We start from the raw sequence: 57,671 nt of genomic DNA on the forward strand, positions 1-57,671 counted from the left end.
CTGAGAGTATGAGATAATTATCATATTCCAGGTTAGATTAAGCAAAATCCCCTCTTTTATAAAATACGTTAGAATCCCTTAAATATGTTTTTTGGTATTATCAGTTATTTTCATTTAATCTTCTTCTCTTGGCTCCGTGATTAATAATGCTTCCAGTTCCGGAGTTCCATCAACCAGACCAACAGCATAGATAGTGTAATATGTCTTGGCATCCAATGAAACATCCGGCACAGTTAATACCGTAGTATCCGTTCCGGCTGGATTGACATTAAAGGTATAGGTTCCTTCGTCAACACAGACATAGTCACTTTCCTCCTTATATCCAATATCCGTAAAGACATTTGTTCCATCCTCTAATCGTATATCTACATTGGGAGCATCAGGAGAAATATGAACAAATCGAACACAGGCTTCATCTGTTTCAGGGGGCATATTTGGTTCTTGAATCGTCATGAGACTTAAATCAGGGAGAGTGCCTACAGCAACGGCGTTAAATGCAGCGTTTTCAGGTATTTCTACTGTAGTATCAATTACAGCATCGGTAGTTTGACCAGTCGGATATACCGTTACATTGTAGCTGCCGGAGGGGACCCTTACATACATAGATTGTTCCTTAAAGGCCAAATCACTAACGAGCAGAGTTCCATCCGCATATACATCCACTGCAGGTGCACCCGGTGATGCATGAAGTACTCTTATATAAGAGGTTGCTTGTCGGCTATTACGGGATTTGTTATTTGTTTGTCCTTTACCGTTATTACGCATGTAAAAACCATTGTTATAAAGGTTATTATCAAAGTTATTAAAGTTGTTGTATAAATTATTGTTATAATTGTTGTAGTAATTATCGTAGTTGCTATTATAGTTGTTATCATAGGTATTATTATAGTTCCTATTGTAGTAGTTACTATCATTATTATAGTGATTATTATAATAGTTATCGTTGTTATTATCGTAGTTATAGTTCCTATTGTAGTTGTAATTATTATTATAATTGTTATCGTAATTATAATAATAATTTCGATTCATATGATTAGGATCGAAGTTATTATAACGATTATTATTTCTGTAATTGCTATTATAATTATTGTAATCCATAAAAACTCTCCTTATATTTTTAACAGTACATTATATGATTTTAAGAAGGATATTGTTAAAAGGTATTCAAAAAGAAAGGTAATAATAGGCAAAAAGATATCTAGTGCAGGAAGAATAATTATGGTATATTAAATATATAAAAAATTAAGGAGGTGGGCTTAAATGAAAAGCTTATTTTGTATGAAAACAGTTAACAGGAAATATGGGGAGGTTATGATTATTGAATTACAAAAATGGCACAGATATATTGCCGGCCCATCTGCTGAAAAAAGTACAGGATTATGTTGATGGTGGTTTAATCTATATACCGAAAAAGAGCAGTAAAGCAGGCTGGGGTCAGATTAGCGGTGCACGTCAATCGATTGATAGAAGAAATAGAGAAATAAGGTTTTTGTTTAAACAAGATGTAACGATCCGTGAATTAGCCGAAAGATTTCATCTTGGAGAAGATAGCATAAGAAAAATCGTATATAAGAAAAAACAAATATAATAATTTTCTTCCTATTCATATGACGAAACCTATGGGATAATATAGGTGACCGGTCAATCCAGTATGGAAGGGGATGGTTCGATTGATTAACAAAGCAGAGGTGTTTGACGTATAGTAAGTGATTTAGGATAATTTCTATTTTGCTTACTATCAACACTCGAAAAGAGGCAATGGGTATATACCCTTTGCCTCTTCTTTTTACAGTATGTGTTATTGAAAGAACTAGCTTATTCCTCAAAACCCAAATTCTGTAACCACTGATCAATAATTTCCATCGTTTGTTCTTCATCTGACAGGACATAGCCTGAGAAATCTTGGCTTTGTAACAGATTGGCATCAGGACATGCAGCTTCAAAATCTTCAAAGAAGGTTCCCATATGTGTTTTATATGTACAAAAAGGTACAATATTTTTATCAGTTAAGTCATATTGGGAAAAAAAACTCTTAATGGGAGGTGGAGTCGTAAACCACCAGACAGGAGAACCAACAAAAATCATATCATAAGAATCTAAGTCGGGAACAGTATTAAGAAGTTTTGGAAGATATCCTTCTCTTAACTGCTCTTGTACGACATCCTCCACGTCATTTATGAAATAATTGAAATCAGGCTCAATTTCCAAAGTATCTGCACCCGTCTTTTCCTGAATAGTTTGTGTGATCTTTCGGGTTGTTCCTGTAAAAGAGTAATATATTATTAAAACATTTTCATTTTTAGCTTCAGATAAATCAGACGTATCTGTAACGTTAGGATTGTCTGTATCGAATGATTTACTGTTTTCTGATATTGTTTCTATCTCCTCCTTTTCTTTTGAAATACTACGATCCGATTCTGCCTTTTCTAATTCATTATCCGTTCTGGCATTGCTTCCACAACTAGCCAAAGTACATAGTACAAATAATAAAAGTATTAAAAAGTTAAGTCTTTTTCTCATTAATTTTTTCCTTTCTGATTTTACCTTTACAAACTAATAACATGATAGTATAATATATGAAAAACATATATATGAAATTCATATAAGTTAATCTATCACAACATGGATATTAATGTCAATAAAATTATTTGAGTTGATTTAATCATAGATGATTAAGGAGGTCAAAAGAATGTCAAGAAGAAATAACAGTTATTACGCAATCTTAGGATTACTTGGTTTCGAGCCAATGTCCGGGTATGGTATAAAAACTAGTGTAGACAAGGGTGTAGGTTATTGGTGGGAAATTGACTACAAGCAAATATATCCAGCTTTAAAGAAAATGGAAGAAGAGGAGTTGGTTACATCCAAAGAAGAAAAGCATGGGAAAAGGCCTATGAGTAAAGTATACGATATTACGAAAGCAGGTCTTGAGGAATTGAAAAAGTGGTTGATACAACCGATTGAACCCGGTAAGGAGTGGGATAAGGAACTAAAATTAAAGCTCTTTTTTGGTCATCATGTATCCGTTGATCATATTATTCAGCATGTAGAAAAATATAAAGAGTTTAATGTTGAATTTTTAAGGGATATTGATGAGATTAGAAAAAGTATCGAGAGTGAGGAGGACACAGAATCAAAATATTATAGAATGACAACGGTAATGAATGGAGAAATCATGTGTAAAGCTAATGTGGAATGGTGTAACCAAACATTAAAATACCTAAAAGATAATATGAAAACCTAATAATATTATTCGGTTACTACTTGTACCGGCGACTGTATATGCACTAAGCAAAAAACTGCTAAATATGAGTAACCGGTAGGTGATATAGTTAACGGAGGAAAAGCTATGAAATATAAGATCAGTATAGTTCTACTATTAATCGTCATGGTGGCTCTTGTGGCTTGTTCTAAAGACAGTCAGACAATAGGCAATCCCAACAAAGCAGAAGAAAGTGTAGATGAAAAGACAGAGAGTAAGGAACTACCGGGGAATGAGTCTGATGACGCAGAACCATTGAAGACAGCCCTAGAAGATACAAAAACGTTATTAGGTGATTTAATAGAAGCGAGCCCAGAAGATATGGGTATGGATAGTGGGTATCTGGAGGAAATGCTAAACCATATAGAGAATAACGCACCGTACATAAACAGCATTCTGGTATTAAAAGATGGTCATATTGTATTAGAGGAATACTATAATGGGACAGACGAGGATACGTTGCAGCCGGTATACTCAATCACCAAAAGCTTTATGTCTGCAATAATTGGAATTGCCCTAGATAAGGGATATTTACAAAGCATTGACCAAAAAGTTATTGACTTCTTTCCTCAATATGATTTGTCTGAAGCAGATCCAAGAATAAAGGATATTACAATTGAACATCTTCTTACGATGACCTCCGGTATCAAGTATCAGTTAAATAACTTTAGCGAGTATAACAAGTGGTGGAATTCGGAGGACCCCACAGAATTTGCTTTGAATTTACCCATAATAGAAAATCCGGGTGAAACATATCGGTATAATGATCCAGGAGTGCATTTGTTGTCTGCAATACTAAAAGAAGAAACCGGTAGGAGTACCTATGAGTTTGCCAAGGATTATCTTTTTACCCCTTTGGGAATAGAGGATATTCAGTGGCCTGTGGATAACCAGGGAAATCAAAATGGCTGTACCGGTTTACAGATTAGAATAAGAGATGTAGCAAAACTGGGATATTTATATTTACAGAAGGGGAAGATTGAGGAAACATCAGTTGTACCCTCTGATTGGATAAAAATTTCTACCCAAGCTCAAAACACAGGGGGTTATCCCTCCAATGAAGACTATGGGTATTTATGGTGGGTTTTGAGGGAGGAGGATTATAATACTTATTTTGCTATGGGATATGGCGGTCAGTTCTTATATATTGTACCAAAACTGAATTTGGTTACGGTAGTCACAACCCAAATTGATAACCATAGAGAAAGTAATAGAGATTTAGTTGAAACCTATATAATTCCTTCCATTGTTAATATAAACCCCCAAGGAACTAAGTAGAATGGAGATATATAAAATGAATGAAATATTTTCAATCATATCGAAAGAGACGATAAAGGCTATATTACAGCTAGGAATTGGAACAATTCTATCAGCACTTATTTATAAAAAGATAACACTTATCTACTCCGATACAAAGAATAACATGGTTATAAGGATAGGTATGATTTTGGCCGGTTCTGTTCTTGGCATGATACTTCCTTTGAATATATATGGAGTATTTCCTATCGTAATCGCTATACTGGCAGCTGGATTGCCTCTCTGTGTGGGACTTCCGATACTGATTTCAAACTCATTATTCAATCTTTCTATACCATATCTTGATCAAACATTTGTGTGGAGAACCGGAGGGTATCGGATCGGATTGGCATTTCTGGCCGGTATTATCGGAGGACTTATTCTAAACCGGTGGAAGATATCAACAAGGTCAATAGTGAAAGAACATATACTTTTAACTTATGAGCAGCAAAAAGACGCAAGCAAAATAACGACATTGATTAGTAAAAATATTTCTTCTACAGGGTTATATCTGATTGTTGGTGTGATTATAAATGTACTTTTTCAGCAGTATCTTCTATGGTCTATTATTGAGTATATTATCAATAACCCGGGAATGTCCTCAGTTGCAATGTACTTTGCCGGGCTAAATGTAGTAAACCCTATATTTATACTGGCAATGAACATAGTAAATATGTTCATGAATCTGATTTTTCTATCCGGTATATTTGCATTTTTTAAGTTAAAAGGTATTATCCTGTTTGTGGCTTATTATGCCTTGTTGGTAGGGATATTAGGTATTTCAGCATATTTTTAATTAAATAACATCTAAATGAAAGTGAGGTATCATTATGAAAAAATTAAACATAAAAAGTATCGTGATATATACGATAATATTAGTATTTATTTTTGTTGCGGTTAGGGAGATTATTATTTCGAAATCTGATGAGTCATCAAGTTCTTCTCCTCTTGAAAATACGTTAAACGCAGAGAATACAATGGAAGAAGTGTTGGATGAGCAAAACTTGGATGAGGATAATGAGGAGAAAGAAACAAATGTTACAATAGCAGAGACGGTATCCACAGTATATGATGGACTTCCACAACATGTGATAGATGTAATGAAGAAATCAATTGAATTACCGGATCCTAATCCTATCGTAGGAGTAGGCAGAGGAACGGAATTTGGAGAAGTTACTGAGACAGCAATTCAAAATGCCGGTGGATTAGGGGATGTGATAGAAGAAGGGGATGTAGTTCTGATTAAGCCTAATTTATGTATGAATGCAAGACCGGATACACCAACAACAACAGATTATCGTGTTGTCCAAAAAGTAGTCGAAATGGTAAAAGAGGAAGGAGCTTCTAAGGTTATAATTGCAGAAGGTGGCTTTATGGGTAAAAACTTTAGTGAAGCTGCTCTGCAAAGGAATCTATATAATACAATAGAAGATGTAGAGTTTGTTAATATCAATGATTTTGGTCAGGAGGATTGCTACGCTTTAGTTACAGAAAATAGTATTTTGGGCAAAGAATTATTGGTTCCGAAAGTATATATGGAGGCGGACAAAGTTATAACAGTTGCAAAGCTAAAGACACATTTTCAACCGGAAGCTGTCGTAACTCTAAGTATAAAGAACTGTTATGGAGCTATTTCTTCTAAATTATATGGAACCAGTAATAAGATAGGTCTACATAATATGGGATTTGTAGAAACGATGATAGAGATTAATAAGATTAGACGGCCTGACTTTGCAGTAATAGATGGAATTATTGGAGGAGAGGGATATGGTCCTGTTGATAATACACCTGTTGAATCTAATATAATCTTTGCCGGTAAAGATATAGCAGCTGTCGATACAATAGCACTTAACTTCATGGGATTTGAGCTTGATCAGGTACCTCATGTGAAAGCCGCCGGTGAGAATAATCTTGGTATAACCGATTATGATCAGATTCAAGTGGAAGGTGCTAACATAGAAGAGATAAAAATGTCCTTTGACAGATAGTAAACCACTGGTTTAGGAGCTTACGTAGAAAGGAAGTTTTATGTATATCGTAGAAGAGCTTTATCAGCTGTTTTATATCATATATACACAATTCAAATTGATATTTCCCTTTTGGATTACCGGTCTTGCTATAGGTTCCTTTATTTCTGTATTTTTTGCAGAAAAAATAGCAAAAATTGTGGAACAAATTAATCCAAAAAAATTCTATTTGCTTGGGGTATTGTCCGCAGCCATATTGGGAGCGGCATCTCCCCTATGTATGTATGGTACAGTGCCCTTGATAGCCGTTATGGGAAGAAAAGGAACGCCTCAATATTTTTTAGTTTCATTTATGGTAAGCTCTATTCTTATCAATCCTAATCTGTTCATTTATAGTTTTGTTTTAGGAGTTCCGATTGCTTTGTTAAGGTTGTTTTTTAGCATTTTAGCAGGAGTATGTGCCGGCATATTGGTACATTATTGCTATAAGGGCAAAGTTTTTTTCGATTTTGAAAGTTTTGACGGCAGAAAGTCGTTAGCAAAATCACACTCTTTGAAGGGCCTATTACAGGATATACACAAGGCTATACAAATTACAGCTCCTTACTTTTTTATTGGAATTTTGCTAGCTTCCTTATTTGAAGTATTTATACCGAAAATGTGGATTATTAATTTGTTCGGTACCAACCGGGAGCTGGGTGTTTTGCTGGCTGTCAGCTTAGGAGTACCTATCTATGTATGTGGAGGGGGAACAATTCCTTTGATGAGGGGCTGGCTCAACACAGGAATGAGTCCCGGAGCAGTAATTGCATTTGCGCTTTCAGGAGCATCTACGAAACTTACGAATCTAAGTGCAGTTAAGATAATCTTAGGTATTAAACATTTTATTGCATATATCGTATTTCATATGTTATTTGCTATCTTAACCGGATGGCTAATTGATTGGATATATAGGATTTTTTAATAGCTTCTTAGTAGATAGTGTGAAAAATCAAGTGAGTCACACAGTAAATTTGTGCTAAAGCCCTAGTTCAGGGTGGTTTGGCAGAATGGAGTATATATGGGAATTGTATCAATTGCAAAATGTGAAAATTATGATATAAACAGGGTTAGGGAATCGGTTAGAAAAGCCTTGGAGCCTTTAGGGGGAATTGAATGCTTTGTAAAGCCGGGGGACAGGGTTTTATTGAAGGTAAATCTGCTGATGCGTCGGAAGCCTGAGAAGGTTACCACTACCCATCCGTCATTAGCGCAGGTACTGGCTGAACTCGTTAAGGAAGCCGGGGGAGTTCCGATTATTGGTGATAGTCCCGGCGGATACCATTTTTATAATGCTAAGACCTTAAAAAATGTTTATGATACTTGCGGGATGACTCAAGCTGCCCAGGCAAGTGGCGCTGAATTAAATTATAATACGGATATGATTGACGTTGCGTACCATGACGGAAAGATGATGAAAACCATCAAAACAATAAAACCGGTGATAGAAGCAGATAAAATTATTAATATACCTAAGATAAAGACACATATGATGACGGTATACAGCGGAGCAGTTAAGAACTTATTTGGAATTATTCCCGGAAGCTACAAGTCAGAATATCATCTGAGATTTGAAGATAAAAAAGATTTTGCGGATTTACTAATTGACATATGTAGCTTTGCGAAACCGGTACTTACTGTTATGGATGCGGTAATTGGTATGGAAGGATATGGACCTACAAACGGTCATCCCAAAAAAGTAGGCTTGGTGATTGCCGGCACCAGTCCTTATGAGATAGATTTTTATGCATCACAGATCATTGGATTAAAACCGAAAGATGTCCAGACAATAATAAAATCCAAAGAAAGAGGGTTTCTAAACGAGGCCATTGAACTGAAGGGAGCATCACTTCCTGAAATTATGGTAAAGGATTTTAAGAAGCCTACAAGACAGCTTGAGTTTAACTACTATAATAATCTCTTACCAAAGTTTATAAGAAAAAGACTGGATAAATATATTAAACCAAGACCGGTTTTTAATTATGATAAATGCGTAAGCTGTAATGCGTGTAAAAAAAGCTGCCCACCGGATGCAATTACTATGGTAGATGGAAAACCGGTGTTAAAACTTGATAAATGCATCCGTTGCTTTTGTTGCCATGAACTATGCAATTACGATGCTATAAAGGTAAAAAAGCCTTGGTTTTTAAAATTATTGCTTCGCTAACGTGCATTCTATATAAACCAGTTAGGAAAATATTAATCTAATTGAAAGCAATGTTAATCTACAGATCATATTAAACGAATTAGTAATAAAATAAATATAGTATTATTCGGAGGTAAAATGATAAACGTAAGGATGAAAAACAAAAAAATGATCTATAGTATCATAATGATGATATTTATAGTGGTATTAACTGCCTGTAGCAATAAGGATACAATTCAAATAGAGAGTGTAGATGAAGATATAAAGAAGGAAAGTAATAATAACGATCAAGCTGAGATGGAGGCTTCTGACACCACTGATAGGGGAGTTACTAATATAGAAACAGATACTAAGGTATCTGAGGATGCAACAGAAGTCATAGAAGAAACGAATCAAAATGTATCGGATGCTTTGCAGGAAGTGTCACTATTCGCCCCGGATTTAATAAAAGAGGGAGATGAGTTCGCTTTAACTTTTGCACCGGATGGAAAAACCGTATACTATTCAAGAGCATCAAGAGACTATATGAAATCGGACATATATTATAGTGAATTAGATAACGGTAAGTGGAGCGAACCTCAAATAGCATCATTTTCTAGTGAGTATGTTGATTTTGATCCATTTATGATAAAAGATGGTACTAAGTTATTTTTTGTTTCAAACAGACCAATTGATGGAAAAAGAAGCGGATATAATATATGGATGGTTGAGAAAGATGGTGAGGATTGGGGAGATCCTAACAGTCTGGGAGATATTTTGAACACCCCATATAACGATGCATTTTGCTCTATAGCAGAGAATGGAAACATTTATTTCTGTTCCGATAGGGCAGGGGGCGTTGGATCTTACGATATATATATGAGCAGATTGGTTGATGGAGAATATCAGAAGCCTGAAAATCTGGGAGAAGGAATTAATACCAGAATGAACGATACAGATCCGTTGATTTCTTTTGATGAAAGCTTTCTTATATTTACAAGAGGAGATCTGTATGTAAGTTATAATATGGATGGTGAATGGTCTGAACCCGAGCCTTTAGATAAAGTCAACACAGAAGCAAGAGAATACTCGCCCGGTAGAAGTCATAATGGAGAAAAATTATTTTTTGCCAGGGAACAGCAAGGAAAAAGAGAAATCTATCATATCGATTTTAGTGCTCTGGGACTAAGATAAAAATTAATAAAAATTATTTTAATACCCCAATAATTTACAAATGATTTGCGAATAAGTTATTAAGCTTAAGAAAGGGGTATGAAAATGAAAAAAATAATATGCTTAATCATCACAGCCTCTCTTTTGTTTTCCTCTTCGGTAACTGTTTTTGCTAAACCGGACAAAGAAGGAAAACAGGACAGGAAACACATTACTCATCAATATAACCAAAGAAATAAAGAAAAAAAACAGATATTTAAATGGAGAACTTCACCTGTCATAAGGTATGGTAGATTTAAACTTCCGATAAAACCGATTACAGAAGGCATGGGAGCAGAAGTTACCTTTGATAAAGATAAGGATATATTAACCATAACCAAAGATGATCTTACCATAGTTATTGATTTTAACAAGGAAATTGTCACTGTGAATGGAGAAGAGATTAGTAATTCCGATGTCTTCCAACCATGGAATCGGAAAAAAACCATTGTTCTAATAAAGTATATTTTAATGTTATTAGGATATACAGCGGAAATTGATGATGAGGAGATAATAATAAAAGATCCGAATTTAGAGCCGCCTACGAATATTACAGTTACGCCTATTGGAGAAAAAGTGAAACCGCATACATTGAACAGTAATACCCAATATATAATCGTATCTGCTAAAATAACTGCCGGTCAGGCAGCAGGAGGTAGGGCGGAATTATATGTAGGAGATAAAGTAATAGCAACAGATGAAACAATTACGGAATATGATACCATTGTAACTTTTACAACTTCCGATGGAACTCCAACCAATGCAGAGTTAAAAACAGCAATACCAACTGGAGGATATGTAACTGTTCGACTTTATAATGCGGATCATCAGTATGTTACAAGCAAAAAAGGAAACCCGAAACTTACGGTGGATTATCAGGCACCAACATTAACTTCTATATTGTCAGCCGTATATAATCCATCTGATAGAAAGCTTTATATTGTTGTTGAGGGGGCTGGTAAGAACGGTGATAAAGTTGATGTCACGAAACTAAACCTATTGGATACACAATTAAGTAAAAGCTATCAGCTTACAAATAAAGATGATGTTGGATCACAAGGTACTGTGGTCAGTGATAAATTGCTGACGGTTACTATTGGATCTGCAGATAAGATTGGATTGAACGGTTTCGGAAGTTCAACACTATATTTAACTATAGCAGCAGGATCATTGCTGTACGATGAAGCAGGGAATACATCACCCTACTACATTGAGAATCTTACAATACCAGTGGCCGTCATTCATTCGAAATAATATGAATAGAAGGGGCTAATAGATGGATTTAGATTAATTGTGAAAAAACGATTAATCAAAAGAAGTCAAAAGAAGAGGAATCAGTGTGTATGTGCTTAGATACAACTGATTCCTTTTTCTGTGTATCGTACCTTCCATAGAAAACCCGAAGGTGGGAATTGCTTTTGCCGAAGTTAATGAGCAGGTAACAGCAAAGTAAGTAACAAATCTGCGTCTTGTTCCAAGTACAGCAAGTGATGATACCATAGTGACAAACTTGCTTAATGGCATAATTGCTTACGGATCGGAATAGAAGATAGCGGCTGGCCAATAATTTTACCAACTCATCCCAGCGAACCTTCTTTCATACTATTACAGTTTATGATAGATTTTGACAAAAATACAAAGAAATGGTAATATTTTCATGTGGTGTATGAGAAAAGGAGGATTAGAAATGAGACAAAAATATGCTTTCTTATGGGCTGTTATTTTAATGGCCGGGGGTTTCTTCGGAAGTAACACAGTAGCAAAAGCATATGAAGACCTTACGAATAAGAATTTAACCTTAACTAGAGTAGCAGACATAGATGTATACAATGATTATATAATTAATGAATTAATGATTGATACTGTACAACAAGATCAAAGAGATGGTTTGCAGGTATATAAAATTAACTTAGAGCAGGATGGATATATTTCCTTGCTATTAACAGCCCGTAACGTAACAAAAACGGTTGAGACGTACGGATCCCGAGGTTTTTCTTCGGATACAAGTGATGCTACTTTAACGGCTACCGTATATCGGGATTCTAAGCTTTTATATCCTGTAGTACCTCAGATTATTGCTAAATCCGGTAACAAAGCGGAGTCTGCTCAAAAAATAGCGTTGGATCAGGGTACGTATTATATTGCAATACAGACGGATAAATATTCTAACTGGTATGGTGGGACCTCTAACACGGGTGTTTGGGTTAAGGGAGTAGCAGAGTTTATCATTTATTACCAACCGGTGAACAGTAAAGAGGTTTATCGTCCGTCTACAGTAGGTAAAGAGAATCCTGTAACGATAGAGAAAGAGTTTGTAGGACTGTTAACAGCAACAAATCCTAAGGATTATTATAAGTTTGAATTAGAAGATAAGGCTTTAGTGAAAATAAATTATATGTATGGATCAACGAAAAATGCTAAATTTATTCTTTACAGTCAGGAGAGAGAAGAGCTAATTGCGAAGACAGTAGCCGGTAATAGTGTATGGTATAATGTTGAGAAGTTTTTAGAACCCGGAACATATTATTGTTCACTGGAAACTGTAACACCCAATGACGGAGGACTGACCAATTTACTAATTACACAGACGGTATATCCTTTACGGTTAACAAAAAAGAATAAGGATGTTAATACATATGTAACGGTATCAACGATTGATGCACCCAAAGAAATAAGATATGTCATCGGAAAGCTGACAAACTCGGAATTAACTAGTAGCAAATGGAAGAACGGGAAAATAATTACGGAAGATTTCCGATTTGGAGTAAACAAGATTGGTTATTATACCGTTCGGGTTACAGATGAGTATGGGAATATGTTTATGCAATCCATAAAGGTAACCTCCTGTGACAAAAAAGCACCGAGCAGACCAGTGATCAAAAGTTCTAAAGCAGGTAATTATGTAATAACCGGAACCGCTGAGAAAAATTCGCTTGTGACTGTTACGGTAAACAGACGATCCTATACCTGTATGGCTTCTTCGAAGGGTAATTTTAAATGTGAAATTTCCGGAAAATTAATTAAGGGACAAACAATCGAAGTCACGGCCCAGGATATTTCCGGGAATATCAGTATAAAAGCGGAAGCGACCGTAGAATAAAAAAAATTTAATGTAGGATAAAAGGTAATGAAAAGGAACGTTAAGGTTCGTAAGATGGACCTTATAAAAAAAGAACCTTCAAATGATGAAAGCGTTAACCATTTGAAGGTTCTTTATATTCTTTTGTTTCATTATTTAGGTTATTATTAAATATACAATTGTGAAAAATAATATAACTCAGTAAGATGCTTTTGTAGGATAGAAGAAAGGTGTGAATTATCCCCCAACGTGGGTATCGGTAATTATGCCGATTCTTAGGGTGCATTCTGTCTTATCCTCGTTTTTTTGTTCTGCTTTTTTCATGGGCTGATTCGTGCACACCGATAATCTGACCGTTCAAAATACCTGCATTCGCATTATCCCTAGGTTCCATCTTCCTTAATTCAGGATTACTTTTTTCTCTGTCTCTCATTCGGTTTTTATTGTTGTTCATGTTCATTCTCCTTTTTTATTAGTATACTGCTGATATTATTATTAGGCAGATGGTCATAAATTATATCTATTATGTTTATTTGTTTAATAAAGTGTATTAATATAACATTAGTCCAGTATTAGAAAAGATGCTTTCGTTTGAAAATGTCTATTTTTTGGGGTATGTATACACTAAGGTTTCATGCCTGTGTAATTTCTAATAAAAATACTTTATATTTATTATATTTTGGTGTATAATTATTACTATAAGTTTTGAAAATAGGAGGGAGATTTATTATGGAACAGGTTATTCATGCGGTGGTATTGGGTCTTTATTTGTCTGTAATGCTAGCAATTGGTATCTATTTTTACAGACGAAATAAAAGCCAGACCGATTATTTTCTTGGGGGAAGAAATCTTAATTTTTGGGTAACATCAATGAGTGCTCAGGCATCGGATATGAGCGGCTGGCTATTAATGGGACTTCCCGGTACGGCTTTTATCCTTACTTATAACAATGGTATGGCAGAAGCTTTATGGACGGCAATTGGACTTTCCATTGGTACATATCTCAACTGGCTATTCCTAGCTAAGAGACTTAGAAACTATTCTGAAAAAGCAGGAAATTCAATTACAATCCCGACATTTCTTGAAAACAGATTTAGGGATAAGACACATCTTATCCGAACCATAGCTGCGTTTTTCATTATAATATTTTTCTTGATTTATACCGCGGCACAGTTTTCAGCGGGTGCTAAGCTTTTCAATGCTGTATTCGGTATTGACTATCAGTTGGCTTTAATAATCGGCGCTTTAGTAATAGTATCTTATACCTTCCTAGGTGGGTTTTCTGCGGTATGTTGGACGGATCTGATTCAGGGTATCCTAATGTTTTTTGCGATTGTTTTACTTCCTTTATTTGCGGTATTTAAGCTTGGTGGAGCTGTGGAAACATTTGACTTGGCAGCAGCTCTTGATAACGCAACCGAAAGCTTTGGTTTTCGTGAGTGGACAGGCATAGGAAACGGGTTAGGAGTATTAAGTATTATTTCCATTGCTGCCTGGGGTCTGGGTTATTTTGGACAACCTCATATCCTTTCAAGGTTTATGGGTATTCGCCAAGCAAAGCATATTAAGCCTGCCAGAAGGATAGCTATGGTATGGGTTATTGTAACACTTTTTGCAGCGGTTATACTTGGTGTAATCGGTAAAGCATACATCTCAACTGTTGTATCAGCCGAAGAGTTAGCTACCATGGATGGAGAGAGAATTTTTATCTATATGACACAAAACTTGTTGAAAGGACCTTTTGCAGCGATTCTTGCAGGTTTACTCTTGACAGCCATCCTTGCTGCAATTATGAGTACGGCGGATTCGCAGCTTTTAGTTACCTCCTCCGCAATTTCAGAGGACATTGGAAAGAAATTATTCGGTAATAAGGTTAATGATAAAAATGCAATCTGGATCAGCCGTGCCAGTGTATTAATTATTGCAGTGATTGCTGTGTTGATTGCCAGTGATCCTAATAGCTCTGTTTTTGATTTGGTTTCTTACGCCTGGGCAGGTTTTGGTGCCGCTTTCGGTCCAGCCATATTAATCTCTCTTTATTGGAAGAGAATGAACTGGCAAGGTGCTTTGGCAGGTATTTTATCCGGAGGTTTGACCGTGCTTATCTGGAGAAATTTTATCAAGGAATTTATTAATTTATATGAGCTTCTTCCTGCTTTCGTTGTATCTGCCATTTGTATCGTTGTGGTAAGTATACTAACGAGTGAACCGGGTGAAGAGATAGAGAAAGAATTTGATGAATTTATTAAAGCAGAAACAGAATAAGACATTTATTAAAAGATAAACTATCATTCTACAATGAAGTGAACCCTTTTCATTAGATTAAGTCTAATAGAAGGAGTTCGCTTCATTTTATTATAGATACTAGAAAAACTAGTATAACTGTAGTGCGTTGGGTATATTTCTTTAGTTGTACTAAAATTGTTTAGGAAGAAATCTTGTAAATCATAATTATGAGTATCGGATGATTATAAAAGTGGATATTAATTTATTAGAATGCTATAATGTGATTAATAATGGAGGGATTTAAATAAAAAATACTTAGATGTCAAATTCGGAATTTGGTAGTATAACATGCAGGTAATATTTAGGAGGACATAATGATATTTCAAAATACTGAGATTTATAATGTTGAAGAGTTGATCGAAGATAGGGAAAAGGGAGGTTATCGGCTTGCAAGGCTTCCAAAGAATATCATTGACTGGTTAAATCCGAATGCAAAAAAATCAGTTTTTTATACCTGCGGTTGTGAATTAAGGTTTAACTTACATTCGGATGAGGCAATTATATATTTACAAAGGGATCTAAGCGGACAGGATATCATGCCTTACGGCATTACAGAAGTATGGCAGGGAGATTATCAGGGACGTTATCTTATATTGACGGCAGCACTTGTATGACAAGGCTGAGCGGATTGTCCTCGGATGGAATTCATCCTTCCAATACAGGTATGGCAGAAATAGCAGAACAAATTTATAGGAAAATATCGGATTTCACATGACTATAAAGTTTGGTTTTAGACTATCATTGACTGTTATTATTATCTGAGAAAATAATGTTAACCCAACAAATAATGATAAAGCTAGGGGGAAAACCATTGGCAAAAAAACAGAAAAAGAATAAACTATGGAAAGTGGCCTTATTTCTATTTACAGGAACTTTATTCATGATTGTAGCGCTAATATCAATTAATCTTTATGTGAAAACCACCGTCAGAAAAAAGATAATCCTTCCGGAAGAAGCGAGTGGCTTAGAAGCTGACTGCATAGTGGTACTGGGAGCAGGGGTCTGGAGTGATGGAAGACCCAGTCATATGCTGGAAGACCGCCTCTTACAGGGGATCGACTTATATCATGCAGGGGCATCGAACCGACTTTTAATGAGCGGTGATCATGGCAGAGCGAATTATGATGAAGTGAATACTATGAAAAGTTTTGCGATGAATAGAAGTGTCCCGTCTAAGCATATCTTTATGGATCATGCAGGGTTTTCAACCTATGAAAGCATGTATCGTACGAAAGAAGTTTTTCAGGCAAATAAAATAATTATCATTACACAGGAGTATCACTTATATCGTGCTTTATATATTGCTGAAAAACTTGGACTTGATGCTTACGGCGTGGCTTCTGATCCAAGATCCTATGTCGGTCAGGAGTATAGGGAATCCCGCGAATTCTTGGCTAGAATTAAGGACTTCTTTTATACAATTGTAAAACCTGCTCCTACTTATCTGGGAGAAGCAATACCTGTTAGCGGTAATGGGGATATTACAAATGACAAGTAAGGAATAAGATGAAGTACAATATTCCATAACTTGTTTGCGATTGAAATTTATATGTCCTTCAACCTATGTGTAAGAAATGTGCACCTACAAATGCTTTTGTATCAAACATTTGGGTGCACGTTAGTCTTTCTCTAAAGATTTCTTCGTATTTGCTATTTACATAATATGAGTTATCATTACTTAATTATTGTGTTACCACCCATATAAGGCTGTAATGCCGCGGGGATATTAACGGAACCGTCGGAATTTAAATTGTTTTCTAAAAAGGCTATCAGCATTCTCGGAGGAGCTACTACCGTGTTGTTTAAGGTATGAGCAAAATACTTACCGCTTTCACCGGTTACACGGATTTTCAGTCTGCGAGCCTGTGCATCACCTAAATTGGAGCAGCTGCCTACTTCAAAGTATTTCTTTTGTCTTGGAGACCAAGCTTCTACATCGATGGATTTTACTTTCAAATCGGCCAAATCACCGGAACAGCATTCTAAGGTTCTCACCGGAATATCCAGGGAACGGAATAAATCAACGGTGTTTTGCCAGAGTTTATCAAACCACATCATACTATCCTCCGGCTTACATACTACAATCATTTCCTGCTTTTCAAATTGGTGAATACGGTATACACCTCTTTCCTCCAGACCATGAGCACCCTTCTCTTTTCTAAAGCAGGGGGAGTAACTGGTTAGTGCTTGTGGGAGAGAATCTTCTGTTAATATAGTATCAATATACTTACCAATCATGGAATGCTCACTGGTACCGATTAGGTATAAGTCCTCGCCCTCAATTTTGTACATCATGGCATCCATTTCTGCAAAGCTCATAACGCCGGTTACTACTTCGCTTCGGATCATAAACGGAGGGATACAATAGGTGAAGCCGCGACTGATCATGAAATCTCTGGCGTAAGAAATTACTGCGGAATGAAGTCTTGCGATATCACCCATCAGATAATAAAAGCCATTACCGGCTACCTTTCTGGCACTTTCTAAATCAATGCCGTTAAATTTATCCATAATATCTGTATGATAGGGGATTTCATAATCTGGAACCGCCGGTTCACCATAACGCATTACTTCAACATTTTCGCTGTCATCCTTGCCAATCGGAACACTGGGATCGATGATGTTAGGGATTGTCATCATAATATGTTTGATTTTTTCTTCTAATTCACTTTCTTTTGCTTCCAACTTAGCTAAACGTTCTGAATCTGCAGTTACCTGTATTTTTAGTTTTTCAGCTTCCTCTCTCTTTCCTTGTGCATAAAGACCACCTATTTCTTTGGAGATTTTGTTTCTCTCAAATCGTAAGTTATCAGCCTCTTGCTTTGTATTTCTGTTTTCTAAATCCAAGGCAATCACTTCATCAACCAGCGGAAGCTTACTCTCCTGAAATTTATTTTTGATGTTTTGCTTTACGATTTCAGGATTCTCCCTTACAAATTTAATGTCTAGCATGATTTTCCTCCTTAAAATAATGTATATTTTTATTTAAATGAGACATTAATTATTATTTTATAACAAAAGTAGATGTAATATAAATTAACTTTTATATTCTTCCCAAATACATTATAAAATAATATTATTTAGCAAACGAACTAAAAACGGAGATAATAAAAAAATCCTCTCTTACCCATACATATACAATGGGACGAAAGGAATCCGTGTTGCCACCCAAATTGCCGATATGAAACCGGCCACTCGTTCGTAGGATAAAGGGTACGAACCTTCCGGCTTATCGCCGGCAGCTCCAAAAGTGGAAAGATTTAACCTTTCGCCGATTCGCACCAACCATCGGCTCTCTGAAGAAATGCATAAATCGTAGCTTTTATCATCGCTTGTTTAACAGTTTTATTTTTTCTTATTATATAGCCTATTATGTGATTATGCAAGAAAATTCTAGAAAAACTTATTATATATATCATTACAGACATCATTACAGTAAAGAATCAGTTGCATAAGAGAAGGTTTTTTTGATAGGATATAGTTATTACAATAACCAGATAAATACCCGGAAAGGAATTTTCAGATGAATACTTACACAACCATATTGTTGGACGCAGATAATACCATTTTTGATTTTAACGCCTGTGAGGATGAGGCATTAAAGCAAACCTTCTTTAAATACGGTTATGCTTATAATGATAAAATAAAGAACCTTTATGAAAAAATTAATATTGATCTATGGAAACAATATGAGTTGGGGATTATGGATAGAGAAACGGTGATTTATACCAGGTTTAAAGTTTTGTTTGAGCAGATAGGAATTAAAGACGATGGAATCGCTTTTGAAGATGATTATCAGGAACTTCTAGGAATGCAGCATTTTTTTATTGAGGATGCCCCAGAGGTTATCCAGTATCTGCATAATAAATATGATCTGTATATCGTAACGAATGGTGTAACCGTTACGCAGTACAGAAGACTTAGAGAATCCGGTATTGACCAGTATATGAAAAAGATTTTTGTATCAGAGGAGACAGGCTATCAAAAACCGATGAAAGAATATTTTGACTATTGCTTTGAAAGAATAGAGAGTTTTGATAAAGATAAAACTATAATCATAGGGGATTCACTATCCTCAGATATCAAGGGTGGCAACAATGCCGGTATAGCAACCTGTTGGTTTAATTTAAAGTCTCAGAATAATGACATTGGTGTAAAAGTTGATTATGAAATAAATCGACTGGTGGATTTATATCAAATATTATAAAATATCTTTCTATAATATTTGTGCTCTACATGAGAAATTAGGTATATGAGTATGAAATTCTGTTTTATTATTAAAAAGCCGGACTATTTTAGATGGTTAATTTGAATACAGGATTAATAATGCAACATATACACAAAAGAAATGATAAGAAGTAATTAATAGAAGTAACAAAATAAGAAAAAACAATTATAAGAATAAAGAATAGAAAGTACGTATAATGATATTATAGATTGACTTTCTATTCTTTATTCTTTTCCAAGATTAACGGATATGTCCTCCTGGTTCGGAGATGTTTTTAAGAGCTTGTTCCGCACTGTTTTGCTCGGAAGGCTCCAAGGAAATATCTCCCAGAGCTACAATTCCGACAAGGCTGTTATTCTCGATGATAGGAAGGCGCCGTATCTGGCGATCACTCATTAATCTGGCTGCATCTCTTACATCCATCTCAGGACTTCCAACAACCAAATTGGTTGTCATAACATCACCAACACGCTGATGATTATCCTGTCCCGAAGCAACAGATCGAACTGCTATATCTCTATCTGTTACAATACCGATCACTTTATCATTCGTACATACAGGAATGGAGCCGCAATCATATTGTTTCATAAGCTGAGCAGCTCTTTCAATTGTATCATCGGATCTTAGACTGGCAATATCCTTTGACATAATATCTCTTACTTTCATAGCATTCACCTCCATTGTTAGATTACCCATGGGAGGTGAATTTTATAAATTAAATTATTATCTTTTAAGTGGAAACAATAATTCTAAATCATCGAAATAGTATTTAATCATCATCCTCAATTTCTGTACAATTTGATTTATAATCATTATATACGGGATTATTTTTGCAATCGTATTTTTCAATCGGTTCCGGTCCTCTCACAACATTTCGTTCAATACGCATTGTTCCGTTCAAGTCTGCTGTAATTCTCCAATCAACCATAAGGATTTGATTGTCAATAATTTCTATACCGGGAATTCCTCTTGTATTAATACAACAGCCAGTGTTAAAGTAGGGAAGTTCTTGGTTTTTTGGAAATTTAGGTCTATGGGTGTGACCGCATATTAGCATCATTTTATTCTTTTTGATCCATTTTAGATAATTTTTCTCTACCTTATGTCGTTTATAATAGTTTCTTGCAGGACTGGAAGGGTTTTCGAAACCGACGATGTGCATAAAACGCCAGAAATACCTGAGAAGTAACATGGATAATTTCCAAAACTGATCATTCATGAAATCACCCTGATGCCCGTGTACGGTTAATATCTCCTGGCCGGTTGTTTTGTTTTTTAACAAAAGAGCCTCCAGAGGACAGATACCTTTAAAGAGTTCTACCCGTTTCTGATTATATTCATCATAAAAGCTGTAATAGTTTTCACGGACAAAATCCTTTGATTTTAAGTAAATATTATGATTGCCATATAACATAATCAACCGATTATCATCAAAGAATTTTTTAAGGGCTATAAAGATATCCTTGTGGGCTAAACGGATATGCTTAAAATGCGGATGCTCCCAAAGCTCATCGCCATCCCCTGCTTCCACATAAGTATAACCGTTTTCATAGTAGTAATTTAAGGCATGCAAAAAAATGTGCTGATTTCTGGTAAACTCATCCGAGACACTGTCATCGCCACGGTGTACATCGCTAAAGAAGATATACTTTGAATTCATGTCAAAGTTCACGACTTTTGCGCTTTTATAAGCTTGTGTTAACCGTTTATCTGTTTTCAAAGCCGAATTCCTCGCTTTTTTTGTATTTATTCCAAGTATTCATACCTAATATTATACAGATACTTAACTAGGTTATGCAGGATTATGCTATTTTATATAGTTCTAATAAAGAATATAGAATACTACAAATAGAAGCAGGTCATTCATCATTGACAGTCTTTTATGCTTATGTAAAAATTATTAATGTAGCCTATAACTGACTGATAAGGAGATTGCAATTGGATAATCGTATCGAGATTTTAGTTATGACAAATAGTATCTTTCCTATGAAAGAAGAATATAAAAGAATGATTGAAAATACAACATCGATGATTTCTTTAAACGTAAGAAAGCACGATGAAGTAACCATGGAGATGGTACAGAAAGCGGAGATTATTTTTGGATGGCCGAGTAAAGAACAGCTAAGGGAAGCCAAGAATTTAAAGTGGCTTCATCTACCCAGCGCCGGTGCAGATCGGTTTGTTGATAAAGAGTCTTATTGTAATAAGGAGATTGTATTAACCAATAGCAGTGGTGTATTTGGCTTACCCATTGCAGAACATGTCTTTGCTATGATACTTTCCTATAATCGTAAGCTTCAGGAGTATGCTTACCAAAAGGCAGAAAGAAAGTGGCAGGGGGTTAGTGGTGAAAGAGATTTTTACGGTTCCACGATAGGAATAATAGGAATGGGTGATATCGGCACTGAAGTGGCAAAGAGGGCGAAAGTCTGGGGGGCCAATGTTCTTGGAATCAAAAGAACAATAACCGAAACACCGGAATATGTTGATCGGATTTATAGCACGGAGGAGATAGATAAAGTATTAGCAGAATCTGATTATATTGTACTGGCCCTACCAAGTACGCCAAAAACCCAAGAAATTATATCGGAAGAGAAATTAAAGATTATGAAATCGGATGCTTTCATAATTAATGTAGGCAGAGGATCACTAATAAATCAGGAGGCTTTGATTAAAGCCCTTAAGGAAGGCTGGATCGGGGGAGCGGGAATCGATGTTACCACGCCGGAGCCCTTACCAGAGGATAATCCGCTATGGGAACTGCCCAATGTAATTATAACCCCACACTCTTCAGGTGGGTCGCCGTCCAACGATAAAAGAAGAATGAATATCTTTTTAGATAATTTAAATCGATATTTGAAACATCAACCACTCAGAAACACGGTTGATTTTAGGGAAGGCTATTAATATATAGGACTTGATGTTTAATTGTAAAGCAGAATGATAAGGGGATGTTTCAAAAAGTTAAGATGGGAATATGATTTTACCGTAATGCACTGTTTGAGAGGTAAAATATATTCCCGTTATTATTTTGAAACAGCCCTCTTTGACTGCTTTAATACTCCTGCATAGCCTTACTTTTATACATAAACAGGGCGGATAGGATAAAATAAAAGCCGGTGATAAAGAACAGGAAGTAAGCAGGAATAATCTCCATTGTAACTCCGGCTAGGATAATACCAAGGGGCATTAGACTGGAAGAAATCATGGCTAATATACCCATAACCCGGCCCAGCATGTGCTCTGGAATAGACCTTTGCGTTACAACCTGTAACGGAAGATCTACTAATAACAAAAAGAAAGCAAAAGTGACGGCCATAATAAGATACAGACTAAAAACAACATGAGTGTTAAGCCCGCTTAGGAAACTTAGTCCGGGAAGACCCATGATAATTAATGAGGCTCCCATTCCTATAATACCTCGGGTTAGGTCTTTTCTTTTTTTCTCCTTTTCCGGAAGCTTTCCAATCACTATTGCAGCGAATAACATACCAACGGAAAACGCACCTTCAATCAAACCATATTGGATAGAGGACATTTTAAGGGTATTGATAACTAGAAAGGGAAATATAACGGTAAGGCTTGCAGTAATTAAAAAGTTAAAGGTCATGGAGAAGGGTATCAGTCTACATAAGACTTTATTGGTTTTTATATAAGCAAATACTTCTTTGATATCCTCGCCTATGGATTTCATACTCATATTACCGGTAGGCTTTTGTTGGTTTGTGGAGCTGTTAAGATTAAAGTTAATAAATAACTCTGAAATTGCAGATAACAGAAAGGATACTCCGTTAATAAACAAAAATAAATTGATAGAAACAAAACCGAATACCAGACCTGCAAGTATTGGTCCCAATACCTGACTACCTGAATCAATAGCACGATTATAAGAGTTTATCTTAACAAGATTATGATCGTAAACCAATCGAGGAATAGCAGCTGAAAAACAGGTATTGAAAAAGGTACTGATGATAGCCAGGAGCAAAGTGGCTATATAGATGAAAGGAATTCTCAATCCATAAAGAAAACTTAAGGTAAGAAGAGCTAATACGACAGTCCCGCTTAAGAAATCCAAAATCACGATTAATTTTTTCTTATCTACCCGATCAGATAATGAGCCGGCTACCGGACTTAATATTACTCTTGGCAGCGTGCCGATTAAAATGCTGAGAGCAAAGGACATTCCTGACCCGGTCACTCTTAAAATATAAAGAGATATAGCGAAGGAATAGATATAAGTACCAAGTAAAGATACAGTCTTACCCAATGAAAATAAAATTAAATTAAACTTTTCTTTAGAACTATTAATTTCATAAGGAAGTGACAATCCATTAATCTTTGTGTTTTCATATTTTGTATCCAAAATTCACACACTCCTTTTCAAAATGTTAAATTAAATTAAACTTTATAGTTGTATTATATGGAAATATATAATGTTTGTCAACAATAAAATTAAATTTAATTAAACATTATTCTGTAGAATGCAATATAAGTATATTTTAATATTGATTGTTTAAGATATTTTTACTATAATTAAGATATTATGAATGGAGGATGGCGATATGGCTATTAGTTTAGGTGAAAAAATTAAATTATTAAGAAAAGAAATGAAAATGACACAGACGGACTTAGCCGGCAACGAGATGACAAAAAGTATGTTAAGTCAGATTGAGAACAATAATGCTATGCCTTCTATGAAAAATCTACAATACCTAGCTGCGAGGCTGGGGAAACCGGCATCTTATTTTTTAGAGGACGGTTCCTATCAGGATAATCTTTTGGTGGATGAGATTCATGGGAAGTTAAAAAAAGTATCATCCATGATTGAGAATCATAAGTATTCAGGTGCAATCACTTATCTTGAGGAAATCAAAGATCAATATAGCCTGGATAAGAGCAGTAAGCTCTATGCAGATTTCTTATCAAAATACGGGGAATGCTTAATTGAACTGGAACACTATGAGGAAGGTAAGAATTATATATCACAAGCAGTAGCTATCTTCAAAAATAAGTATCTTTATATCGATGCTGCAAAAACATATCAATTATTAGTCGGAATACCCTGGAAGAGTTTTGACTATACAAAATGTCTGATGATTATTGAGGAAGCCGATGTCATATATGAAAATTCTATCAATAAGGATTATGCCTTTGAGATAGAAACCTTATATATTCGGTCTATTCTATATGCAGGCTTGGATCGATTAGAGGAGAGTATAGCAGTAACATTGAAAGCTTTGGACATATCGAAGCAAACAAAAATTTATTATAAATCTGATGAATTATATAAGAATATGGCCATATTAAATCTGTTTATGGATAGGACAGATCATTTTGATGAGCATTTAACCAAAGCAAAGCAATTTGCTGAGTTTAGCGAAAATCTATGGGGAGTGGCCAACATACAGGGGATTTACGGAATGCGTGAAAATCTAATGGGAAATCCAAAGAAGGCGTTGGAATATTTTATACAAGCCATAAATTCTATTGGTAAAGGCGCACCAATTATCCGATCTGAAATGGCCATGTCATATTATACTTTAGGAGAGTATAAGAAAGCATTGGAGATTATCAATGAAATAAAAGATCCAGAATACACACCATTTAAATTCGATTATCTGATTTTTTGGAGATATAAAACCTTCGAAGGCCTTTGTCTTACTAAACTGGGAAAACACAAGGAGGCCAAGCAGGCAGTATTAATAGGAATCGAAAAGATGAAGATCGTAGGGGAAACTAAGACTCTCGCAGAAGCATATCGGGCTCTAAGTGAAATATATTCAGAAACAGGGGACTATGAGAATGCCTTCTCAGCCCTAAAAACTGCGAATAAAATTGATGAAACCGCACAGAGGAATAAGCTTTACTATTAGATGATTTATTTGTATAATAAGAGTGATTGCTAAACCCTTTTAGCAAGTGAAAGCTATGGACTTCATAGCAAATAATACTACATAAATTATAATTTTAAGAAAGGATATCAAAAAAATGAAGACGCTTTATCGATTTAAGCAAAAGCTGGTGTTTCTTTGCTTTCTAAGCTTAGTCTTACCGGTAATTTTAACGGCTTGTAGCAAGGATAATACTGGAGGTAGTACCGATAACGAAGGTAATAATACCGTGAAACAAGAAACAGAGAACCTAGATACGAATAATGCAGAAGACGATATCCAAACCAATCCGGGGAAAGAGGATAAAGAGGAAGAGGATAAGAAGGAAGAAAATGAAGCAGTAGATTATAAATGGCCTGAGGATTTTTCTTTATATGAAGCTTATGAAGATGATTTCCTTTTGGGAACCATATACACAGATGCCAATACAAAAGGTCTCGATATGGAACTAACCTTAAAGCATTTTAACGCTATAACCCCGGAAAATCTTATGAAACCGGAGTATATGCAGCCAACGGAAGGAAATTTTCATTATACTCAATCGGATAAGATGGTGCAGTTTGGCCAAGAACATGGTCTGGTTTTAATTGGACATACACTGGCATGGCACAGCCAGAGCGGAAAATGGCTAGGAAGAAATGTTAGCAGAGAAGAGTCAATAGAACAGTTACGTAGCCATATAACAAATATTGTAGAAAAATACAAAGGGCAGTTTGCGGCATGGGATGTCGTGAATGAAGCAATTAATGACGGAGTCAGACTTCCGGCTGACGGCGATTGGACAAAATGTCTTCGCCAGACACAATGGCTGACTTCCATTGGACCGGATTATCTTGAGATGGCATTTACCTTCGCCAGAGAAGCAGACCCGGATCTTAAATTATATTACAATGATTATAACTTAAACAGCAAGGATAAAGCGGATATAGTATATGCCATGGTAAAAGACTTTAAGGAAAGAGGCATTCCGATTGACGGTATCGGTATGCAGGGACATTATAATACGCAAACGTCAATCGGGACCGTGGAATATAGTTTAAAGAAATTCTCTGAGCTGGGTGTTGAGGTAAGTATAACAGAGCTGGATATTACGGTGAATGATGCCGCTCCTAACGGTCTTAGTGAGGAACAGGAAAAAGAACAGGCAATTGTATATGCCCAGTTATTTAAGTTGTTTAGGGAATATAAGGATATGATTGAAAGAGTAACCTTCTGGGGATATGTAGACCACAGGAGTTGGAGAAGCGATCGATTTCCCTGTCTGTTTAATGAGGATTTTACTCCGAAGGAAGCAGTATATGCGGTTCTAGACCCGGAGAAATATCTTGAGCTCAACCAGAAACCAGAGGAAGAGGTCGTGGTAAAAGCAGCACAAGCGACTTATGGAACCCCTCAAATCGATGGTACAATCGATGATATCTGGACAAATGCGCCTAAGGCAGCTGTAAACAACCAGCTTACGGCCTGGGAAGGGGCTACTGGTAACGTACAACTTTTATGGGATGAGGGCTTTGTTTATGTATTATTTGACGTACAGGATAGTCTATTGAATAGCCAATCCTTCAATGCATATGAACAGGATTCTGTGGAGATATTCTTAGATCAGAAGAACGATAAGACGGCTTATTATGATGTAGATGATGGACAGTACCGTGTAAATTATGAAGGATTATCCTCCTTCGGCTCTAAACCCGACAAAGCAGGCTTTAAAGCAGCAGCTAAGAAAACTGATCACGGTTATCTTGTAGAAATGGCTATTCCACTTGTGGAAACAGCCAAAGAAGGAATGGTAATGGGCTTTGATGCACAGATTAATGACAGCAATGCAATGGGTATGAGGCAAAGTATTGCTAAATTCAATGATTTAACCGATAATTCTTGGGCAACTACAGAAAAATGGGGTGTTCTGGAACTGGTAAAATAATGTCGTAACGATATAAAAATATCTCCTATGGACCTTGGAATATTATACTAAGGGGCTATAGGAGATTTTTTTGAGTAAATAAGCTCATCCTATAAGTGTTAAACGTCATTTCAAGAGTATGAAATTCGCCTGGGATTACACTCATGGGATAGGTGCGAGAAGTTTATAAAGAAATAAACTTGCTTTAGAAAAACTCTTTATTAATACCGGCTATAAAATAGAGTGTTACCATTAGATAAATATCATTTAATTGATAAGGAACGTTTTTCTGATATCATTCGTCTATATATTATAAAACAAAATCTAATACCGGAATAAGTGAATATAATAACAGCTTTATGTTCCATACTTTTAATGAATTATGAAATACTCTATTTTAGAAATAAGGTATGTCATCCGGGCAATGAAACTGATGTTAGAAGAATTAAAATGGAGGATGGTTATGAAAAAGTTAATCTACTTGTTGTTAGGGTTATTTATTATAGTAGGTATCAGTACAGGTTGTTCCAAAAAGGAATTATCAGAAGGGAAAGATTCAAAAATTTCCTTTGAGGCAACGATTATTGAAGCAGGAGAAAAAAGTCTGCTTGTAACTCCTGATTCTGAAAGTAATGAATACAAGTCATCGGATAAAATATCAATCAGCCTTTCCGATATGGAGATCACAGATAAGAAGGGGAATAACATTGAGACGGCAAAATTGAAAGTACTAGATAGGATAAAGATTTACTATGGAGGAGAGATTATGGAATCCTATCCTGCGCAGATTAGGGCAACGAGCATAGAGAGGATCGGAGTGAATGTATTGCTTGATGGATACTTAGCCTTAATTGATGATATCTATAACATAGATACCGGATTAAATCATGATATTACCACGATAGCCTTCGATACTACACAATGGAGTAATATTTCGCAAACAGAGAAGGAATTGATGTTTACACTGGTCCAAGAAGAATACGGTATGGAAGTGATAGAGGGAACCTTTGAGGAACTGGCGGAAGAGGGTATCATTGATAAAGAGAACCTGAACTTTGAAAAAGGTATCCTGATTAAGATTAGTAATATAGAGTATAATGAGAAAAAGAAGACGATTACCTGTGCAATAGAAAAATGGAGAAGCGGTCTCGGTGCAATTGGGGCAGAAGACGTAAAAGCCAAATATGATGACGGTGATTGGGATATTACTAAGCAGGGTAATTGGATTAGCTAATTATCCTTTTGAGGATATAATTATAATTCGTGTAACGTCTTCAGTATATATTGCTTCTTAAAAATTAAAAGTATCCAATAAGCAAAAAAACTAATACTTCTAAAATCATAAGTGATTCAAAATCTCTCTCTATTGTGTAGCAAAAAGAACAATTAATAAACGTTAGCGCGAACCATTATTAAAAATAAAACAAGAGGTAATCCACATACAAATCGGATTACCTCTTGTTTTCTATATTCTCGATCTCCTATGGCTTCTAAATCCTCATCAGTAATTTTATATAGCCTATGTTCTAACAGTAGTTATATATAACATCATCTATGCTCGGTTAGCTGATATATTATACTAATCTATCAACACCTGATTATTGGATAATATAAGGAATTATTCAATCTCTTGTTTTTTATATTAAACAGTAGTAGGATATGTTAATAAAAGCATTTAAATTAATTAAGGAACGAAAGGATACGATTAAAAATGGAAGACGACAGAATAAAACTAAGAATTATGGAATTAAGAGAAATGATGAAGGCGGTATCCAACGAAGGTGTAATTAGTGACCAGATGGAAGGCAAGCCTCAGCCGCCTATGGATAAAATATGCCAAGGAACGAAGATTATTCCCCTTAGCAGAAACTTTGAAGGAGTAATAAAGAAGAATGATTTTCTTCATTTATTAAACACAAGGACCAGTAAGAGAAGATATAGTGAGGAAGGGCTTACTCTAGAGGAACTTTCCTTTCTCCTATGGGCAACCCAAGGTGTGAAAGCGGTTGTGGGTAAGCAAAGAAAAGCTACTATGCGTACAGTTCCTTCCGCAGGTGCCAGACATCCCTTTGAAACATATCTCTTTATCAACCGGGTGGAAGGGTTGGAGCCCGGTATCTATCATTATCTGGCAATGGAACATAAACTGGAATATCTAAAAAAATTAGATAATCAAGCTGACAGAGTATCGGAAGCCTATTGCGGTCAGACCTTCTTTGGTAATGCACCGGCTAGTTTTGTTTGGACGGTATTACCATATCGAAGTGAATGGCGATATACAACGGATGCTCATAAGTACGCCTTACTGGATGCAGGGCATGTGTGTCAGAATCTCTATCTCGCCAGTGAAGCAATTGATTGCGGAACCTGTGCTATCGGTGCATATGATCAGGCACTGGCAGATGCCTTATTGGATCTAGATACAAATCCTTCTTATGAAGCAGAGAATGAATTTGTTGTTTATGCAGCTTCTGTTGGTAAAGTTTTTAGTGATTAAGTGGTAAGCTAAATTATTAGCTATAGATAAAGTCAGTAATAGAATTATCGATACAACCAATAGTTAATTAATTGATGAATCTATGATTTAGGGGTCTCGGTTCGGATAAATTGTTGTGTTTTACCCATCTGATAAGCTAACTTGATGATCTGTTTTTCTTCCTCTGTCATGTTACGGGCATACATTTTCTCAAATTGTCCGATCAGTTTATCAAAATCAATGACTCGTTTTGGTTGTCTGTGCTTTATACCAACATAAGAAGGGTCGTAAAGCATGGCCTGTATGGAGATAGGATTTAACTTTTTCAGTATTTGTGCAGTATAATAAGCATCATAAAGAGCATTGTGAAACGGAAAGGTAATTCCGATTCCCAATGCTTCAACGCTGTTTTGAAGGCGTAGAAGATTATTTTTTGAGAACCCAAGATAAGTTGATACATATGGCTGGACATTGATATACATCTTAGGTAATAAATTCTGATCCAGATCATAATATTTTGCGTTACGATAAAGTTCTTTCATGTCCGTTCTTCCCCATACACAAAAAACGGCTTCCGAAGGTTCTCCGATAAAATCAAGAAATGCATAGAAAACTTCAGGAAACAGTCCCTCTTTTACCAGCTGTTCTGTGGTTATACCGGTCAGATCCGTAATAAAGGGGCTGACTTTTTTATAAACAGCAGGTTTGATAAAGCGGTTAAAGGTTGCCGTGGCGCGAAAATCCGATGCTAGTTTTATGGCACCAATCTGAATGATCTCAAAGGGGCACTGACTTTTGGCTTTTTTGTCAGAAGGCACAATCTCCGAAGAGGATGCCTGATTAAACTCTAAATCAAATACAATGTATTGCATGGGAACTCCTTATCTATCTGATTCCTTTATTTTATACAAGGAACCGTCTCTTTATTCCCTTTATGGCATAGACCAACATTACAGAAAATGTAAAAATATAGAATTATTTTCGTAATGTGATTGATTCTCGGCAGATACAATGTTATAATCTAGAAATATTCCCTTGATATTAATCTGGATTGATATATTCCATGCAACCTCTTTAATTTAACAAGATACAGATATCTCAAATCTTGCCCTGGGAGTAAAACTTAGGATTTTATAATTCCATCTAATTAAGGAGGTAAAGCTATGGCTGATAAGGTAATAACATGTAAGGACTGTAAGGCAGAATTTGTTTTTACGGAAAGCGAACAGGCATTCTACAAGGAAAAGGGATTTGATAACGAACCACAGAGATGTCCTGATTGCAGAAGAGCGAAAAAACAACAACAGAGGAATAGTAGCGGTGGTGGAAATCACAGAGGCGGACAAAGAAACAATTTTAGTAAGAGAAGATAACCAAATATAAATATCATAGAAGGGGTTGTTTGCAAAATAAATCAGCGGGGGATTTGACTTACCCTACTTATTCATTTTGCAACAACTCTTTTTTCTTTGGAAAAAAATATCTCTTGCGGCATTTAAAGAATAAACATGTGTTTGATGTAATCTGTATTTTCTAAAAAGATGAGGCAAAGGAATTGATACATATGTTCGTGTATGCTATGATAATAATAGCAAATAATGTTAGATATAACGATATCAAAAAATCATAGGATGAGTGAAACAATGTATAACTATAAATTATTAATACAATACGATGGTGGAAGATACAAAGGATGGCAAAGGCTTGGGAACGGTGAAAATACCATTCAGGGTAAAATAGAATATGTGTTATCGGAGCTAATCGGTGAACCAACAGAGATTATCGGTTGCAGTAGAACTGATGCTGGGGTACATGCCTTAACACAGGTCGCAAACTTTAAGACCTCAAAAGAATTCTCGGGTAATGATATCATGAAATATCTAAATCATTATCTTCCTCAGGATATCTCTGTAATTGAGGTAGCTACCGTATCGGAAGACTTTCATGCTAGGTATCATGCGAAAGAGAAAACCTATCTGTATAGAATATGGAACAGGGAATATACTAATCCTTTTATGAGAAAATATAGTATGCATATCGAAGATAAGCTGGATATAACATTGATGGAAGAGGCGGCTTCGTATTTTATCGGGGCCCATGATTTCACTGCTTATACCAATGCAAAAACGAAGAAAAAATCCATGGTTCGAGAGATTTATTCGATTAAGATCCATGAGGAAGAAGGATTTATCAACATCAGAATACGGGGAAACGCATTTCTCTATAATATGGTAAGACGAATGGTTGGAACCTTGATAGAAGTTGGATTAGGTAAATGTGAGCCGAATGAGATACCTAAAATTATCGAGGCAAAACAGCGGAACCAAACAGGCGATATGGCCCAGGCCTGTGGATTATATCTTGAAAATATACAGTATTAGTGGATTTGATTTATATAAAATATGGAGAAAGCTTATGGATTATATAACATTATCGAACAAACAAGCTAGACAGTTTATACTGCTAAAACAGGGTCTCCTTGGTGACTATAAATTTATTGGGAAAGAGGGAGTGCTGGAATTTGTGCGCCAGGCCGGATGCATTCAGTATGATCCCATCGATGTCTGTGGAAAGAATGCAGATTTAGTATTACAATCAAGGGTAAAGGGCTTTAAAAAGGATATGTTATATGAACTACTATACCGGGACAGGCTTCTCATTGATTATTTTGATAAGAACTTAAGCATAATGGAAACAAAGGATTGGCCGTATTTTGAGCGTATCCGAGAAGCTTACAGACGGTCTAGCCGGGGTCAGGAAGAAGTTGGTAAAGTAGCGGATAATATTAAGGCTATCATAAAAGAAAAGGGACCTGTTTGCTCGAAAGATATTGATCTTGATGCAAAAGTAGATTGGTACTGGAGCGAAACAAAGCTTTCCAGAGCTGCTCTGGAAACCCTATATTTTCGAGGTGATTTAATAATACACCATAAAAAAGGAACCATGAAGTATTATGCTTTAGCAGAGGATTTCATACCGAAGGTTTACCTGGAGGCAGAGGAACCCTTCCCTGAGGATATGGAATTTTTTAAGTGGCGGGTACTTCGTAGAATATCTGCAGTGGGCTTACTGTGGAATAAGCCTTCGGATGCATGGCTTGCTATTTGGGATCTAAAAGCAGATTTACGAAAGAAGGTATTTGAAGAGCTTTTAATAGAGGAAAAAATAATGAGTGTTCATGTGGAAGGTTCTAAGGATACATTTTACTGCTTAACTGAGGATAAGAACATTCTTGAACAAGTCCTTTCTCAACCCAAATTAAAAAAGAGAACGGAATTAATAGCACCACTTGATTCCTTCTTATGGGATCGAAAATTGATCAAAGAAATCTTTGGCTTTGAGTACAAGTGGGAGATTTACACCCCTGTCCATCAGAGGAATTACGGCTATTATGTTTTACCAATACTATCAGGCGATCGATTTATTGGAAGAATTGAGGCAGTAGCAGACCGAAAAGAAAATGTTCTTAATGTAAAAAAGATGTGGCTTGAGCAGGATATATCACTGACCAAGGGCATGAAGCAAAATATAGATAGGTGCTTAAGGCGTTTTATGAAGTTTCATGAGTTAGAGGATATAAAATTAGAGGAATTATAAATCAGGATATAAATTCTGATAGAAGGTATAACAATAGATTTTGTATATAATGAAACGATTCAATATGATAGATCCTATATAATTAATAGCTTAAAGTGAGGTATCGAGATTATGAAAGTAACAGTGATCGGCTGTGGCAGATGGGGATCCTTCATCGCCTGGTATTTAGATAAAATCGGACATCAGGTAGTGCTATACGGTAGAGAAAATTCGAAACATATGATTAGGTTACAAGAGAAGCGCTCCAATGGGTTGATAGAAATACCAAAAACTCTTCGGCTTGAAACGGATCTAAAACAGGCAGTTCTTTCAGATGTTATTGGAATCTCGATTAATTCCCAGGGGTTAAGAAATCTAGTACAGGAATTAAGGTCCTATCATCCCAAACACAAGTACTTTGTATTATGTATGAAAGGAATTGAGATATCCTCAGGGAAACGTTTAACCGAAATTATTGAGGAGGGAATCGACAGCTCTAACAAAGTAGCAGTATGGCTGGGACCGGGCCATGTTCAGGAATTTTATAAGGGGATTCCAAACTGTATGGTAATTGATAGCAAGCATGATAAGGCTAAAGAATTATTAGTATTATCTTTTAGCAGTGATTTAATCCGTTTTTATTATGGAGATGATTTAATTGGTAATGAAATAGGAGCTGCTGCGAAAAATGTAATCGGAATTGCCGCCGGAATGCTGGATGGTTTAAACCTGACCTCTCTAAAGGGTGCTTTAATGTCCAGAGGGACAAGAGAAATTGCCAGATTAATAAAAGCTATGGGAGGTAGTGAATTATCCGCCTATGGGCTGTGTCATCTGGGAGATTATGAAGCGACCGTTTTTTCTCAGTTTAGCCACAATAGAAGATATGGTGAAATGTATGTAAAAGGAGAAGAATACAAAGACTTGGCTGAAGGTTACTATACCGTAGAAGCTTTAATTAAATTAGGGAAAGAATATAAGGTTGAGCTTCCCATATGTAATGCTGTGCATCAGGTTTTATACAATGGACAGCAGGCAGACCTTGAATTGGAAAAACTGTTTTTGCGGAGTCTGAAAAAAAGTTTTAAATAATGTTTATGAAAGCCGTAGTATTTCGTCATTCTGAGGGATACATCGGCTTTTTATTCTATATAAATCAATAGATTAGGGAATCATCTTAATAATTTTTTATTCGTGTTGATTATGGGACACAATGAGTGGTAAAATATGGGTAGTAGATCAAACAAAAAATTAGTACTAATACGATGTGGATGCTTTTTGCTAAAGAGTACTCATTGAAAAGGAGTAGTAACGATTAATGATTAATTTATATAACCGGCTTCGGGTTTTGTACAAAAAAGTAATTTTAATAGTACTTATTCTACTCCTAGCTTGTGTATTCATCCGTATAATCATCAATAGCAATTCCCGACCAAGATTTTTTTTATTAGATGAACTAAAGCAGCTCTTAAAGGATAGTGAAAACATAATTGATTATTCTATGGAAGACAAAGTGATATATGGCCTGTTGAGTAAAGACGGTCGATCGGATTATGGAGATAGCTTTGTTGTATTTGAACAAAAAGATAACAAAGTGTGGGAACGGAGCTACGAAAATGATTTTAAGGATCTAAAGCCTTGGAAGATAGAAACAGCAGATATCGATGGTAATAACGATATAGAAATTATGATTGCAGTTAGGAAAACCACGGTACTTGATAAAACCAAAAAAAATAGGATGTTCATCTTTCAATATAGGAACCAAAAACTTATAAAAAAATGGACCGGATCGCAGATTGCAGCCAACTGGCGGGATTTTTATGTGGAGGATCTGGTTTCGGCTCCGGGTAAGGAGCTGATATTTATTGAACGTGTAGCAGAGGGAAGTGAGAGAATACGAATTTATCAATGGTTTGATTTTGGATTTTTCCAATTGGCCGAAAGTGAAATTTATAACGGTATAAAGGAACTCGAGATTATTCGGGATAATGTGCTTAAGATAACGCATATGGTGGGGGAGAAGGAAGAGACAATCCTTTTATCTGCCAAGAAAGGCCAGTTACTTGAATTAAATACACAGTAATACGTTAGTAAGTTTATAGTAGCCGATAAGTTCAAAGGATGTTCATAAAAGGTTATAGAGTAAAGGACTGTAATCATAGTTTATATGGCAGTGTTACTATGTATCATGCATGCTACCGGCCAAGGTTTTAACGGATACGATTGAAGAACGTAAGTGATGAAAAGAGCGTTGATTTATAAATAATATTTGGAGGTGTTTACATGAAGAAGATTTTAGTTGTGATTTTTTGCATTAGTATTTTATTGGTAGGATGTAACAAAGATAGGGACGTGGATACAGAAAACCAAAAACCCACGATAGCAGAAGATGAAACGGATCATAATGAGCAACCGGCGAATGATGAGAAAAAGGATATAAGTGATACTACAAAAGATAGACAGGATCATAATGACGGTACAGATGAGATGAATAACGAGCAGGAAGAAAGTGAACAGATTAAGGAAGAGCCCTATGTAATGCAATTAAATAAGGAATGGGCCGGTAAGGAGCCGATCCTGAGGAAGATGACGGAGCTTATTATACCACCCTATGAAGCTAAGGTTAAGCCATATACAATAGCTAAGGATTTATCTAATATAGAGAACATTGATCAGTTTTCAGGATTTACAAACGAACAGATCAACATGCTGGTAAAGAACGGCTTTGTCGTACTTCCCAGCAGATCAACCCGTATGCATTATGTATATGATACAAATGAGTATAAAGGAGTACCGAATTTTATTACAGCTGATTCTGTACTTCATACCTATCATCAATTTTACAGTAAATCTCTGATTAATATTGAATCTGCTTTTCTATATGAGGATTTAGATCTTTTAACGAAACAGATGCTTGAAAAGTCCGTAATGTTATTAAATGAGTTGGAGGACGAGGATCTGCAAGAGCTACAGAAGAAGAATATCGTATATTTTCTGGTAGCAAGAATGCTCATCATGAACACTTCTGAAATCTCTGCCGAGGTAGAAGCAGAATTATTAAATACAGCGAAAGACGAGTATGCACTGATAGAGAAGGCAGAGGGTTTTGTAAAGTCGCCGCTATATCAGTTCGATTTTGACTACTCACAATTTAAGGTTAGAGGACATTATACCAGAAGTGAAGAATTGGGTAGGTACTTTAAGACTATGATGTGGTTTGGAACAGCACCCCTGCCTCTTATGGATGCTGAGGGTAATATGAATAATGATAATACGTTGCAGGCTCTGCTGGTATCCTTTACAACATTTCTAGATTCAAAGAAAACTTGTGATGCTGAGCTTTGGGCTAATATATACCTGCCAACTGCCCAGTATGTGGGGTTATCCGATGATATTAATGTATTCGTTATGAATGAGCTTCGCAAGGAGGTTTATGGCGGTAGTGAAGACCCTAATATATTCAATGATGCAGAATACGTAGATAAACTTTACGAGGCAGTGAAAGCATTACCGGACCCAAAGATTGCCGCGGATCTAAAATCCTTGGATACTCCGACCGAGAAGCAGTTTCGGTATATGGGCCAACGCTATATCCTTGACAGTTATGTAATGCAAACCTTAATTGATTCGATTTTGAGACCGATACCCTCTGCCCTGGACACTATGGGGGTAATGGGAAGTGATGTGGCAAAAGATCTAATATTCAATCATTATAAGCCGCAGGATAACTGGCCGGAATACGAGGAAAGATTTAATGAACTGAAAAATGAAATCTCAGGATATACCTTGGAAACCTGGGGAAATAACTTATATAACGGATGGTTATGGTCAATTGACGAGACATTAACTGAGTATGGTAAAACCTCCGGTATGCCGTATTTTATGACTACGGATGCCTGGAAGTATAAGTCATTGAATGCTGCCCTGGGAAGCTATACAGAACTTAAACATGATACTGTTCTTTACGGGAAACAATCTGTTGCTGAGATGGGTGGATCAATTGAATATGCAGATTATCACTATGTAGAACCGAATGTTCCGCTTTATAGTAAGCTATTATACCTGACCGATTATACGATTAAGGTACTGGAAGATCGGGGTATGATGTCTGACGCAATGAAAAACGGTGCTATGGAGTATAAGGAACTGCTGGAACTTTTAATAACCTGTTCCATTAAGGAGTTAAGGAATGAGACCTTAACCGAAGAGGAATATAGGAGTTTATTATGGTATGGTGGCATTATAGAAGGGATATCACTTAATTTTCTTAATGGTATTACGAGCGACTATGGGGCTTTGGATCTGACGGATATGCTGGTTACGGATATATCCACTTTCCCGGGAGCATATTTATCTTTAGGAACCGGGTACTTTGATGAGATATACGTTGTAATACCGGTGGAGGATAAGTTATATCTATCCAGAGGAGCGGTTTATTCCCACTATGAATTTGTTAGTTCAACGCGCCTGACAGATGAGGAGTGGTGGGAACTGCAAGGGATTAGAATTAACCGGGAGGAATACGGAGATTATCCTGAGTTTATTGAGCCTTCCGAGGCGCTTCCAAAGCAACCGTTTTGGGTAGAGAATTTTAAAGCAGATACAAATGAGGTTGAAATAACAGAGCTGGAAGTTAACTGGGATAATTTAAGTGAGGAGTGATGTTTTTATAACGAGACTTCTTAAGGCTTATTAATAAAATTTTTAACGAAGGAGTAAGATTACTTGAAGGATTGGAATGAACGGAATGACGCTAATATAAAATATATCTTTTTTGACTGCATGGAAACCCTGGTAGATATGGTGGAGTTACCGACTTCCAGGGATTATGCGTATTGGACCTATGAGGGTTCGGGTGTGGAACAATACTGGCTTGATAAGGAAGAATATTGGCTGCAATATAAAAAAGCTCAAGAGGAGTTACTAGCCTGTTATGATGTAAATGAAGATTATGAAATATGTCATAGGATACGGCTGACCGTTGAAAATAATACTCGGATTGACAGAGAGAGGAAGGATATTGTTGCGCAGAAGCTTTACCGAAACTACTGGAACAACTACCGGGCGAAGTGCTATGTCAATCCGGATAAAAAGCAGGCTCTCAAGGAGTTATCACAAGAATATCAATTAGCTGTTGTATCAAACTTTAAAGTAAAAGAAGGGATACAAGAGCTTTTAGAGTCACATGACATTAGGGAGTTCTTTGATTTTGTTATAGTGTCTGTTGATTGCGGCTGGAGAAAACCGGATAAACGAATCTATGAGGAGGCAATGAAGCTGGCAGGATGTAATGAAGAGGAGATTCTTTTTGTGGGCGATGATTATGAAAATGATTACGTGATACCTCGAAAGCTTGGTATGAAGGCCGTTTATTATGATGTGGGAGAAAAATATCGGGATTGTGATACCTTCAGTAATTTTCTGTCTCTAAAAGAAAGAATAAAGACCTTAGGGATTGGCAACTAAATAAAATCTTGCTATAGTAATTGGTAGGAGAAGGTTGCTTTTTAAATCTTTCGGGATTAGGACAATAGTGCACCTTGTTTGGGGTGCACTATTGATAGTTTTATCATAAAGGGATGAAGTTGTAAGTTTATCATAAGAAAGGATAAAGCCCATGAAAAGACAATTAAAATACACAATGTTTTTATTGCTAATATTTTGTATCTTAGTACAAGGTATTTACATATCGAAAACGTTAGCAGCAGGAACGGACCAAACCATAACCATATTATTTACCCACGATTTGCATAGTAATTTTCTGCCGATCAAATATGAACAGAACGGAGAGATCATAAAGGTCGGAGGATTTGCAAGACTTCAAACTGCAATTAAGAAACAAAAGGAACTAGATCCGGAAGCACTTCTTTTAGACGGCGGAGATTATTCCATGGGAACACCGTTTCAGACCATATTCCAACATACATCTCCCGAACTTCGACTGATGGGCAGAATGGGTTATGATGTTGTAACCATAGGAAACCATGAATTTGATTACCGGGCAGAGGGGCTGGCAGACAGCCTTAACACAGCAAAAGACAGTGGAGAACCATTACCGCAGATGGTTTTATCCAATGCAGTATTTCCTCTTAATAAGGAAGGTGATATGACCTCGTCTTTAGCCTATCTAAAGAATGCGATGGATCACTATGGGATAAAGGATTACACCCTATTAGAGCGTAAAGGTATAAAAATCGGAATTTTTGGATTAATGGGTGAGGAAGCGGCCTCCATGGCACCTATGTCCGAGGTCGAGTTTGGTGATGCTGTAGAAAATGCAAAAAGGGTGGTCAAGATACTAAAAGAGCAGGAAAAAGCAGATTTAATTATCTGTCTTTCTCATTCCGGTACAAATCAGGATAAATCGAAATCTGAAGATGAGATATTAGCTAAGAAAGTTCCGGAAATCGATGTAATCCTTAGTGGACACACCCATCACAAATACAGCGAGCCTCTCATAATTGGGAATACAATCATAGGTTCAGCAGAAGAATACGGAAAGAATTTAGGTGTTATCAAACTTTCATCTAATCAAAAGGATAATTGGGATCTTAAAAGTTATGAACTCATTCCAATTCATGAGGGCCTTGCAGAGGATGAAGAAGTTACGGCCTTAGTGGATGAATATAAAAGAAACGCAGAAGATAATTATTTTAATGTGTTTAATCTGAACTTTGATGATGTGATTGCAAGAGCTCCATTTAGCTTTCCAACGCAAAAATATATTGAAGATCATCATCAGGAAGCTACTTTGGGTAATCTAATCAGTGATTCTTATGTCTATGCCGTGAAGAGAGCGGAGGGCGAGAATTATATTCCGATTGATGCGGCAATTGTGCCGGTGGGGACAATACGCTCCTCTTTTATTCAAGGTGATATTACAACGGTAGATGCCTTTAATATCAGTTCTCTTGGTATCGGTGCAGATAAGATGTCCGGTTATCCATTAATTTCAGTCTATCTGACCGGCAAGGAACTAAAAGCGGTATGTGAGGTAGACGCATCAGTTACTCCTTTGATGGATGAGGCACAGTTATTTATCTCAGGTATGCAATATACCTTTAACCCCAATCGTTTGATTTTTAATAAAGTGACGAACAGCACCCTTATAAGATCAGAGGGAGATCCTTGGGAGAAGGGACAGCAGTGGATCGAAGAGATTGAAGATGATAAGCTTTACCGTATTGTGGCCGGCTTATATTCAGCACAGATGCTCTCTGTTGTTGGTGAGAAATCCTTTGGTCTACTAAAAATTGAACCAAAAACAAAGGATGGGGAACCTGTTAATGATTATGAAGCTCAAATTATCTATGATACATCCGGCGACGTAAAAAGCGAAGTTAAGGAATGGTATGCCATTGTATCCTATCTGCAATCCTTTCCTAAGGAAGGCGGAATACCTGTAATACCTGAATATTATTATGAACTACAGGGAAGAAAGAAGGTAGAGGGCAGTAGAAATATAATTGCGCTGCTGTCGAAACCGAATTGGATTGCATGGATGGTATATGGGATTATTCTTATTTTGGCAGCAATTATAATAACAATTGTGGTTTGGCTGGTTCGTAGAAGTAAAAGACGAAGAAGAAAATGACATTAATTAAGAAATGACATGAAAAAAAGAACTTAGCAGAAACAAAACACAAATGTATAGATTTTGAGTCGAGGAAATCATAGATGATCCGGAGAATTCTATGCATGAAGGAAGGATAATTACAAATGGAGATATCAATTAGGGAATACAAAGAAGAAGACATCTCTCAAATGATGGATATTTGGAATACGGTAGTAACGGAGGCAAATGCATTTCCTCAAGTGGATAAACTTACAAGGGAAGAAGCAAAAATATTCTTTCAGGAACAAACCTATACCGGAGTGGCAGCCATGGGGAATGAAATACTGGGGTTATATATACTTCATCCGAATAATATAGGTCGTTGCGGTCATATTGCCAATGCCTCATATGCGGTGAAAACCGAAAAGAGGGGGTTAAAAGTCGGGGAGAAGCTGGTAAGAGACAGCCTATATAAGGGTAAGGAGTTAGGGTTTTTACTTATGCAGTTTAATGCGGTAGTAAGCACCAACAAGTCAGCAATCCATTTGTATGAGAAAATAGGATTTGTCAGGCTGGGTATTATTCCTGAGGGATTCCTGCTGGGAGATGGAACTTATACGGATATTATTCTTTATTATATAAAATTATAATAATGTGTTAAAAGTATCGATTTGGCTTATAAGTATGGATTCTAAAATAAATTTAAATTAAAAAAACAGACTATCTTTGAAAGAATAAATTCTGTATCAATGAAATATATTACATTCCATAAGGAAAAATGGGAATAGAGGTACGTATGGTTATAGGTGCTGTAAAAATAAAGATTCATACACCATGGGTTCATTCTTTAAAGGAAAAACGCATGGTCGTGAAAAGTATCTGTTCCAAGGTACAAAATAAGTTTAACGTATCAATTGCTGAAATAGAGGAGCAGGATATTCATCAAATAATTGTTCTGGGCTTTGCCTGTGTCAGTGGGGCGGTAACCCATGCAGATAGTACGGTTGATCATATACTGAATTTTATTGAAGGGAATACAGAAGGGGAAATAATTAACATTGAAAGAGAACTTATTCAAGACTGACCTATGAGTAATATTAAGTGCATAACCAACTGATCATGTAATCATAAAATATTCTAAGGTATTTGAGATAGTATGAAAAAAGGAAGAACTTTTTGTTTATAATAGGTTGGGATTTTATATATCTTTTTATTTATTATATTTCGTCTGAGCGATTACCTTCAATTTGCTTTGGGTTTTTTTAAGTTTTTGCTCATTGTGGTACCGATGTTGTTGGGGGAGTTTGTTAAAGATAAAATACGTGGAAAAATGATATAGAGCTACAGATTTTTGATAAAAAACAAATATAGGAAGACTGTAAACATCATACATATTTTTAAGGAGGATGGATAATGACATTTCTTGACTTGGCAAAAAAACGATATTCTGTTCGGAAATATATGGACAAGGAAATTGAAAAAGAGAAGATTATGGATATACTGGAAGCCGGTAGATATGCACCTTCCGCGGTTAACTTTCAACCCTTGCATTTTATCGTGATTACGGATTCTGAGATAAAAAAGAAAATATATGAAACCTATCCACGGCCCTGGTTTCAGACAGCACCGGTAATTATTATAGCTTGTGGAGATCATTCAAAATCATGGAAACGCAAGGATAACAAAGATCATTGTGATATTGACGTAGCAATTGCCATTGACCATATGACACTGGCGGCTACGGATCTTGGTCTTGGAACCTGCTGGATTTGTGCCTTTGATGCAAAACTATGCCATGAATTACTTGATTTACCGGAACATTTAGAGGTTGTAGCACTGCTTCCTTTGGGATATCCGGAGGAAGAGGAGCATAACAAAGAAAAAGTGAGGCAGTCCTTAGAGGATATTGTTAGCTGGGAAGTATATCAATCATAAACGTATTTATCAACCACAGAGTACTTAGTTTGTATACTCTGTGGTTATTTGTAATGAAAGGAAAAAACAATGAATCGTAGTAATAGAATCAGAAATACTTTTAGCATTTTTTTAACTGCTGGTCTTTTGTTAATGATGATTTTTACAGGATATACTTTGAATCTGTTGTCTAGGTCATCATCTGCCATAGTAAGAATATAGATACAACAGATTTTGTTCCTAGGTGTTATGTTTAAGACAATAAAAATCAGAAATAATTATAAGGTGCCTATCGAATTGAAAAAATGTGGAATAAGGGAGAAAAATGTAGACAAGTATAAATTGACAATATATGTTAATCAGGATAAAATTGATTTACTCTTAACAATTAATATATAAGGAGGATAAATAATATGGGCGACACCAATCCAAAGAAAGCTCCAAAGAAAAAAACAAATACAAAAGCCTCTGCTCAGACAACTGCTTCCGTAGGCGGATCAGGTAAAAAAAATCAGAAATAAAACAGTAATACGATAAAGTAAAAATCAATCAGGCTAAAAAGTGAAATAAGTCTTGAATCCTTAAATGTGGATATTAGTCTCATTACGAACGAAAGGCATAAGTACTGCTATAAATTGGACATGGCCCATAGAATAGGAAATAAATATCCTATTTATTCTATGAGTTAGGCGGTTTATAGCAGTTACTTTTTTATGAAATAAAGGGCACTATGGTATTGCACATAAGAGGTATCAGTAGTAGAATAAACTTAATTTAAGATCATCTTAATATTGTATATGAGAGGATGAAAAAAACGAAGGAGAATTTTATGAGCATAGAATTTTTATACCAAAATGGAACGACGAAAGCACTCACCTTCAGTTATGATGACGGTCAGATTTATGATAGAAGATTAGTAGAAATCTTTAACAAATTTAAGGTGAAGGGAACCTTCCATATAAACTCAGGGAAGGTAGGTGATTCCAATTTTATTGGAAAAGACGAGGTGAAGACATTATTTCAGGGACATGAAGTTGCATGTCATGGAGTGGAACATAAATATTTAACTCATCTGCCAAAGGAAATGATGATTAAGGAGATATGGGATGATCGTAGAAGTCTTGAAAGTATGACCGGACAAATCATAACCGGTATGTCCTATGCCTTTGGTGAATACGGTGATGAGATTGTGAATACATTGAGTTGCTTAGGTTTTAAGTATTCAAGAACCGTGAATGCTACAAATAACTTTACCATTCCCAGTGATTTTATGAGATGGAATCCAACGTGTCACCATAATGATAATATTATGGAGAAAGCAAAAAGATTCCTTAATATGCCGGGATATATGAAGCTGCCTTTATTCTATATCTGGGGACACAGCTTTGAATTTGAAAGAGAAAATAACTGGGAAGTGATAGAACAATTTTGTGAAGAGATCTCTTTCAAAGAGGATATCTGGTATACAACGAATATTGATTATCGTAATTATGTGACCGCCATGAGAGAATTGGTATTTAATGTGGATCATACATGTGTTTATAATCCCACCGGTTGTACAATTTGGATTAAGTCACAAAATGCAGTGAAAGAAATCTTACCCGGGGCTACAGTATCGTTATGATGTAATGACCATTTCAATTAACGGTATATTATTCGGTTAATAAATAAAATCAATAAAGGACGGGACATGGGGAGTTGAAAAGCCTATGTCCCGTCTTTTTTATGATTCATATCAAGGAAAGGTAGTATGTTATTAATCTAATTAAGGAATTAGACATTGTCATTTTAGCTAGGGTATCTTATAATTTTAGTAATTATATTTTATATATGTTCCTTCTATAGCTTGTTAGATTGATTACTTAAACAAAAAGAAACCGTTTTATTAAGGAGTTATATATTATATATCTTAAGGGATAAGGGGGCTAGAGGAATGCAAATCGCATCTTTGTTTGAACAAAAAAAGACAGTATTATCTTTCGAGGTATTTCCGCCAAAGAAAACCAGTTCGATTGATACGATCTTTAAGACACTGGAGGAACTAGAAGGCCTACATCCTGATTTTATCAGTGTAACTTATGGAGCTGGCGGTAACGCAGGAGATACTTCTACCTGTGATATAGCTTCTGTTATTAAGCATACATATAAAATCGAACCTGTAGCACACTTAACTTGTGTTAATTATACTAAGGATGAAATCGATCGGATATTAGACAGATTAAAAGAGAATGAGATTGATAATATACTGGCCCTGCGAGGTGACATCAATCCGTCGCTATCTCCCAAAAAACATTTTCATTATGCCAGCGAGTTAGTTTCTTATATCAAAAACAAGGGAGGTTTTCATGTGTCCGGAGCATGTTATCCGGAAGGTCATGTCAATGCCGGTAGTCTAGAAGAGGATATAAAATTCCTTAAGATGAAAGTGGACGCGGGTGCAAAACATCTGATTACGCAGTTGTTTTTTGATAATAAGTATTTTTATTCGTTTCTTGAGAAGGTTCGGGAAATAGGAATTACAGTTCCGATTGAGGCAGGAATTATGCCTGTAGTTAATAAGGCACAGATTGAACGAATGGTAACCTTATGCGGAGCCAGTATTCCTGCCAAATTATCTAAAATGCTACAACGTTATGAAAATACTCCGGAAGCACTAAAGGAAGCGGGAATTGAGTATGCCATAGAGCAGATTACAGATTTGATCTCACGGGGAGTTGATGGAATTCATCTTTATACGATGAATAATTCCTATATCGCTCGAAAAATCAGTGAGAAAGTGAAAGGATTACTATAATAAATCAAGGTCAAATAAAAGAAAGAGAGTAATATAGACATGGTGATTATAAACAGCAATATAGCAAAGATTTATTATTCCGAAGATGATATGATATGAAAACAAGAAGGAGTGATAATATATGAGCTGTTATTTTATGGCCCAGATTCAAATTCATAATCAGGATGAATATACAAAATATCTGGATTTGGTAGATCAGGTTTTTGAAAAATTTAATGGCAAGTATCTGGCGGTTGATGAAAAACCTACAGTTTTGGAAGGAACATGGAATTATGACAGGGTAGTTCTCATTGAATTTCAGGATGAGACAGAACTTAGCCGCTGGTATAACTCTACCGAATATCAGACAATTGTAAAGCATCGAATAAACGCGGCTCATTGCGATACTTTGATCATAAAAGGATTGAAGTAAAGGAGATAAAAACAGTATGAAAACATCTTCATTACAACATAATAAACATACGGAGTAAAATTTTAAGGAGTATGTGCGAATGAAAAATGAAGGTGTTTCAACATTTAAAGTAGCTGCGACGTATATCGGTACAATCGTAGGTGCTGGCTTTGCTACTGGGCAGGAGATGCTGCAGTTTTTTTCAAGATTTGGTTTGACAGGCTTATTCGGATTGGTTGTAACTACGATATTATTCATTGTCTTTGGTTATATTATTATGCATTTGGGTAAAAGTTTAAATGCCGGGTCTCATCTGGAAATCATTAAATATTCTGGTGGTAAAATAATCGGAACGGTTATTGACTGGATCATAACCTTCTTTTTATTTGGTGCATTGACAGCAATGATTGCCGGTACAGGAGCATTATTTGAACAACAATTTCAGATCTCCGGTCTGGTTGGGAATATTATTATGACGGTCTTAACAGCTCTCACCGTATTAACCGGTATCAATGGTGTAATTAATTCCATTAGTTTTGTAGTACCATTTTTGTTGGCATCTGTTATGGGTATTAGTATTTTTGCAATATTTAAGACACCACCGGATTTAACAACAACTCGTGTAGTGATAGAAGAAAGCGGACTCATTACCAATTGGTTGCTCTCAGCTATTCTATATGTTTCTTATAATACAGTTTTATCCATAGCGGTTCTTGGCCCATTGGGTGTTAAGGCTAACAGCAAAAAAGCTTTGCGAAACGGTGCAATTATCGGTGGATTGGGACTAGGATTAGGGTCGATTATGATTTATTTTGCGATATCGGGCAATCTTAGTGAGATAGCAAAACTGGAAGTCCCTATGATATACATTGCAGGGCGTATTTCATTTGCAATACAAATTATATATGCGATAGTATTGATTGCCGAGATTTATACGACGGCAGTCGGTTCCTTATTTGGTTTTACTGCAAGATTTGTTGATATGAAACAGAAACCCAAAAAGGGTAGGATGATTGTAATCGTGGTATCGCTTGTTGCATTCTTTGCCAGTCAGTTTGGTTTTTCCAATTTGGTAAAATATCTATATCCGATGGTGGGATATGGAGGTATTGTTTTACTCGTATGCTTGGTATATAGTTTATTTAGATCCAAACACCAAAAAACGGCAAGTTGAAAAGGAGGGTTAAGCTCTCTTTTTTATTTGTATATATGAAATTTTATGTTTTTTATTCCAGAGACTCAGATCGTTGTTAATCGTACGGAACTTTTATTCGTATAAAACCGTCTAATTTATGTAAACGGCTTAGATGTTATAAAATATAGAGAGGTGAGCTATGAGAAAGAATATACGGATATTTCTTATGTTATGTCTGTTACTTACACTGACCGGTTGTGGAGTGAAGGATACAGGAAATGATACAGAGAAGGATAGTGGAAGTGGTATAACACCGACTACCAAACCGGAGTTAACGATACCTACTGAAATACCGGAAGATGTGAGAAAAGAAGTTTCAGAGTATTTTCCGTTTTTGGAAAATGTGGAATATTATTATGAAGGTGAAGGAAATGAGTTTGCAGCTTTTCATGTTGTAACGGATTTTATTAATGCAGATAAAAACAGGGTTCAAATGAGAACGAATAACGGTGGATCGGAGATTGTCCGTGTTTTTGAGATTAAGGACGGCAAATTATCGGTGATACTGACCAAAGCAGAATGTTATTACAGAGATGATTTTACCGATACAGAATATGTCGATGAAGAAGCTGAAATTGCTTTGATGGAACCTCTGGTAGAAGGTACGGAGTGGACATTGGCCGATGGGCGAATACGCTATATTTCTGATATGGAAGTCAAAGTTGATACACCTATGGGTTCCTATGAGGCCTTAGAAGTCACAACGAAAGATTCAGATAGTCAAGTAATGCATTATTATGTTCCTGAGATTGGTTTGATTAAATCCGTATTTCAATCGAATAATTATGAAGTGACATCAACATTAAGTGAGATAAAATCGGATGCAAAATGGCCAGGTTTTATTGAGTTTTCCTATCCCAATTTTGATGAAAATATTTATACGGAACAAAAAACCTTGGAGTTTTCTACGAATGAACCAACTGCAAGCGTTTTTGAGACAGCAATGAAAGAGGCAGGAGATCGGGAGGGAAGCTTTCCGTTAATAAGCCAAAACACGAAAATCAACTGGCTGTATCTAGGTGATGACAATATTGTATATGTTGATTTCTCCTCTGAGCTGATCAATGAAATGAATGCCGGGGCCGGATATGAACTGTTAACGGTCCAAAGTATTGTTAATACACTAGGAGCCTATTATGGTACGGAGGAGGTATTGATTACAGTAGAGCAAAAACCTTATGAGTCGGGGCATATCCTGTTAAAAGAAGGAGAAACCTTTAAAGTGAATAAAGAGCCATCATTACAATAACATAGCATTTGAAAAGTGTCTGTTATAAGTAGATGTATAGGGAGCATGACTTCATAAAAGTGCAGACTTTCTATGAAGTCATACTCCTATCTTATCTTATTGGAGAAAACCAATGGGAAATCTGTGGTTTTTGAAACGATGATTTGGCTATAGATACAGGAAACAGCTAACAAATGATTTTATTCGTCTAATCCAAAACGTTCAAGTTTTGGTTGTATTTCTGTTACCCAATACTTGGACCCATCATTTTTTCTGTCGAGAAAACCTTTATCTATCAGCTCTCGTCTTAAGAGCCATTTATTTTGAAAGGTATGATGAGCTTCTATGATAGCATTCACTTCTTTCTCTGAATAGATAATACCTTGTTCGAATTTTGATGCAATATACATCAATGAGAGTATTTTCTTTCTCCTCTTGGCGGGAAAAAGAGTTAATTTACCTTCCTTATCTAAAAAATCTTTGAGTTCTAATTGCGGTTCCATAATATACCTCCTAATAACCAACCTAACAATCAGTTGAATGACTCTGATGTCAATATTTATTCAACTCAATTTTAGGTTTATACCTATTGTTATTTTAATCGGTATTGTGTACAGTCTTTCGACCTTTCCATAAATCCATATTGAATGAGATATCGTCTTAGCGTTGGATAATCAGAATATATCTCTTTTAGTATTTGATTGATCTCTTTTTCTGTATAGGTTTTACCCTTTTCAAACTGCTCTGCTATTTTTCTTAGGGTTACAATTTTCTTCTTTTCCTTTGCTGAGAATAGTTTTAATTTTAATGGGGAAAGACTTTCAAAGACAGTTGATATTATCTTATCACTTTCTTCCTTTGTGGTGATATAACGGTCGTCCACCATAACCGCCCCATCATGAATTGGTACAATACTATCTTTATCCGATGTTGCTGTTCGTTCCAGTGCCAGTTCATAGATTGCCAGATACATCTTTGCCTGCTTGGCCTTTTCCCGAAAACTAAATTTTTGATGTCTGACTGTGGAAGCAGAGATGCTAAGTTTTAAGGCGATTTCCTGATCTGATAGCCCTTCCTGAAGGAAACGAAGCAGTTCCTTCTGTTTATCTGTAATGGTATTGTATTTGCTATCGGAATCAATCAAGAAAGGAAGCATATTACCGTGTTTTTGTTCCATGTGGATTCTGATAGCCCGAGAGGCTTCAAAGAATCGACCATCAAATTGAAATATCTCTCCCACAGAATAAATACTACCACAGAGCAGACATTGATACCTCTCTGTATGAGAATCATAGGTATACCCGTTTTTTATTTCCTCTAAGCTAAGCTCATCCAAGTTTAAATTCATGTTATCACATCCTTGTTTATAATATTAATAAACATATTATAAAGATGTTTATTATAAATGTCAATAAATTATTTATTAGATTACTATATTAAGTGAAGTAGGGGATATTTAAATGAAACTATAAATGAATTTAATAAATGCACCTTTAAAATGAACGAATCTATTAAAATGAGATAAACTCGTTCTAGCATCTGAAATGCATTAATTCACCAACCGATAATTTTACACAGATGGAAGTGAATGGTATAATGAAGCAGTAAGATACTATTAGCAACAATTGAATGGGAGGTTTTCTATTATGAAACCATGGAAAGGTAAGATAAAAATTATAATTCGTAAATTACTATGGTTGTTTATCTTTGGTCTTGTTTATCTCAGTACTGGCTATATAGTCGCTCTTTTCATATCTCATCAATTTGGATACACTCTACAAGATGTTATGTCTTATGTAGGCATTTTCTTATTCTTCTTAGGCATCTTACTTTCCATGAAAGGGAATCCTTCCGGTTCTAATATAAATGGAATGGGAATGAGTAATGAAAAGGCGATCTCATATCAAAACCTTGAGGTGACACGTCTGGAGAGGGAAATAAATCCTTACCATAAAGACTATTATAAAAACAATGTAGTCCGTTTTGCTTTTGGCAAGCTGACTTTTATTATAGGGGGAGTAATGATAATGGCCTTTAGTTTACTTGTTCTCTAAGCCAGGTACGCAAGATCACGCACTTGATTAGATGAAACATATGGTAGGTAGAAGCCTTAGAGAGGGTTGTGAAAAAAATTACATAAATACAGTGGAAATATTAGACAAGTGTTTCTGTATGGAGTATAATATTGCCAATAGATTAATATATCAGGAGGAATAGAATATGAAGAAATTATACACAGGTTTTTTAGCTGATAACGAATTATTATTTGTAGGGTATTCATCACGAAACAATCAATACAGTAAAAGTATCTATCAGGCTTTTTCTAACAATGGAATCAAAGTATATCCTTACAATACGAAAGAAAATGCCAGCTATGACATTAAGGTTTATAAAACCTTGGAGGAACTTCCTAAGATGCCAAAGGCAGCATTTATTCTATTAAGCAGAGAAAACACGGCAAAAGCAGTAAAGCAGCTGGCGGATAAAGGTATTAATAAAATATTGTTCCACAGTGCAAAGACTGCAGATCCTGCTGTAATTGAGGAATGTGAAAAAAGAGGGATCGAAACTGCGATTGGCTGTCCTCTTATGCTTTACGGCAAGGGATTACACCGTTTCCATGGTTTCTTAGCAGGGGTAAAATAATGTTACGCTTTCCCTTAATTAGAACAAAATGGTCGAATGAACATGTCATGGCGGCTTTATTTGTAGTATTAGTTCTGTACCATATCCCGCAGTGGATTGTAAATCCGGTTGGAATAGTTCATTTTTTACTGTTAATTGCAACGGGGGCATTCCTAGATGCAATTTTTAGTATGATCAGATATAAGCGTATTTGGTGTTGCGTCTCCGGGGTTGTCACAGCAGCAATCCTTAGTGTGATGACCGGATATGTGCCTTTGTGGGGCAGGATTATTGGAGTTGTCGTTGCTTTGGTTTTAGGAAAATATATCTTTGGCGGAACGGGTAAGAATATAGTAAATCCGGCGGTGACGGGACTCTTATTTATTATTCTTGTTTTTGAGGTATCCTTTCCGATATTCGAAAGTTCTTACCTTCTTATTCCGGCAATCTTATTAAGTCTGCCTTTCTTACGGATAAGACCCTATGCAGGTATCGGTTATATGTTAGGAATGGTAGCAGCCTTACTGATTAATAATAGTTTATCCATGAATCACTTGATATCCTATGGAGTAATATTCTTTAGCTGTATCCTTCTGACGGATCCTGTTTCGGTAACAAAGCATCCGACGATTGGAGCTTTTTTAGGGCTGGCAGCAGGTTTTGCGGCTTTGTTCTTTTCTAAAGTACCGACGGTGGCTCTTTGTGGAATTCTGGCTGTCAACCTAATTTCCTATGGAGTTGAAACCTTCATGATTAAAGAGAAAAATAAGGCATTACGCAACACACTGCGAATACCCAAAGTAGTGGTTGGAACAGAGCGGATATCCTGCCTTGATCTTACCGGTGAAGTGATGAATAATGATTTTACAGATACTAAGAGCGGGAAGGAGAAAGAAAAGAATATAAAAGATAGCGTCTGTACGGGGTATTCTTCTGAATTGATACTAAGTCGTATAAAAGCAAATGAGGTTTATGGAATGGGTGGAGCTGCTTTTTCCACCTACCAAAAGATCATATCCGTGATACAGTCAAAAACAAATGAAAAGTATATGATTATCAATGGGGTGGAATGCGACCCGGGATTGGTCCATGACTTCTACCTTTTGAGGCATCACAACAAGGAGATTATACAAGGGATAGATTTTATCCTAAGCTGCATACCTTTTATGACGGTCCATCTGGCGGTAAAGGATGTCGGTAATCTTGAATATCCGGAATATGTACAGATACATAAGATTCCTGATTTTTATCCGGCTGGGGCGGAAAGATTCTTAATACAAGAGGTATTAAGTCAAAATATTGCTTATAACCAAAAACCCGCAGAGAGTGGGATTTTGGTATTAAATGCACAGACTATTTTATCTGTTTATGAGGCGGTTGCATTAAATAAAAAAATCCAAACTCGATTTTTAACTGTAGCTAACCTTAAAGAAGCTTCGGCAAAGGTTGTAAAAGTAAAACTTGGTATGAAAGTTCATAAAGTGATCGAGGAGGTCTTTCCCGGTTCAGTGAATGTTTTTGTCGGTGGAGGATTAATGCAATCTTATCTTGCCGATGAAGATACCCTAATTGGTAAAGATGTTAATTTTATCGCTACGGGAGAGTTTCCGAACTATAAAGAATCTCCCCAGTGCTTAAGATGCGGTAATTGCAGTAAAAACTGCCCGGCAGGATTAAAAGTTGATAAAATAGCAGATTTGGTTGATAGAAGAAAGATGGAGGCTAAAAATGCACGAAAATTGCAGGTGATGAAATGCATTAGCTGTGGCAGTTGTAGTTATTCCTGTTTGGCCGGAAGGAACCTTTCATCCAAAGTGGTGGCCGCAAAGGAAGCTATTCAAGTATAGTTAGGTAAGCGCGATTTACGTATAGATTTATCGACAGTCTTACATGAGTTTACATGGGAGGAGAATAAATGTGCACTGTATTTAAGCTAAATAACACAAGGGAAGGTAATTTTTATGTAGGTAAAAATTATGATGCTCCTGATCCATGTCAAATAATGATATTTATCAATAATGCAGGTATTGAGAAACAGGCACTTATAAAAGGGCCAGAAGTACCTGTTAGATGGGAGGTTACTTACGGAAGTATTACCTTCAATCAGTTATGTAGAGATTTTCCCTGTAGTGGAATGAATGAGGCAGGGTTAATTGTAGAACAGACGACACTATGGAACACCATATATCCTGACAGAGATGAAAGACCTGCAGTTAAGGAATTACAATGGATACAGCTGATGCTTGATACCTGTGCAACAACGAATGAGGTAATAGCAAAAAGCAAAGAAGTAAGAATCTCTCAGAGTGCAGCAAATCTTCAATATTTTATATGTGATTCCTCGGGAGATGTATGTCTGATCGAATTTATAATGGGTGAAATGCATCTTTACAGGGGCGATGATTTGGTTTATCCGGTTATTGCAAATGATATGTATGAAACTTCCTTGGATTATCTAAAGATTCATGAGGGATATGGTGGCCATAGAAAAATAGCGGCATCCGATTTATCTTTAGATAGATTTGCCGTAACCGTAGATGCAATATGCAGACAACAGATGAATCCTTCCATAGACACCTGTGATTCAATTCTTTCTTTATCAGCCTTTTCGCTAACACAATGGAGTGTCATTTATGACACAGCAAATCAATGTATATCGTATAAATCAAAGAACTCAACCAACATAAAGCATATTAATTTTTCGGAGTATGATTTCCATCACCTGGAAGTACCCCTCATAAAAATGTTGGATACGGACGAACATGATTTTATAAATTTTACCGTAGAGAAGAATTATGAACTATTAAAATTTTTTTACTCAGAAAGTCAATACTTCAAAAATCTAAAAATTTCTGAAGATGAAATAAAATCACAAGCAGGATTTTAAGTGGAATTGTGACTGTACTTATACAAATGGTACAGAAAGAATAAATAAGAAAGATACGGACATTTAATTCAACAGGAATGACTATTATTTTAATTGGATTTGGTATTTATTTTCATAAATTGGACATATTAACTAGCGAAATTATGTGAATGATGGAGGGTTATTATGTCTGAAACTGTATTAGAAAAATTAGAAGGCCGTGTCAGTTATCATGATTCAGTAGAAGAAATGCTGAAGAGGATAAGGGATGACGGTCTTTCCAGTGTATTTTCAAGATGGGATGAACAGGAGAAAATCAGGTGTAAGTATTGTCTTCAAGGACTTAGCTGCCAATTATGTACCATGGGACCCTGTAGGATTAGTGAAAGAGCCGGGGCAGAAAAAGGAGTATGCGGAATTGGCCCGGATGCCATGGCGATGCGAAATTTACTTATGAGAAATATCATGGGCGCCGCAACCTATGGACACCATGCCTTTGAGGCCTTCCGTACGTTAAAAGCAACGGGTGAGGGAAAGACCTCATTTAAAATAACGGACGTAGATAAACTAAAATGGATGTGCGAGAAAACAGGCATTGATACGAATCAGGATATTAATCAAATGGCTATCAGTCTGGCGGAACTTTTAGATAGTGAACTAAAGATTAATCCCGATCAAAAAAGTGTAATGATGGAGGCCTTTGCTCCGAAAAAAAGAAAGCCGGTATGGAAGGACTTAAATCTCTACCCTTCCGGAATCCAGCATGAAGTAGAGAACTGCATCGCCAGTTGTCTGACTAATGTGGATGGGGATTATGTATCCTTAGCCAAGAAAGCACTAAGATTAGGTGTTTCCACAATTTATACGGCACAGATCGGACTAGAGATGACTCAAGATATCTTGTTTGGAACGCCCATGCCCCATGAAGTGGATGTGGATATGGGTATTATGGATCCGGATTATGTTAACATTGCTTTTAACGGTCACCAGCCCTGGATTGGGGTTGCTACCCTGCAGAAAGCGAAAAAACCGGAATACCAAGAGATGGCGAAAAAAGCAGGAGCAAAGGGAATTCATATTGTAGGATCTATCGAAACCGGTCAGGAGCTGCTGCAACGGTTTGAAGTGGATGACGTCTTTGTAGGACTTATGGGTAACTGGCTTGCTATTGAACCTTTCCTGGCAACAGGAACCGTTGATGCTTTGGTGATGGAGGAGAATTGTTCACCGCCGGCCATAGATCAATATGCCGAAAAATATCAAGTGGCTCTGGTTAGTGTCAGCACAATTATCGGAGTTCCGGGTACTGAACATGAGATGCCTTATTATCCGGAAAAAGCGGATGAGATGGCAGATAATTGTATTCATATAGCAATTGAAAACTTTAAAAAGAGACATGGAAAGATTAAACCGATGGTACCGAAGAAAGTACAGAAAGCCATTGCAGGTTTTTCTACGGAAGCGGTATTAAAAGCAATTAATAATGATTTAAATACTTTAGTTGACGTTATTGCCAATGGGCAGATTAAGGGTGTGGTTGCTCTTGCTAACTGCTCCACCCTTAGAAACGGTCCCCATGATTGGAATACCGTTAATCTTACAAAACAGCTGATTAAGAGGGATATCCTGGTTGTTGCCGGCGGCTGTGGAAATCATGGGCTTGAAGTAGCAGGTATGTGTAATTTAGATGCGATTGATGAGGCAGGAGATGGATTAAAAGGAGTTTGTAAAGCGCTTGGGATACCACCGGTACTAAGCTTTGGAACCTGTACCGATACCGGCAGGATATCTATGTTGGTTACGGCTTTAGCAGATCATCTGGATGTGGATATTCCGGATCTTCCAATAGCTGTTACAGCACCGGAATGGATGGAGCAAAAAGCTACCATAGACGGTATTTTCGCTTTAGCATATGGAGCTTATACTCATCTGTCACCGACACCGTTCATCACCGGAGCTCCCGATTTGGTAAAACTGGTTACGGAGGATGTGGAAGGAATCACCGGCGGAAAGATTGCTCTGGGAGATGACCCGATCGAGGTAGCCAAAGGAATAGAAGAGCATATCATAAAGAAACGGAAAAAGCTTGGGTTAAAATAGGGAAAGCATTACGCCAAATATATGTTAATGTAAAACTATAATAAGCATATATTTGGCGTGTTCTAAGAAAATGATAAGGAACAACCTAGATGTCAGGAGAATTTGATGAGAGAACGCAGAGTAAAAGAGCCAATTGTGAGCATTACAGATTTCGGAGGAATAATATGTTTAGAATCGGTTGTCACCTTTCCGTATCAAAGGGATACGAAGCAATGGGAAAAGAAGCAATCAAAATAGGAGCCAATACCTTTCAGTTCTTTACCCGAAATCCCAGAGGAAGTAAAGCAAAGGCATTAAACTTAGAGGATATAAAAAAATATCTGGAGCTGGCAGAAAGTCATGGGATTACTAAGATAATTGCTCATGCGCCTTATACATTAAATCCCTGCTCTGCCGATGAACGTACAAGAGAATTTGCTTTGGAGGTAATGGAGGATGATTTAAGGCGTTTGGAGTATCTACCGAATACACTTTATAATTTTCATCCGGGTAGTCATGTAAATCAAGGGGTAGAGATTGGGATTGAGTATATTATCAAAGCTTTGAATCATATTATGAAGCCGGAACAAAGTACAATTGTATTACTGGAAACAATGGCTGGTAAAGGTACGGAAATCGGAAGAAGCTTTGAAGAGCTAAAGCAAATACTGGACGGGGTTATGTTGCCTGATAAGATGGGAGTATGTCTTGATACCTGTCATGTCTATGATGCAGGCTATGATATTGTCAATCATCTGGACAATGTGTTGGAGGAGTTTGACAGGGTGATTGGATTAGATAAACTGTATGCTATTCATTTAAACGATAGTATGAATGGAATGGGTAGTGGGAAAGACCGTCATGAGAAACTAGGTGAAGGATCAATAGGATTGGAGGCCTTTACGCGAATGATCAATCATCCGAAGCTTAAGGATCTTCTGTTTTGTTTGGAAACACCGAACGATTTGGAGGGTTATGAGAAAGAAATTAAGCTTTTGAAGGATTTGTATAACGCCAGAGATTGGAAAGATCCAATATAGTATAGTGAGAGTGACCCTTTTGTACACAAAAAAATAGGAATAAACACACAGAATAAAAAATAGGAATAGAGACTATTGCAAAATGAATATGAGAAGTCATTCATTTAGCAATAACCCCTTTATATGATATACTTAATGACTTTATCATCAAATATTTCATCAATATTTGATTTGAAAAAATCTACCATATCTGCTAAGTCCTGTTTGGTATAGACGTATTTACCATACCCGAATTGTCCATATTTATACGTTCTGTCTTCATCTGTCATAGGTAATGTATTCTCAGGAAAAACCTCAGTTATAATGTTTTTTGCCCGGGTTGTGTACCTGTGGGATATCACTTCAAAGGTAATGGGGTGCATTCGTTTTTTTGGTAAAGAAGTCTTTAGTAGATCCAATAACTCTAAGTAATCTTTTTGCCACTCTTTATAAAGAAATACAGGAGCTATGATATATCCAACCGGGTAACCGGCTTCTATGACCTTTTTACTGGCTTCAATCCTTCTCTCCATAGAAGGGGTCCGCATCTCATATTCCCTAATTACCTTATTGGTATTCAGGGTGAACCTTATTTCTGAACGATTCTTATGATTGATATCAAGTAAGGTATCAACATCCGTATATTTTGTTACAAAACGAAATCG

General features: G+C 36.3%; 53 protein-coding genes and 1 other annotated feature (1 of these 54 only partly in view). Of the genes, 41 read left to right on the forward strand and 12 right to left on the reverse strand.

The features are described from left to right. Positions 1-114: 114 nt before the first annotated feature. Positions 115-1,098: a DUF4397 domain-containing protein gene (locus I5677_RS07775; protein WP_243456525.1), complete on the reverse strand. Its 984-nt coding sequence runs from the start codon at positions 1,096-1,098 to the stop codon at positions 115-117. A 220-nt stretch (positions 1,099-1,318) separates the two neighbouring features. Between I5677_RS07775 and I5677_RS07780 the strand changes: the two genes are divergently transcribed. After that, positions 1,319-1,588, forward strand: a complete 270-nt coding sequence (locus I5677_RS07780) for a CD3324 family protein (RefSeq protein WP_197661008.1) — start codon at positions 1,319-1,321, stop codon at positions 1,586-1,588. 227 nt (positions 1,589-1,815) lie between these two features. Here I5677_RS07780 and I5677_RS07785 read toward each other — a convergent pair whose 3' ends face one another. After that, entirely contained in the window at positions 1,816-2,520 is a 705-nt protein-coding gene (locus I5677_RS07785) for a flavodoxin family protein (RefSeq protein WP_197661009.1), read from the reverse strand. A gap of 169 nt (positions 2,521-2,689) precedes the next feature. Here I5677_RS07785 and I5677_RS07790 point away from each other — a divergent pair, with 169 nt between their 5' ends. The 8 genes from I5677_RS07790 (at position 2,690) to I5677_RS07825 (ending at position 11,155) form a co-directional block, all read left to right on the forward strand. Beyond that, positions 2,690-3,244, forward strand: a complete 555-nt coding sequence (locus tag I5677_RS07790) for a PadR family transcriptional regulator (RefSeq protein ID WP_197661010.1) — start codon at positions 2,690-2,692, stop codon at positions 3,242-3,244. Between the two features lie 105 nt (positions 3,245-3,349). Further along, a complete protein-coding gene (locus I5677_RS07795; protein ID WP_197661011.1) occupies positions 3,350-4,540 on the forward strand; it encodes a serine hydrolase domain-containing protein in 1,191 nt (396 codons plus the stop codon). Between the two features lie 16 nt (positions 4,541-4,556). Continuing rightward, positions 4,557-5,354: a permease gene (locus I5677_RS07800; protein WP_197661012.1), complete on the forward strand. Its 798-nt coding sequence runs from the start codon at positions 4,557-4,559 to the stop codon at positions 5,352-5,354. Positions 5,355-5,388: 34 nt separating this feature from the next. Further along, positions 5,389-6,546 carry a DUF362 domain-containing protein gene (locus I5677_RS07805; RefSeq protein ID WP_197661013.1) on the forward strand — a complete coding sequence of 386 codons (1,158 nt, stop codon included), beginning with the start codon at positions 5,389-5,391 and terminating at the stop codon, positions 6,544-6,546. 40 nt (positions 6,547-6,586) lie between these two features. Then, entirely contained in the window at positions 6,587-7,489 is a 903-nt protein-coding gene (locus tag I5677_RS07810) for a permease (RefSeq protein WP_197661014.1), read from the forward strand. Between the two features lie 96 nt (positions 7,490-7,585). Further along, the gene (locus I5677_RS07815; protein WP_197661015.1) at positions 7,586-8,731 is read left to right on the forward strand and encodes a DUF362 domain-containing protein; all 1,146 of its coding nucleotides are present in this window, start codon (positions 7,586-7,588) and stop codon (positions 8,729-8,731) included. Positions 8,732-8,848: 117 nt separating this feature from the next. Next, positions 8,849-9,883, forward strand: coding sequence for a PD40 domain-containing protein (locus I5677_RS07820; RefSeq protein WP_197661016.1), 1,035 nt, complete (start codon positions 8,849-8,851; stop codon positions 9,881-9,883). An 84-nt stretch (positions 9,884-9,967) separates the two neighbouring features. Next, positions 9,968-11,155 carry a stalk domain-containing protein gene (locus I5677_RS07825; protein WP_197661017.1) on the forward strand — a complete coding sequence of 396 codons (1,188 nt, stop codon included), beginning with the start codon at positions 9,968-9,970 and terminating at the stop codon, positions 11,153-11,155. Positions 11,156-11,206: 51 nt separating this feature from the next. Here I5677_RS07825 and I5677_RS07830 read toward each other — a convergent pair whose 3' ends face one another. Continuing rightward, positions 11,207-11,425, reverse strand: a complete 219-nt coding sequence (locus I5677_RS07830) for a hypothetical protein (protein ID WP_197661018.1) — start codon at positions 11,423-11,425, stop codon at positions 11,207-11,209. Positions 11,426-11,588: 163 nt separating this feature from the next. Here I5677_RS07830 and I5677_RS07835 point away from each other — a divergent pair, with 163 nt between their 5' ends. After that, the gene (locus I5677_RS07835; RefSeq protein WP_197661019.1) at positions 11,589-13,001 is read left to right on the forward strand and encodes an Ig-like domain-containing protein; all 1,413 of its coding nucleotides are present in this window, start codon (positions 11,589-11,591) and stop codon (positions 12,999-13,001) included. 271 nt (positions 13,002-13,272) lie between these two features. Here I5677_RS07835 and I5677_RS07840 read toward each other — a convergent pair whose 3' ends face one another. Continuing rightward, positions 13,273-13,434, reverse strand: a complete 162-nt coding sequence (locus tag I5677_RS07840; protein WP_197661020.1) for a hypothetical protein — start codon at positions 13,432-13,434, stop codon at positions 13,273-13,275. A 275-nt stretch (positions 13,435-13,709) separates the two neighbouring features. Here I5677_RS07840 and putP point away from each other — a divergent pair, with 275 nt between their 5' ends. The 3 genes from putP to I5677_RS07855 all read left to right on the forward strand — a co-directional run bounded on the left by putP (position 13,710) and on the right by I5677_RS07855 (position 16,764). Continuing rightward, positions 13,710-15,245, forward strand: coding sequence for a sodium/proline symporter PutP (gene putP / locus I5677_RS07845; protein ID WP_197661021.1), 1,536 nt, complete (start codon positions 13,710-13,712; stop codon positions 15,243-15,245). Between the two features lie 335 nt (positions 15,246-15,580). Then, positions 15,581-15,880 carry a hypothetical protein gene (locus I5677_RS07850; RefSeq protein WP_197661022.1) on the forward strand — a complete coding sequence of 100 codons (300 nt, stop codon included), beginning with the start codon at positions 15,581-15,583 and terminating at the stop codon, positions 15,878-15,880. A gap of 197 nt (positions 15,881-16,077) precedes the next feature. Beyond that, complete coding sequence (locus I5677_RS07855) at positions 16,078-16,764, forward strand: SanA/YdcF family protein (protein WP_330617875.1); 687 nt, start codon at positions 16,078-16,080, stop codon at positions 16,762-16,764. A gap of 176 nt (positions 16,765-16,940) precedes the next feature. Here the strand turns inward: I5677_RS07855 and serS are convergent, their stop codons facing one another. Then, positions 16,941-18,218, reverse strand: a complete 1,278-nt coding sequence (gene serS, locus I5677_RS07860) for a serine--tRNA ligase (RefSeq protein WP_197661023.1) — start codon at positions 18,216-18,218, stop codon at positions 16,941-16,943. 186 nt (positions 18,219-18,404) lie between these two features. Further along, positions 18,405-18,604 (reverse strand) — a binding site (T-box leader). A gap of 185 nt (positions 18,605-18,789) precedes the next feature. Between serS and I5677_RS07865 the strand changes: the two genes are divergently transcribed. Next, positions 18,790-19,473 (forward strand): YjjG family noncanonical pyrimidine nucleotidase, encoded by a 684-nt coding sequence (locus tag I5677_RS07865; RefSeq protein WP_197661024.1) that lies wholly within the window; start codon positions 18,790-18,792, stop codon positions 19,471-19,473. A 261-nt stretch (positions 19,474-19,734) separates the two neighbouring features. Here the strand turns inward: I5677_RS07865 and I5677_RS07870 are convergent, their stop codons facing one another. Both I5677_RS07870 and I5677_RS07875 read right to left on the reverse strand, forming a co-directional pair. After that, positions 19,735-20,160, reverse strand: a complete 426-nt coding sequence (locus tag I5677_RS07870) for a CBS domain-containing protein (RefSeq protein ID WP_197661025.1) — start codon at positions 20,158-20,160, stop codon at positions 19,735-19,737. Positions 20,161-20,263: 103 nt separating this feature from the next. After that, the gene (locus tag I5677_RS07875) at positions 20,264-21,214 is read right to left on the reverse strand and encodes a metallophosphoesterase family protein (RefSeq protein WP_197661026.1); all 951 of its coding nucleotides are present in this window, start codon (positions 21,212-21,214) and stop codon (positions 20,264-20,266) included. Between the two features lie 218 nt (positions 21,215-21,432). On the opposite strand from I5677_RS07875, the gene I5677_RS07880 reads away from it, so the two are divergent. Next, positions 21,433-22,401 carry a D-2-hydroxyacid dehydrogenase gene (locus I5677_RS07880; protein WP_243456527.1) on the forward strand — a complete coding sequence of 323 codons (969 nt, stop codon included), beginning with the start codon at positions 21,433-21,435 and terminating at the stop codon, positions 22,399-22,401. 148 nt (positions 22,402-22,549) lie between these two features. Here the strand turns inward: I5677_RS07880 and I5677_RS07885 are convergent, their stop codons facing one another. Next, on the reverse strand, positions 22,550-23,857 hold the full coding sequence (locus tag I5677_RS07885) for an MFS transporter (protein ID WP_197661027.1): 1,308 nt from the start codon (positions 23,855-23,857) through the stop codon (positions 22,550-22,552). Between the two features lie 199 nt (positions 23,858-24,056). On the opposite strand from I5677_RS07885, the gene I5677_RS07890 reads away from it, so the two are divergent. From I5677_RS07890 to I5677_RS07905, 4 genes are all read left to right on the forward strand, one after another. Continuing rightward, positions 24,057-25,367, forward strand: a complete 1,311-nt coding sequence (locus I5677_RS07890) for a helix-turn-helix domain-containing protein (RefSeq protein WP_197661028.1) — start codon at positions 24,057-24,059, stop codon at positions 25,365-25,367. A gap of 115 nt (positions 25,368-25,482) precedes the next feature. Further along, on the forward strand, positions 25,483-27,309 hold the full coding sequence (locus I5677_RS07895; protein WP_197661029.1) for an endo-1,4-beta-xylanase: 1,827 nt from the start codon (positions 25,483-25,485) through the stop codon (positions 27,307-27,309). 442 nt (positions 27,310-27,751) lie between these two features. Then, complete coding sequence (locus tag I5677_RS07900; RefSeq protein WP_197661030.1) at positions 27,752-28,522, forward strand: DUF3221 domain-containing protein; 771 nt, start codon at positions 27,752-27,754, stop codon at positions 28,520-28,522. Positions 28,523-28,999: 477 nt separating this feature from the next. Next, entirely contained in the window at positions 29,000-29,785 is a 786-nt protein-coding gene (locus I5677_RS07905) for a SagB/ThcOx family dehydrogenase (protein WP_197661031.1), read from the forward strand. 80 nt (positions 29,786-29,865) lie between these two features. Here I5677_RS07905 and I5677_RS07910 read toward each other — a convergent pair whose 3' ends face one another. After that, complete coding sequence (locus I5677_RS07910; protein ID WP_197661032.1) at positions 29,866-30,636, reverse strand: 3'-5' exonuclease; 771 nt, start codon at positions 30,634-30,636, stop codon at positions 29,866-29,868. A gap of 291 nt (positions 30,637-30,927) precedes the next feature. Between I5677_RS07910 and I5677_RS07915 the strand changes: the two genes are divergently transcribed. From I5677_RS07915 to I5677_RS07990, 16 genes are all read left to right on the forward strand, one after another. After that, a complete protein-coding gene (locus tag I5677_RS07915) occupies positions 30,928-31,137 on the forward strand; it encodes a zinc-ribbon domain-containing protein (protein WP_197661033.1) in 210 nt (69 codons plus the stop codon). 270 nt (positions 31,138-31,407) lie between these two features. After that, a complete protein-coding gene (gene truA / locus I5677_RS07920; protein ID WP_197661034.1) occupies positions 31,408-32,145 on the forward strand; it encodes a tRNA pseudouridine(38-40) synthase TruA in 738 nt (245 codons plus the stop codon). A 34-nt stretch (positions 32,146-32,179) separates the two neighbouring features. Then, positions 32,180-33,361 carry a winged helix-turn-helix domain-containing protein gene (locus I5677_RS07925; RefSeq protein WP_197661035.1) on the forward strand — a complete coding sequence of 394 codons (1,182 nt, stop codon included), beginning with the start codon at positions 32,180-32,182 and terminating at the stop codon, positions 33,359-33,361. A gap of 111 nt (positions 33,362-33,472) precedes the next feature. Then, positions 33,473-34,432, forward strand: a complete 960-nt coding sequence (locus tag I5677_RS07930) for an NAD(P)H-dependent glycerol-3-phosphate dehydrogenase (protein WP_197661036.1) — start codon at positions 33,473-33,475, stop codon at positions 34,430-34,432. A 226-nt stretch (positions 34,433-34,658) separates the two neighbouring features. Further along, entirely contained in the window at positions 34,659-35,423 is a 765-nt protein-coding gene (locus I5677_RS07935; RefSeq protein WP_197661037.1) for a hypothetical protein, read from the forward strand. A 200-nt stretch (positions 35,424-35,623) separates the two neighbouring features. Then, the gene (locus I5677_RS07940; RefSeq protein ID WP_197661038.1) at positions 35,624-38,002 is read left to right on the forward strand and encodes a DUF3160 domain-containing protein; all 2,379 of its coding nucleotides are present in this window, start codon (positions 35,624-35,626) and stop codon (positions 38,000-38,002) included. Positions 38,003-38,065: 63 nt separating this feature from the next. Then, positions 38,066-38,806: an HAD family hydrolase gene (locus I5677_RS07945; RefSeq protein ID WP_197661039.1), complete on the forward strand. Its 741-nt coding sequence runs from the start codon at positions 38,066-38,068 to the stop codon at positions 38,804-38,806. 151 nt (positions 38,807-38,957) lie between these two features. Continuing rightward, positions 38,958-40,934 carry a bifunctional metallophosphatase/5'-nucleotidase gene (locus I5677_RS07950; RefSeq protein WP_197661040.1) on the forward strand — a complete coding sequence of 659 codons (1,977 nt, stop codon included), beginning with the start codon at positions 38,958-38,960 and terminating at the stop codon, positions 40,932-40,934. Positions 40,935-41,059: 125 nt separating this feature from the next. Then, a complete protein-coding gene (locus I5677_RS07955) occupies positions 41,060-41,545 on the forward strand; it encodes a GNAT family N-acetyltransferase (protein ID WP_197661041.1) in 486 nt (161 codons plus the stop codon). A 146-nt stretch (positions 41,546-41,691) separates the two neighbouring features. Next, a complete protein-coding gene (locus tag I5677_RS07960; RefSeq protein ID WP_197661042.1) occupies positions 41,692-41,979 on the forward strand; it encodes a DUF503 domain-containing protein in 288 nt (95 codons plus the stop codon). 329 nt (positions 41,980-42,308) lie between these two features. Continuing rightward, complete coding sequence (locus I5677_RS07965) at positions 42,309-42,830, forward strand: nitroreductase family protein (protein WP_197661043.1); 522 nt, start codon at positions 42,309-42,311, stop codon at positions 42,828-42,830. Between the two features lie 808 nt (positions 42,831-43,638). Beyond that, positions 43,639-44,433: a polysaccharide deacetylase family protein gene (locus I5677_RS07970; protein WP_197661044.1), complete on the forward strand. Its 795-nt coding sequence runs from the start codon at positions 43,639-43,641 to the stop codon at positions 44,431-44,433. 309 nt (positions 44,434-44,742) lie between these two features. After that, positions 44,743-45,603 (forward strand): methylenetetrahydrofolate reductase [NAD(P)H], encoded by an 861-nt coding sequence (gene metF / locus I5677_RS07975; protein ID WP_197661045.1) that lies wholly within the window; start codon positions 44,743-44,745, stop codon positions 45,601-45,603. A gap of 121 nt (positions 45,604-45,724) precedes the next feature. Then, positions 45,725-46,015: a DUF1330 domain-containing protein gene (locus I5677_RS07980; protein WP_197661046.1), complete on the forward strand. Its 291-nt coding sequence runs from the start codon at positions 45,725-45,727 to the stop codon at positions 46,013-46,015. A gap of 79 nt (positions 46,016-46,094) precedes the next feature. Then, on the forward strand, positions 46,095-47,168 hold the full coding sequence (locus I5677_RS07985) for a YkvI family membrane protein (protein ID WP_197661047.1): 1,074 nt from the start codon (positions 46,095-46,097) through the stop codon (positions 47,166-47,168). Positions 47,169-47,328: 160 nt separating this feature from the next. Next, complete coding sequence (locus tag I5677_RS07990) at positions 47,329-48,438, forward strand: GerMN domain-containing protein (protein ID WP_197661048.1); 1,110 nt, start codon at positions 47,329-47,331, stop codon at positions 48,436-48,438. Positions 48,439-48,617: 179 nt separating this feature from the next. On the opposite strand, the gene I5677_RS07995 is transcribed toward I5677_RS07990, so the two are convergent. Then, positions 48,618-48,920: a DUF2087 domain-containing protein gene (locus I5677_RS07995; RefSeq protein WP_197661049.1), complete on the reverse strand. Its 303-nt coding sequence runs from the start codon at positions 48,918-48,920 to the stop codon at positions 48,618-48,620. An 89-nt stretch (positions 48,921-49,009) separates the two neighbouring features. Beyond that, positions 49,010-49,765, reverse strand: a complete 756-nt coding sequence (locus I5677_RS08000) for a DUF2087 domain-containing protein (protein ID WP_197661050.1) — start codon at positions 49,763-49,765, stop codon at positions 49,010-49,012. 298 nt (positions 49,766-50,063) lie between these two features. Here I5677_RS08000 and I5677_RS08005 point away from each other — a divergent pair, with 298 nt between their 5' ends. From I5677_RS08005 to I5677_RS08030, 6 genes are all read left to right on the forward strand, one after another. Then, a complete protein-coding gene (locus I5677_RS08005; protein WP_197661051.1) occupies positions 50,064-50,471 on the forward strand; it encodes a hypothetical protein in 408 nt (135 codons plus the stop codon). 166 nt (positions 50,472-50,637) lie between these two features. Then, positions 50,638-51,063 (forward strand): CoA-binding protein, encoded by a 426-nt coding sequence (locus I5677_RS08010; RefSeq protein ID WP_197661052.1) that lies wholly within the window; start codon positions 50,638-50,640, stop codon positions 51,061-51,063. Continuing rightward, on the forward strand, positions 51,063-52,889 hold the full coding sequence (locus I5677_RS08015) for an RnfABCDGE type electron transport complex subunit D (RefSeq protein ID WP_197661053.1): 1,827 nt from the start codon (positions 51,063-51,065) through the stop codon (positions 52,887-52,889). The genes I5677_RS08010 and I5677_RS08015 overlap by 1 nt, the downstream gene beginning before the upstream one ends. Positions 52,890-52,957: 68 nt before the next feature. Continuing rightward, positions 52,958-53,929 carry a linear amide C-N hydrolase gene (locus I5677_RS08020; RefSeq protein ID WP_197661054.1) on the forward strand — a complete coding sequence of 324 codons (972 nt, stop codon included), beginning with the start codon at positions 52,958-52,960 and terminating at the stop codon, positions 53,927-53,929. A gap of 165 nt (positions 53,930-54,094) precedes the next feature. Continuing rightward, a complete protein-coding gene (gene cooS / locus I5677_RS08025; RefSeq protein WP_197661055.1) occupies positions 54,095-56,008 on the forward strand; it encodes an anaerobic carbon-monoxide dehydrogenase catalytic subunit in 1,914 nt (637 codons plus the stop codon). Between the two features lie 164 nt (positions 56,009-56,172). After that, positions 56,173-57,027 carry a deoxyribonuclease IV gene (locus I5677_RS08030; RefSeq protein WP_197661078.1) on the forward strand — a complete coding sequence of 285 codons (855 nt, stop codon included), beginning with the start codon at positions 56,173-56,175 and terminating at the stop codon, positions 57,025-57,027. Positions 57,028-57,146: 119 nt separating this feature from the next. Here I5677_RS08030 and splB read toward each other — a convergent pair whose 3' ends face one another. Then, positions 57,147-57,671, reverse strand: the 3' end of a protein-coding gene (splB, locus tag I5677_RS08035) for a spore photoproduct lyase (RefSeq protein WP_330617877.1). The gene runs 552 nt beyond the window's last position; the window shows 525 of its 1,077 coding nt (coding positions 553-1,077); its start codon lies off the right edge, out of view; the stop codon is at positions 57,147-57,149.

It is taken from the genome of Mobilitalea sibirica (assembly GCF_015999265.1).
GTDB classification, from domain to species: domain Bacteria; phylum Bacillota; class Clostridia; order Lachnospirales; family Lachnospiraceae; genus Mobilitalea; species Mobilitalea sibirica.

Bases quoted from the DNA above. Each gene is read 5' to 3' on its own strand.
- I5677_RS08015 (WP_197661053.1), top strand. From the start codon at position 51,063: ATGTTACGCTTTCCCTTAATTAGAACAAAATGGTCGAATGAACATGTC.
- I5677_RS07900 (WP_197661030.1), top strand. From the start codon at position 27,752: ATGAAAAAGTTAATCTACTTGTTGTTAGGGTTATTTATTATAGTAGGT.
- I5677_RS07895 (WP_197661029.1), top strand. From the start codon at position 25,483: ATGAAGACGCTTTATCGATTTAAGCAAAAGCTGGTGTTTCTTTGCTTT.
- I5677_RS07785 (WP_197661009.1), bottom strand. From the start codon at position 2,520: ATGAGAAAAAGACTTAACTTTTTAATACTTTTATTATTTGTACTATGT.
- I5677_RS07915 (WP_197661033.1), top strand. From the start codon at position 30,928: ATGGCTGATAAGGTAATAACATGTAAGGACTGTAAGGCAGAATTTGTT.
- I5677_RS07815 (WP_197661015.1), top strand. From the start codon at position 7,586: ATGGGAATTGTATCAATTGCAAAATGTGAAAATTATGATATAAACAGG.
- I5677_RS07925 (WP_197661035.1), top strand. From the start codon at position 32,180: ATGGATTATATAACATTATCGAACAAACAAGCTAGACAGTTTATACTG.
- I5677_RS07985 (WP_197661047.1), top strand. From the start codon at position 46,095: ATGAAAAATGAAGGTGTTTCAACATTTAAAGTAGCTGCGACGTATATC.
- I5677_RS08010 (WP_197661052.1), top strand. From the start codon at position 50,638: ATGAAGAAATTATACACAGGTTTTTTAGCTGATAACGAATTATTATTT.
- I5677_RS07955 (WP_197661041.1), top strand. From the start codon at position 41,060: ATGGAGATATCAATTAGGGAATACAAAGAAGAAGACATCTCTCAAATG.
- I5677_RS07930 (WP_197661036.1), top strand. From the start codon at position 33,473: ATGAAAGTAACAGTGATCGGCTGTGGCAGATGGGGATCCTTCATCGCC.
- I5677_RS07865 (WP_197661024.1), top strand. From the start codon at position 18,790: ATGAATACTTACACAACCATATTGTTGGACGCAGATAATACCATTTTT.
- I5677_RS07960 (WP_197661042.1), top strand. From the start codon at position 41,692: ATGGTTATAGGTGCTGTAAAAATAAAGATTCATACACCATGGGTTCAT.
- I5677_RS07810 (WP_197661014.1), top strand. From the start codon at position 6,587: ATGTATATCGTAGAAGAGCTTTATCAGCTGTTTTATATCATATATACA.
- I5677_RS07870 (WP_197661025.1), bottom strand. From the start codon at position 20,160: ATGAAAGTAAGAGATATTATGTCAAAGGATATTGCCAGTCTAAGATCC.
- I5677_RS08000 (WP_197661050.1), bottom strand. From the start codon at position 49,765: ATGAATTTAAACTTGGATGAGCTTAGCTTAGAGGAAATAAAAAACGGG.
- metF (WP_197661045.1), top strand. From the start codon at position 44,743: ATGCAAATCGCATCTTTGTTTGAACAAAAAAAGACAGTATTATCTTTC.
- truA (WP_197661034.1), top strand. From the start codon at position 31,408: ATGTATAACTATAAATTATTAATACAATACGATGGTGGAAGATACAAA.
- I5677_RS07775 (WP_243456525.1), bottom strand. From the start codon at position 1,098: ATGGATTACAATAATTATAATAGCAATTACAGAAATAATAATCGTTAT.
- cooS (WP_197661055.1), top strand. From the start codon at position 54,095: ATGTCTGAAACTGTATTAGAAAAATTAGAAGGCCGTGTCAGTTATCAT.
- I5677_RS07805 (WP_197661013.1), top strand. From the start codon at position 5,389: ATGAAAAAATTAAACATAAAAAGTATCGTGATATATACGATAATATTA.
- I5677_RS08030 (WP_197661078.1), top strand. From the start codon at position 56,173: ATGTTTAGAATCGGTTGTCACCTTTCCGTATCAAAGGGATACGAAGCA.
- I5677_RS07940 (WP_197661038.1), top strand. From the start codon at position 35,624: ATGAAGAAGATTTTAGTTGTGATTTTTTGCATTAGTATTTTATTGGTA.
- I5677_RS07980 (WP_197661046.1), top strand. From the start codon at position 45,725: ATGAGCTGTTATTTTATGGCCCAGATTCAAATTCATAATCAGGATGAA.
- I5677_RS07970 (WP_197661044.1), top strand. From the start codon at position 43,639: ATGAGCATAGAATTTTTATACCAAAATGGAACGACGAAAGCACTCACC.
- I5677_RS07830 (WP_197661018.1), bottom strand. From the start codon at position 11,425: ATGCCATTAAGCAAGTTTGTCACTATGGTATCATCACTTGCTGTACTT.
- I5677_RS07825 (WP_197661017.1), top strand. From the start codon at position 9,968: ATGAAAAAAATAATATGCTTAATCATCACAGCCTCTCTTTTGTTTTCC.
- putP (WP_197661021.1), top strand. From the start codon at position 13,710: ATGGAACAGGTTATTCATGCGGTGGTATTGGGTCTTTATTTGTCTGTA.
- I5677_RS07995 (WP_197661049.1), bottom strand. From the start codon at position 48,920: ATGGAACCGCAATTAGAACTCAAAGATTTTTTAGATAAGGAAGGTAAA.
- I5677_RS07835 (WP_197661019.1), top strand. From the start codon at position 11,589: ATGAGACAAAAATATGCTTTCTTATGGGCTGTTATTTTAATGGCCGGG.
- I5677_RS07990 (WP_197661048.1), top strand. From the start codon at position 47,329: ATGAGAAAGAATATACGGATATTTCTTATGTTATGTCTGTTACTTACA.
- I5677_RS07850 (WP_197661022.1), top strand. From the start codon at position 15,581: ATGATATTTCAAAATACTGAGATTTATAATGTTGAAGAGTTGATCGAA.
- I5677_RS07950 (WP_197661040.1), top strand. From the start codon at position 38,958: ATGAAAAGACAATTAAAATACACAATGTTTTTATTGCTAATATTTTGT.
- I5677_RS07935 (WP_197661037.1), top strand. From the start codon at position 34,659: ATGATTAATTTATATAACCGGCTTCGGGTTTTGTACAAAAAAGTAATT.
- I5677_RS07910 (WP_197661032.1), bottom strand. From the start codon at position 30,636: ATGCAATACATTGTATTTGATTTAGAGTTTAATCAGGCATCCTCTTCG.
- I5677_RS07820 (WP_197661016.1), top strand. From the start codon at position 8,849: ATGATAAACGTAAGGATGAAAAACAAAAAAATGATCTATAGTATCATA.
- I5677_RS07890 (WP_197661028.1), top strand. From the start codon at position 24,057: ATGGCTATTAGTTTAGGTGAAAAAATTAAATTATTAAGAAAAGAAATG.
- I5677_RS07800 (WP_197661012.1), top strand. From the start codon at position 4,557: ATGAATGAAATATTTTCAATCATATCGAAAGAGACGATAAAGGCTATA.
- I5677_RS07790 (WP_197661010.1), top strand. From the start codon at position 2,690: ATGTCAAGAAGAAATAACAGTTATTACGCAATCTTAGGATTACTTGGT.
- I5677_RS08005 (WP_197661051.1), top strand. From the start codon at position 50,064: ATGAAACCATGGAAAGGTAAGATAAAAATTATAATTCGTAAATTACTA.
- I5677_RS07905 (WP_197661031.1), top strand. From the start codon at position 29,000: ATGGAAGACGACAGAATAAAACTAAGAATTATGGAATTAAGAGAAATG.
- I5677_RS07795 (WP_197661011.1), top strand. From the start codon at position 3,350: ATGAAATATAAGATCAGTATAGTTCTACTATTAATCGTCATGGTGGCT.
- I5677_RS07965 (WP_197661043.1), top strand. From the start codon at position 42,309: ATGACATTTCTTGACTTGGCAAAAAAACGATATTCTGTTCGGAAATAT.
- serS (WP_197661023.1), bottom strand. From the start codon at position 18,218: ATGCTAGACATTAAATTTGTAAGGGAGAATCCTGAAATCGTAAAGCAA.
- I5677_RS07840 (WP_197661020.1), bottom strand. From the start codon at position 13,434: ATGAACAACAATAAAAACCGAATGAGAGACAGAGAAAAAAGTAATCCT.
- I5677_RS08020 (WP_197661054.1), top strand. From the start codon at position 52,958: ATGTGCACTGTATTTAAGCTAAATAACACAAGGGAAGGTAATTTTTAT.